Below are 55,921 nucleotides of genomic sequence, written 5' to 3' on the forward strand. Positions count from 1 at the left end.
CCCACCTGGGGATCGGCGAAGGGTTGCACCAGCCGGCGGACCGCGTCGGGCTCGAACACGGTGTCCCCGTCGACCATCACGATCAGGTCGTGCCGGGCCAGCGCCAGGCCGGTGTTCAGGGCGCTGGGCTTACCGCCGTTGGGCTTGCGGACGACCCGGACGTTGGGCAGGCCGAGCGCGTCGACGATGTCCGCGGTGCCGTCGGTGGAGCCGTCGTCGACGACCACCACCTCGATCCCGCCGGGGTGGTCGCCACCGGCCAGGGAGCGGACCGCCGCGGCGATCCCCTCCTTCTCGTTGTACGCCGGGACGATCACCGACACCGGCGCGGTGACCGGTGGCCCCCAGCTCCACCCCTTGGCCCGTCGGCGGCGGGCGTGCCGCCCGGCCAGCACGAACAGCACCAGGGTACGGCCCACCGTGAGCAGGCCGACGACCACGAAGAGCCCACCGAACACGGTCAGCACGGTGTCGGCCCCCTGCACGGCCCAGATCAGCATCCGACCGCGCCACCGGTCGGCGGCGGTGGCGGGTACGGCGGCGTCCACCCGGTGGTCCACCCCGGCGGCGGCGAAGGCGAGGTTCAACCCCTCGGTCGCGGTGACGAACCGGTACCCCCGCTCCTTCATCATCGGGATGAACCGGTCGAGGGCGGCGACGGTCTGCGACCGGTCACCGCCGGCGTCGTGCCAGAGGGTGACGGCACCGGCGTCGCCGTCCGGGGCGGCGTTCTCGATGATCCTGTCGGCCCCGGGCAGCGACCAGTCCTGACTGTCGGTGTCGTTGAGGAACGTCAGGTAGCCCAGGTCACCGGCGGTGGTGACCACCGGCCAGTCCCGGTTGTCGATCGCGCCCGGGTGGGAGGAGTACGGGAACCGGACCAGCGAGGTCCGCAGGCCGGTGGCGCCGGCCACGGCGAGCTGGGTCTGGGCGTACTCCAGGCGTTGCCGCCAGGTCGGCAGCTCGGCGAGATCGGGGTGGGTGAAGGTGTGCACACCGAGCTGGTGACCGCCGTCGGTCAGTTCCCGGGCCACCCCGGGGTGCCGGGCGACCTGCGATCCCAGCACGAAGAACGTGCCCTTGACCTGGTGGGTGCCCAGCACCCGCAGCACCTCCCGGGTCCAGACCGGGTCGGGGCCGTCGTCGAAGGTCAACGCGATGGTGCGCGGTGGCAGCCGGTAGGAGCGGACCGTCTCGCTGCTGGCGCTGATGATCGGCCCACCGGTCACCACCGAGGTGGGCACCTCACGCTGCCCGTCGGTGTTCTGTCGTCGGTCCGGGGCGAAGGACGCGTTGGCGTACGCCCCGACGAGCAGCACACCGGCCAGCAGGGCAAGCACCGTGCTCAGCAGGATCCAGCTCGGCGGCGGCACCGCCCGGCGACGCCGGGCCGACCCGACGACGCGACGACGTCCCGCCCGGAGGGTCGGCTCAGCCATCGACCGCGCCGGGCACCGGGTCGGGCAGGGCCGGCGGCTCGTCGGTCGGCTCCGGCGGGTGGGGCGTCGTGGTCTCCGGGACGGGGCGGGTCGGCCGGGGTGACGTCGACGCGGTGGCCGGGCTGCGGCTCGGCGAACGGGTGGCGCTCGGAGACGGCGAGGGGGTGGCGGTGGAGGGCGTCGCGGACGGGGTGCCCGGGACGACGACGGGTCCAGCCGCCCCCGGCGTACGGGAGGCGACGGTCGGCGGCACGGTGCCGGTGGCGACGGGAGCGCCGGTGGTCACCTCGGGCGACGGCGACGGCGACGAGGACGGCGACCGCTCGGGCTGCGCGACCTCGTCGACGAAGGGCAGCACCGCGTGCGGCGCGATGCCGCCCGCGAAGCTGACGCCCACCAACCCGGCGTAGATCAGACCCACCAACCCGAGGGTGTACGCCAGCCAGCGCAGCCGGGAGTGTCGTCGGCCGCTAGGGTCGACGAAGACGGGGGTCAGCTGGGGCACGGCGGCGATCGACGCGGTGGGCCCGTCGGCGCGGCTGATCACCACGGTCGGCCCATCGAGCCCCGTCACACTCTCGGTACGATGTGGACCAGCAGCCGACTGACCACCGATTGCGCCTGCAGGCTTCGATCTCCCGGATGGCGCATTCTTCCTGCTCAGACGGTCGGCAGTCATGGGATGCGAGTCTAGGCACGAGGATCACTCAGCTCCCAGCACGTCCCACGAATGAGACTCGGGTCGCACCGGTGGACGTCGGGCGGCCGCTGGCGGACACCGGCCGGCACCGTGGGGCGGCACCGGTTCAGGGCGAAGGTCCCGGGCGGGGGACGACATGATCTCCTAGGGTGGGGGCGTGGCCCGCAGCGTCTACCTGACCAGCGTGGGGTCCGGCGGGGGTAAGTCGACCATCGCCCTCGGCCTCGCGGAACTCCTCTCCCGGCAGGTCGAACGGATCGGCGTGTTCCGGCCGCTGGTCTCCGACGCCGGCACCGACCCGATCCTCGCCCTGCTGCACGACCGCTACCGGATCGATCTGCCCGAGGCCGACCTGACCGGCACGACGTACGCCGAGGCGGCGGCCCTGGTCGCCGACGGGCGGCGGGAGGAGCTGATCTCCCGGATCGTCGAGCGCTACCGGGCGGTGGAACGACGCTGCCCGGCGGTGATCGTGGTGGGCAGCGACTTCGCCGACGGCGGGGACGGGGCCGGCCCCCGTGAGCTGGCCTTCAACGCCCGGCTGGCCACCGAGTTCGGCAGCGTGGTGGTGCCGGTGGTGGACGGCTTCGGGCAGCAACCCGAGGCGATCACGGCGGCGGCGCGCGGGGCGTACCACGATCTGGCGGACCTGGGCGCGACGGTGCTGGCGGTGATCGCCAACCGGGTGACCGGGACGATGACCCTGCCGGAGCTGCCGGTGCCCGCGTACGCCATCCCGGAGGTGCCGAGCGTGTCGGCGCCGACGGTGGCCGAGGTGGCGGCGGCGCTCGACGCCACCCTGCTGGCCGGCGACGACGCCGCCCTCGGCCGGGACGTGCTCGACTACGTGGTCGGCGCGGCGCACGTGCCGATCCTGCTCGACCACCTGACCGAGGGGGCCCTGGTGATCACCCCCGGTGACCGGGCCGACCTGCTGGTCGCGGCGAGCACCGCGCACGTCGCCGGGCAGGTCTCGCTGGCCGGCGTGGTGCTCACCCTCGGCGAGCAGCCCGACCCCCGGGTCATGCGCCTGGTCGAACGGCTCAGCACCGGCTTCGCCGTGCTCTCGGTGACCAGCGACAGCTACGACACGGTCGAGGCGTCCAGCCGGATCGAGGGCCGGCCCGGCCCGGCCAACCCGCGCAAGGTGGAGGCCGCGCTCGGCGCGTTCGAGGGGCACGTCGACACCGTCGACCTGGCCCGCCGGCTGCGGGTCAGCCGCTCCGACCGGGTCACCCCGCTGATGTTCGAGTACGACCTGATCGACCGGGCCCGCGCCGACCGTCGCCGGCTGGTGCTGCCGGAGGGCACCGACGAGCGCATCCTGCGGGCGACCGAGATCCTGCTCCGCCGGGGGGTCGCCGAGCTGACCCTGCTCGGCCGCCCGGACGACGTGGCCCGGCGCACCCGCGAGCTGGGCATCGACCTCACCGGCGCGGAGGTGGTCGACCCGGCCGGCAGCGCCTGGCGGGACGAGTTCGCCACCCGGTACGCGCAACTGCGCGCCCACCGGGGCGTCACCGTCGAGTTGGCGCACGACATCGTGGCGCAGCCCAACTACTTCGGCACCATGATGGTGGCCACCGGGCACGCCGACGGGATGGTCTCCGGGGCCACCCACACCACGGCCGCCACCATCCGCCCCGCCTTCGAGATCATCCGGACCGTGCCGGGCGTCTCGGTGGCGTCGAGCGTCTTCTTCATGCTGCTCGCCGACCGGGTGCTGGTCTACGGCGACTGCGCGGTCAACCCCGACCCGGACGCCGCCCAACTCGCCGACATCGCCATCTCCTCGGCCGACACGGCGGCCCGGTTCGGCATCGAGCCGAGGGTGGCGATGCTGTCGTACTCGACCGGGGACTCCGGCGCGGGGGCCGACGTGGAGAAGGTCGCCGCCGCCACCAGGCTGGTCCGCGAGCGCCGGCCCGACCTGCTGGTCGAGGGGCCGATCCAGTACGACGCGGCGATCGACCCGCAGGTCGCGGCGACCAAACTGCCGCAGAGCACGGTCGCCGGGCGGGCCACCGTGTTCATCTTCCCGGACCTCAACACCGGCAACAACACCTACAAGGCGGTGCAGCGGTCGGCGGGGGCGGTGGCCGTCGGGCCGGTGATGCAGGGCCTGCGTCGACCGGTCAACGACCTGTCCCGGGGCGCGAAGGTCGCCGACATCGTCAACACGGTGGCGATCACCGCCATCCAGGCGGCCGGATCGCCGGAGGAGGGTTCGTGACCGACCGGGTGCTGGTGCTCAACTGCGGGTCGTCGTCGGTGAAGTACCGGCTCTACGACGGGGAGTCGGTGGTCGACTCCGGCACCGTCGAGCGGGTCGGCGAACCGGGCGGCGGACCGGCCGACCACGCCGCCGCCGTGCGGGACATCCTCGGCCGGCTCGACCTGACCGGGCTGAGCGCGGTGGGGCACCGGGTGGTGCACGGTGGGCGGCGGTTCAGCGCGCCGGTGCGGATCGACGACGCGGTCTTCGCCGCGATCGGGGAGCTGGTGCCGCTGGCCCCGCTGCACAACCCGGCCAACCTGGCCGGCATCGAGGTCACCCGGGAGCTGCTGCCGGACGTCGGGCAGGTGGCGGTCTTCGACACCGCGTTCCACCACACCCTGCCCGAGGCCGCCGCCACGTACGCCATCGACCTGGACACCGCCCGCCGCCACGACATCCGGCGGTACGGCTTCCACGGCACCTCCCACGCGTACGTGTCGCAGCGCACCGCCGAACTGCTCGACCGGCCGTACGACCGGTTGCGCACGATCAGCCTGCACCTGGGCAACGGGGCGAGCGCCTGCGCCGTGGACGGCGGACGCAGCGTGGCCACCTCGATGGGGATGTCGCCGTTGGAGGGGCTGGTGATGGGCACCCGCAGTGGCGACCTCGACCCGACGGTCATCTTCCACCTGCGCCGCGAGGGCGGGCTGACCGTCGACGAGATCGACGACCTGCTCAACCACCGCAGCGGCCTGCTCGGGCTGACCGGGGCCAACGACATGCGGGAGGTGCTGTCCCGTCGGGCCGACGGGGACGCCGCCGCCACCCTCGCCTTCGACGTCTACTGCCGGCGGATCACCGGGTACGTCGGGGCGTACCACGCGCTGCTGGGCGGGGCGGACGCGGTCACCTTCACCGCCGGGGTCGGCGAGCACTCCCCCGAGGTGCGGGCCGCCGCCCTGGCCGGGCTGGACCGGCTCGGCATCGCCGTCGACCCGGACCGCAACGTCGGTGCCGGGGACCGGGTGATCTCCCCGGCCGGTGCACAGGTCAGCGTCTGTGTGGTCGGCACCGACGAGGAGCGGGAGATCGCCCGGGAGACCCGCGCGGTGCTGGCCGACGGGGACTGACCGGTGGAGGCGGACCGACCGGGGTGGTGAGCAGCATCGGTCCGGACAGCCGGGTCGGACCGGGCAGCGGAACACCTACCGTGCAGGGATGGGGGCGAGACGGCTGTGCGCCGTGGTGCTGGCCGCGCTGCTCGCCGGTTGTGGCCCGGCCACCGCCGCCACCGAGGCGCCGCCGCCGGCCCGACACGCCCCGGCCCAGGTCCGACCGGTCGCGGTCCGCACCCTCATCGTCGACCCGTCCGGGCCACGCCCGCTGCCGGTGACGCTCTGGTACCCGACCGCGCACGGCCGGGTCGCCCCCGGCCGGTTCCCGGTGGTGGTGCACAGCCACGGCCTGCGCAGCCTGCCCGAGCTGCACGCCGCGCTGGCCACCCGGTGGGCCGCCGCCGGCTTCGTGGTGGCCGCGCCGACCTACCCGTACACCAGCCGGTGGGCGGCCCGGTTCAGCCGCGCCGACGTGCGCAACCAGCCCGCCGACGCGTGGCGGGTGATCCGCCACCTGGTCCGGCTGGACGCCCGCGCCGGTGACCCGCTGGCCGGGCACCTGGACGTCGGCCGGTTCGCCGCGACCGGCCACTCGGCGGGCGGTTTCACCACCGCCGGCATGTTCACCTCCGGCCACTCGGCCCGGCTGCGCTCCGGTGTGATCATCGCCGGGGGCGGACTGGCCGGCGCCTTCGCCGGGCCGACCGCCCCGCTGCTCTTCGTGCACGGCACCGCCGACCCGGTGGTGCCGTTGACCGTCGGCCAGGCCGGTTACCAGCGGGCGACCGGCCCGAAGGCGTTCCTCAGTGTGCTCGGGCAGGGCCACGGCGAATACCTCACCCCGGGCCGGCCCGGCTTCGACGAGGTCGTCGCCACCACCACCGACTTTCTTCGCTGGACCCTCTATGACGACCGGGACGCCGGCCGCCGGCTGCGCACCGACGCCACCCGCCCCGGCGTCACCAGCCTCGACGAGCGGTGGGCCGGCGGACCGCCATAGCCGGCCGGGCCGCACGACGGGCGAGGCACAATCGGGTTCATGTTCCGTCGCCGCACCCCGGTCCTGCTGACCGCCGCGCTGCTCGCCGCCGGCCTCACCGGCTGCTCGACGCAGGCGCCCGCCCGCACCGCCGCCCCTGCCGACCCCCCGAAGGCCAGCGCCCCGGCGCCGCGCGTCCCCGCCGGCACCGCGCCGGCCGAGGCGTTCGCGGTCGGCGTACGACAGCTGAAGCTCAACCGGGGCGGCGACCGCCCGCTGCCGGTGACCCTCTGGTACCCGGCCCGGGGCACCGCCGGCGAGGCGGCGCAGCGCAACGCGACGGCGGCGACCGGGCGGTTCCCGGTGGTGGCGTTCAGCCACGGCCTCGACGGGCGACCCGTCGACTACCAGGTGCTACTCACCCGCTGGGCGGCGGCCGGTTTCGTGGTGGCCGCGCCGACCTTCCCGCACACCGGCAAGGGCACCGACGGCAGCGTCCTCGACGTGCTCAACCAGCCCGCCGACGTGTCGTACGTGCTGGACAAGGTGCTGGCGCTGGACGCGAAGGCCGGTGACCAGCTGCGCGGCCGGCTGGCCACCGACCGGGTGGGCGCGGCCGGCCACTCGGCGGGCGGGGTGACCACCATCGGCCTGTTCACCACCGGTCGCGACGAGCGGCTGCGCGCCGGGGTGGTGCTCGCCGGGACGGGGCTGGGTGTGGGCACCGCCTTCGCCGGGGCCGCCGCCCCGCAGCTCTTCGTGCACGGCCAGGCCGACGAGGTGGTCGACTACGCCGCCGGCAAGGCCGTCTACGACGCGGTGCCCTGGCCCAAGGCGATGCTCAGCCTGCCCCGGGGCGACCACGGCCGGGCCCTGCTCGGTGACGGCCCGGCCCTGCGGGTGGTCGCCGACACCACCATCGAGTTCCTCCGCTGGTCCCTCTACGGCGACGAGGCCGCCAAGGGCCGGCTCCCCGCCTCGGCGGCCCGGGGCGACGTCGCCGTCCTCGACGACCGGCTCTGACCGGCCCCGCCGCCCGGCCGGCCGTCGGCCCGATCCGGTCGACGCCGCGCCGTCAGGCGGTGTGGTCGACGACGACCTTGCCGAAGACCTCGCCGGAGTGCAGCCGGGCGAAGGCGTCGGTCACCCGGCTGAACGGGACCACGCTGTCCACCACCGGGCGTACCTCGCGCTCGGCGCAGAAGGCGAGCAGCTCGGTCAGCTCGTCCGGGGTGCCCATCGAGGTGCCGAGGATCTCCAGCTGCATGGCGAAGACCCGGCGCAGGTTCACCGCCGGCAGGTGGCCGGAGGTCGCGCCGGCGACCACGATCCGGGCCATCGGGGCGGCCGACTTCAACGAGTGGTCGAAGGTCGCCGCGCCGACCGTCTCGACCACCACGTCGACCCGCTCCGGCAGCCGGGCACCGGGCTCCACCGCGGTCGCTCCCAGCGCGGCGATCCGCTCCCGCTTGGCGGCGTCGCGGCTGGTGGCGTACACCCGCTTGCCGAGGGCCAGGCCGAGCGCGACCGCCGCGGTGGCGACACCGCCGCCGGCCCCCTGCACCAGCACCGACTCGCCGTCGGCAGCCCGGCCCCGGGTGGTGAGCATCCGCCAGGCGGTGAGCCAGGCGGTCGGCAGGCAGGCCGCGTCGGTCATCGACAGGCCGGTCGGCAGCGGCAGCAGGTTCATCCGGGGTACGGCCACCCGCTCGGCGAGGGTGCCCTGGTAGTGCTCGGAGAGGATGGAGACGCCGCGCGGGTCGCCGGGGGTGGGCAGCACCGGGTAGATGACCACCTCGTTGCCGTCCGGGTCGGTGCCGGCCGCGTCGCAGCCGAGGATCATCGGGAGTTGACCGTCGGCGAGCCCCACCCCCTTGAGCGACCACAGGTCGTGGTGGTTGAGCGAGCTGGCCCGGACCTGCACGGTCACCCAGTCGTCGTCCGGGTGGGCGGGCTCGGGACGGTCGCCGACGGTGAGCGCGGCGAGCGGGTTGTCGGCGTCGAACCGGGAGGCATAGGCGGCACGCATGATCCGCACCGTAACAGCGGAACGATCGTTCAAGAAGGGTCCGGGCCGTCGGCCCGGACCCTTCCCACCCGCCCGCCGGCTCAGGCGCGGGCGACGCCGTCGTGGCGGGCCGCCTCGGCGACCGCCGCCGCCACGGCCGGGGCGACCCGGGGGTCGAGCGGGGACGGCACGATGGCGTCCGCGCTGAGCGACCCCTCGACCACCCCGGCGATCGCGTCGGCGGCGGCCACCTTCATCCCGTCGGTGATCCGGGTGGCCCGGGCGTCCAGCGCGCCCCGGAACACCCCGGGGAAGGCGAGCACGTTGTTGATCTGGTTGGGGTAGTCGCTGCGCCCGGTGGCGACCACCGCGGCGTACCGGGCGGCCACCTCGGGGTCCACCTCGGGGGTCGGGTTGGCCAGCGCGAAGACGATGCCGCCGGGGGCCATCCCGGCGACCGCCGCCTCGGGGATACGCCCGCCGGAGACGCCGATCAACACGTCCGCGCCGCGCAGCGCCTCGGCGACGTCCCCCCGACGACCCTCGGCGTTGGTGGTCTCGGCAAGGTGCGCCTTGGTCTCGGTCAGGTCGGTGCGGTGCCGGCCGATGACGCCCCGGGAGTCGCAGACCACCACCCGGTCGGGGTCCACTCCCCCGGCGACCAGCATGTGGGTGACCGCGACCCCGGCGGCACCGGCCCCGCTGACGGTCACCCGCAGGTCGCCGAGCTTGCGGTGCAACAGGGTCGCCGCGTTGCGCAACGCGGCCAGCACCACGATCGCGGTGCCGTGCTGGTCGTCGTGGAAGACCGGGATGGGCAGCATCTCGTCGAGCCGCCGTTCCACCTCGAAGCAGCGCGGGGCGCTGATGTCCTCCAAGTTGATTCCGCCGAACGAGGGGGCGATGGCGCGCACCGTCGCCACGATCTCGTCGACGTCCTGGGTGTCCAGGCAGATCGGCACCGCGTCGACATCGGCGAACTGCTTGAACAGCACCGCCTTGCCCTCCATCACCGGCAACGCGGCGCGCGCGCCGATGTTGCCGAGCCCGAGCACGGCGGAGCCGTCGGTGACCACCGCGACGGCGTGCGACACCCAGGTGTAGTCGTCGGCCAGGGCCGGGTCGGCGGCGATCGCCTCGCACACCCGGGCCACCCCCGGGGTGTACGCGAGAGAGAGGTCCTCGCGACTGGTCAGCGGGACCGTCGAGGCGACGGCGAGCTTGCCGCCACGATGCAGTCGGAAAACGGGATCAGCGGGATCCACGGTGGACGCAGACATGGTGACTCCAGGATCTGTCGAGCAGATGGAGCGGCCGGCGCGAGGGCGCGAGGTGAGGCGGAGCGGCGACACGCGGTACGCGGTTCGGGGGTCACCCGGGCACCTCCCGAGCATAGTCAGACCGCCGGTACCCGGTTGTGAGGAGGGTCATATCGGCGCGGGCGTCAACCGGCCGGGGCGCGGCCAGTAGCGGAACACCACCCGGCCCAGCACGTCGGCCACCCCGTACGCCCGGGAGTCGTCGGTGACCAGCGCGTTGTCGCCACGCAACCACCAGCCGTCGTCCTGCGGGCGGACGGCGCGCTTGACCACCAGCAGTTCCGGGCGGCTCCGGAACACGGCCACCACCACGTCGCCGGGGCGGACCGGCCGACCGCCCCGGCGGACCAGGACGGCGTCGCCGTGGCGCAGGGTCGGTGACATGGACGGCCCGGTCACCCCCACGGCGGTGAGCGGGGCGGGCAACCGTGGTGGGCAACCGGACCCGCCGACCGTCACGAGGTTTCCCCTCCGCCCCTGCCGGGGACGTGCTCAGGAGTAGTGTCGGCTCGGATCATCGCAAACATCCCATGGAGGACCCTGATGCGACTTGCCCGCATCCTTTCACCCCGTGTGACCGCCAGCGCGCACTGCGACCTGCCGTGCGGCGTGTACGACCCGGCGCAGGCCCGGATCGAGGCCGAATCGGTCAAAATGATCTGCGAGAAGTACCAGGCGAACACCGACCCCGAGTTCCGCACCCGGGCGATCCTGATCAAGGAGCAGCGCGCGGACCTGGTCAAGCACCACCTGTGGGTGCTCTGGACCGACTACTTCAAGCCGCCGCACTTCGAGAAGTACCCGCACCTGCACCAGCTCTTCAACGAGGCCACCAAGGCGGCCGGCGCGGCCGGCGCCAAGGGTGCGACCGACCCGGCCAAGGCCGACGAGCTGCTCCAGAAGATCGACGAGATCTCCAAGATCTTCTGGGAGACCAAGCAGGCGTGACCCTGCCCGCCACGGCACCGACGATCCGGCCGGCACGTCCCCAGGACGTGCCGGCCGTCGTCGCGATGGTGCACGAGTTGGCCGACTACGAACGGGCCGCCGACCAGTGCCGGCTCACCGGGGCGCAGCTGGACACCGCCCTGTTCGGCCCCGCCCCGGCCCTGTTCGGGCACGTCGCGGTGGACGACGACGACCTGCCCGTCGGCTTCGCGCTGTGGTTCCTCAACTTCTCCACCTGGGCCGGCGTACACGGCATCTACCTGGAGGACCTGTACGTCCGCCCGGCCCACCGGGGCACCGGGGCCGGCCGGGCGCTGCTCGCCACCCTCGCCGCCCTCTGTGTGCGGCGCGGTTACCGGCGGCTCGACTGGTGGATGATCGACTGGAATCCGGCCGCCCACTTCTACGCCTCGATCGGGGCCGAGCCGATGACCGAGTGGGTCCCGTACCGGCTCAGCGGGGCGGCCCTGGAGGCTCTCGCGGCCACCGGGGTGACGTCGACCACGCATCCGGACGCCCGGCCGGGTAGAGTCCCGGACCGGGGGGATGAGGCGTGACTCAACTGACCGGCCAGCCAGCGACCGACGACGACGTGGTGCACCTCACCGTGCCCGCCGACGGCGGCTATCTCGGCGTGCTGCGCACCGCCACGGCGGGGCTCGCGGCCCGCCTCCAGTTCGCCCTCGACGAGATCGAAGACCTGCGCATCGCGGTGGACGAGGCGTGCGCGATGCTGCTCGCCATCGCCACCCGCGACGCCGAGTTGGAGTGCCGCTTCGCGGTCACCGAGGACGCGCTGACCGTCGAGGTGACGGTGCCGACCGTGCGGGGTGCCACCCTTCCGGGCGAGTCCTCGTTCGCCTGGAAGGTGCTCACCGCGCTGACCACGGCGGCGGCGGCCGAGTCGGCCGACGGCCGGGCCACCATCTCGTTGTTGACCCGCCGCTCCGGCTACTGAACCCGCCGCCGGGCACGAGGGTGTCCCCCGGCCCCGCGCGGTGACCTCGCCCGGCGCGGTGGCGGTCGGCGCCCCCCGGTGGATCAGCCGAAGCCCAGGGCCTTCGTGGTGGGTGGGCTGACCAGCAACGCGCAGACGCCGAGACCGAGCACCATCAGCGGTACGCCGAGCCAGCCCAGCCCGCCGGAGATCATGAACCAGCCGACCGGCAGCAGCATCAGCTCCAGCACCATCGCCGGGGCGCGGGCACCGGCCCGACGACGGGACAGCGCGCCGCCCAACGCCCAGAGCGCCACCGCGCCGGAGATGGCGAACCCGGTCACGAAGAGTGCCGAGACCAGGTCGGTCCGGGTGGCGGTGAGGTCGGCCCAGACCAACCAGCCGGCGAGCACCGCGAGCGCGACGGCCTCGGCCCGCAGCAGGCGTACCGCCCAGTGCAGGGTGTCGGGAACCGGCGCGGAGTCGATCGTCACGCGGGCCACGATACCCCCGCCCGATCACGTAAAGTGCCGCCCATGCGGGCCGTCCTGGTGGTCAATCCGAAGGCCACCACCACCAGCGAGCGCAGCCGGGACGTGCTGGTCCGCGCGCTGCGCAGCCAAGTAGACCTGTCGGTGCGGTACACCCGCCGCCGGGGCCATGCCACCGACCTGGCCCGGGAGGCCGCCCAGGAGGGCGTCGACCTGGTGGTCACGCTCGGTGGTGACGGCACGGTCAACGAGGTGGTCAACGGCCTGATGACCGCCGATCCGCCGACGATCCGCACCGGCGGCTCCCCGGCGGAGCGGTTGCCGGCGCTGGCCACCGTGCCGGGTGGCTCGACCAACGTCTTCGCCCGCGCGCTCGGGTTGCCCCGGGAGTGGGCGGACGGCACCAGCATGATCCTGGAGGGGCTACGGCTGGGCCGGTCCCGCACGATCGGGCTGGGCCGGGCCGACGACCGCTACTTCACCTTCTGCGCCGGCTTCGGCCTGGACGCGGCGGTGATCAACCGGGTGGAGCAGGCCCGGCGACGGGGACGGGTGTCCTCACCGTCGCTCTACTTCCGTTCCACCCTGAGTCACTACTTCCTCGGTTCGCACCGCCGGCATCCGGCGATCAGCCTGGAGCGGCCCGGCGAGCCGGCCGAGGGCGAGCTGGGCACGGTGATCATCCAGAACACCGCGCCGTGGACGTACCTGGGCGACCGGGAGGTCAACCCGAACCCGGAGGCGTCGTTCGATCTCGGGCTGGACGTGATGGCGCTTCGTCAGCTCCGCGTCGCCAGCACCACACGGACGGTGACCCAGCTCCTGTCCCGACACCCCGATCCGCGCGGCAAGCAGGTGCTCCGGCTGCACGATCTGGATGAGTTCACCCTGGTCTCGGCCCGTCCACAGGCCTTCCAGCTGGACGGGGACTACCTCGGCGAGCGACACAAAGTCAGATTCACCTCCGTTTCCGGCGCACTGAGAGTAATCTGCTAGGTCTCGGGTAACGCCATAGGTCGAGCGGTCGGGACGCCGCACGACCGGAGGCCGCCACACCGAGGAGGAGTGCCGGAAATGTCAGCAATGTCACGCGGACTGTACTATATTGATCCTCGACTGTGGTACGCCGGGTAACAGGGAAGCCTGAAAACCCGACAAAAGGGTCGTGAGCTTGCTCACCGAGCGGAGTTTTTCCGAGCGTCACCCCTTGACATCGCGTTCGTTCGTGAAAGTATTCACAAGCGAACTTGAGTTACCGGGACATTGCCTGGAGATACTCGACTGGTAGAGCATTTCCAGCAGGCCCAGGCGCTGAACGAGTCTGCTCACGCAATGCCGAATAGTTGTACGCGAACCGTGACGACCGGCACTGCGGACGCAAATAAGAAAAGCACCAGCGTTATCTGCCATCCATCCAGAATGAGGAGTGTTGCCGCCATGGACTGGCGTCACAAATCCGTCTGCCGCGACGAGGACCCGGAGCTGTTCTTCCCCATCGGGACGTCCGGCCCGGCGGTTCTTCAGGTCGAGCAGGCCAAGGCCGTCTGCCGACGCTGCTCCGTGACCGACCAGTGCCTCCAGTGGGCACTGGAGTCCGGTCAGGACGCCGGCGTCTGGGGCGGGATGAGCGAGGAGGAACGCCGCGCGGTCAAGCGCCGTGGCGGTCTCCGGGTGCTGCGCGCTCACTCCGCCTGAATCCCATCACACGCTGTTCGCCCCGGCCGGATTCGATCCCGCCGGGGCGTTCTGCATCACATACTCTCCGTAACCGAAGCGACCGAAATCTCGGTGTCGGCGCCATGACGGAGAGTAACGTCGGCGCTGTGACGCCCGTCACCTGTGATCCGTCGCATCGACCCGGCGCAGCACCAGCTCGACCAGATCCGGCGAGTCGTTCAGCGGTCCGCTGACGGCCACCGCACCCGCCCGGTCGGCCGCCGCCACCACCGAGTCGTGAAACAGCCCCGGCGCCAGGAAGTACGCCACCACCGCCACCCGGCCGGCGCCAGCCGCCCGCAGCCGGGTCACCGCCACGTCGGCGGTCGGCGGGGCCGCCGAGGCGTACGACACGGTGCAGGGCACCCCGAAGCCGTCGGCCAGGGCGGCGGCGACCCGCCCCACCGAACCCCGGGCCCGCGCGTCCCGGGTGCCCGCCGCCGCCAGCACCAGCGCGTCCACCGGCCCCGGTTGCGTCTCGGCCAACCGCCCGGCCAGCCCGGCCAGCAGCCCCGCGTCCACCGTCCCGTCGGCCGGCCCGAGCACGTCGGTCACCCGTACCGTCAGCTCCGGCGCGTCCTGTCGGGCCGCCGTGACCGCGGCGGGAACATCCACCCGACGGTGGTAGGCGGCGGTGAGCAGCAGCGGCACCACCACCGCCGTGCGGTGACCGGCGGCGGCCAGCCCGCGCAGCACCTCCGTCGGCCCCGGTTCGGTGTGGTCCAGCCAACTGGGCAGCACCGGGGTGCCGGGCCGGGCGGCCTCCACGGCACCGGCCAGCGCCCGGGTCGCCGCCGCCGCCCGCAGGTCCCGGCTGCCGTGCGCCACCAGCACCACCGGCACACCGGAGCCGGGTCGCGCCGCCTCGACGGCACCTGACAGACCAATGGCCGGCGTGGTGACTCCCACGCCGGCCACCGGAACGCGCTCCGGCCCGGTCAGAGGTGCAGACCGCACTCGGTCTTCTCGAACATGGCCCACCGGCCGGACCGGGGGTCCTCCCCCGCCTTGGTCCGGCGGGTGCAGGGCCAGCAGCCGATCGAGCCGTAGCCCCGGCCGAGCAGCTCGTTGACCGGGATGTCGTAACGGGAGATGTAGGAGTCCACGTCGGCCTGGGACCAGGCGGCGATCGGGTTCACCTTGACCTTGCCGCGTCGGGGGTCGAACGTCACCACCGGCGTGTTCGCCCGGGTCGGCGACTCGTCCCGGCGCAGCCCGGCGGCCCAGGCGTCGTAGCCGGACAGGGCCCGCTCCAACGGCTCGACCTTGCGCAGCTGGCAGCAGTCGTCCGGCGAGCGGTTGAACAGCCGGGGCCCGTACTCGCCGTCCTGCTGGCCGACGGTCTGCCGGGGCCGGATCGACCGGACGTTCACCGGCAACCGGCGGGCCACCTCGTCGCGGACCCGCAGCGTCTCCGGGAAGTGCAACCCGGTGTCGAGGAAGACCACGTCCACCCCGGGGGCGACCCGGGACACCAGGTGGGCGAGCACGGCGTCGGCCATCGAGCTGGTCACGCAGAGCCGGTCCCCGAAGGTGTCGGCCGCCCAGCGGGCGATCTCCAGCGCCGGAGCGCCCTCCAGCTCACGGCCGGCCCGCTCGGCCAGCGCCCGCAGCTCGGCCGGGTCGCGGCGGGTGGGATCGCGACGGGCCGGGTCGGCCAGCTTCGGGCCGCCGGCACCGACCAGACCCAGGCCCGTGGCGGACAGCAGGCCGGTCACCGGGTCACCGCCCGGCTGAGCAGGCCGTTGAACTTCACGGTGAAGACCCGGGCGCAGGCGTGGCACTCCCAGGCGCCGTGTCCGGCCTCGTTCGGCCGCAGGTCCTCTTCGCCGCAGTACGGGCAGTGCAGCGGCGCGGATCGGGTTTCGCTCATCGGAGTTCCTCCTCGTCGACCCTGATCACCCAGTTGGCGAACGTCTCGCCCTCGGTCCGGCCGGCCAGGTAGCGGCGGGCCAGTCGTTCCACGTACTCGGGAAGCTCGTCGGCGGTGGTCTTCAGGCCGCGCAGCTTGCGGCCGAACCCGGCGGTCTGGCCCTGGGCCATCCCCAACCCGCCGCCGAGGTGCACCTGGAAGCCCTCCACCTGCTGGCCGTCGGGGCCGACCACCAGCTGACCCTTGAGGCCGATGTCGGCGACCTGGGTGCGCGCGCAGGCGTTCGGGCAGCCGTTGATGTGGATGGAGATGTCCGCGTCGAAGTCGCGCAGCCGCTCCTCCAGCCGGGCCACCAGCTCCTCGCCGCGCGCCTTGGTCTCGACGATGGCCAGCTTGCAGAACTCGATCCCGGTGCAGGCCATGGTGCCCCGCCGCCAGGCCGACGGCCGGGCCTCCAGGCCGATCCCGCGCAGCTCGTCGACCAGGGACTCGGTCCGCGCCGGCGGCACGTCGAGCACCAGCAGCTTCTGGTACGGGGTGAGCCGCACCCGGTCGCTGCCGTGCGCCTCGACCACGTCGGCGAGCTTGGTCAACTGCCCGCCGGAGACCCGCCCGACCACCGGGGCGGCCCCGACGTAGTGGCGCCCGTCGCGCTGCCGGTGCACGCCGATGTGGTCGACCGGCTTGTCGGGCAGCTGCGGAGCCGGACCGTCGAGCAGGGTACGTCCCAGGTAGTCCTTCTCCAGCACCTCGCGGAACTTCTCCACGCCCCAGTCGGCGACCAGGAACTTCAGCCGGGCCCGGTTGCGCAGCCGGCGGTAGCCGTAGTCGCGGAAGATGCCGACCACTCCCGCCCAGACGTCCGGCACCTCGGCCAGCGGCACCCAGACGCCGAGCCGCTTGGCCAGCATCGGGTTGGTGGAGAGGCCGCCACCGACCCAGACGTCGAAGCCGGGGCCGTGCTCCGGGTGATCGACCCCGAGAAAGGCGATGTCGTTCGCCTCGTACGGGGTGTCGACCAGCCAGGAGATCGTGGTCTTGAACTTCCGGGGCAGGTTCGAGTACGCCTTGTCGCCGACGTACCGGCGGACGATCTCGTCGAGCGCCGGGGTCGGGTCGAGCACCTCGTCCTCGGCCACCCCGGCGACCGGGCTGCCCAGCACGATGCGGGGGCAGTCACCGCACGCCTCGGTGGTCTGCAGGCCGACCGACTCCAGCCGACGCCAGATCTCGGGCATGTCCTCGACCCGAATCCAGTGGTACTGGATGTTCTGCCGGTCGGTGATGTCGGCGGTGTCCCGGGCGAACTCCCGGGAGATGTCGGCGATGACGCGCAACTGGGCCAGGGAGAGCTGACCGCCGTCGACCCGGACCCGGAGCATGAAGAACTCGTCCTCCAGCTCGTGCGGCTCCAGCACGGCGGTGCGTCCGCCGTCGATGCCGGCCTTGCGCTGGGTGTAGAGGCCCCACCAGCGGAACCGGCCGCGCAGGTCCTGCGGGTCGATGGAGGCGAAACCGCCGTGGGCGTAGATGTTCTCGATCCGGGCCCGGACGTTCAGCGGATCGTCGTCCTTCTTGATCCGCTCGTTGGGGTTGAGCGGCTCACGGTGACCGAGGGCCCACTGTCCCTCTCCACGGGGACGACGGGGAGCGCGGGTGGCGGGAACGGCGGTGGCCGTCGGGGTCCCGGGACGGGCCGGGGTGCTGCTGACCGCCATCGCGGCGTCCTCCGTTGTCTCTGCGGTGCCTCGGTGAGAGCGCGGACGCGGCGGCGGCCGGCCCTGGAAGGGCCGAGGACAACGGTGTCGGAACGGCCGGCGCGGAACACGCGCCCGAGACGGATGGGTCGGGCGTCGTCAGTGGGCCGGACAGATCGCGCTGCGCACGCGGCCGTAGTCGACGTGGCGACGGGCCACGAAGCGGCGGACGACAGCGGCGGTCATGCAGTCATGCTCGCACACCCTGCGGAGGTCGGCCAATGACCACGTGCGGCATCCCACATCACGGGCCGCATCCCCACCGTCACCGCCCTCCCCACGGCCCCCGTCGACCGCTCCCCCGCTACCCTGCCCGCCACGCCGCCGCCCCTCGGCCCGAAGTACATCCGGGTGCGCCCCTCCCCCGGCCCGTCGCCCTGCCGGGCCGCACTGCCCTGCGCCCTGCTGGTCGCTCTGTCGCTCGCCCTGCTGGCCGGCCTGTCGCTCGCCCCGCTGGTCGCACTGCCGGCGAAGATGCGGCACGCCAGGTGGAGAAAGGGCAGCTCATCCCGCCTGCGACACGCCCCTTGCCTACCTCCTCTGCATCCTTTGGAGCTGATGACGTAAACGAATCGGAACGGCCACGAACAGTTCCCGCGAAGACCACGCGCCCACTCAAGGCTGGACGCACCGACTGCTCCGGACCTGAGGTTCGGCCTGGGAATGATCCGGCGGGATCAACCTCGGGATCAACCTGGGGAATAGCGTGGCGGGATCAACCTGGGGATCAGCCTGAGGAAACCGCCTGGAGGGATCGCCCCCTGAAGGGGATCGACCCTGGGCGATCGGCGCAGCGCCTCATGCGCAGACCTCACCGGCACCACGGGCCGATCTCGACGCGGCAGGGCCAGTTGGTCGCGGCGGGGCCGACAACCAGCCGAGCTACCCACGTCGGCGGTGGTGAGTCGTTTACGTCATCAGCTCGAAAGGGAGCACACCGCTACTACTGCCCTCGGGCGGCCACCTGGTTGGAGCCGTCACCCCCTCCCAAGCCGAGGCAGAAAGCTCGGTCCAGGTCCAGGTCCAGGTCCAGGTCCAGGCCCGGATCCGGTTCCAGGTCTGGATCCAGGTCCAGACCCGGGTCCGGTTCCAGGTCTGGATCCAAGGTCCAGGTCCGGCTCCGGCTCCGGCTGCGTCGTGGGGCGGGGTGTGGGACCCTCGATCGGTGGGCATGATGTCCGGAAAGCGGCATTCGATGGAGCTGTCGAGGCCGCTGGTCTGGGCAGCTCCGACATTGGTCACCCTGGCCGCCGGATGCTACGGGATCAGCCAGGCCCAACCCTGGCGCGACGAGTTGGCCACCTGGAGCGCGGCAACCCGACCGGTCGGGGACCTGTTCCGGCTCACCCGCACCATCGACGCGTCGACCGGGCCCTACTACCTGCTGCTGCACGCCTGGACCGGGCTGTTCGGCGACTCGGTGGTGGCGCTGCGACTGCCCTCGGTGCTGGCCATGGCGGGGGCGGCCGGCCTCACCGCCGTACTCGGTCGGCGGTTGTTCGGGGCGCCTGCCGGCCTGCTCGCCGGCCTGCTCTTCGCGGTCCTCCCGGGCACCTCCCGGTACGCGCAGGAGGCTCGACCCTACGCGCTGGTGACCCTCTTCGCCGTGCTGGCCACGGTACTGCTGGTCCGCGCGCTGGACCGCCCCGGGCGACTGCGGGGGTCGTTCTACGCGGCGGCCGTCGCCGGGCTCGGCCTGGCCCATCTGCTCGCCCTGAGCCTGCTCGCCGCGCACGCCGTGGTAGTGCTGACCACCCGGGCCGCCGGCGGTCTGACGGCCGGCCCCACCCGCCCACCCCCCGACAGCGACACCCGACCGGGCGGCGGCAAGCCGGGTGACACCCGACCGGGTGCCAGCGGGCCGGGCGACAACGGGCCGGATGACAGCAGGCCGGGTAGCAGGCCAGGTGACAACGGGCCGGATAGCAGCAGGCCGGGCGACAGCGGGTCGGGCGACCGCCGACCGGGCAGTGGCGGGTCGGGGCACCGCAGGCCGGTCGGGGGGTGGCGGGAGCGGCGGTTGTGGTGGTGGGTGGTAGCCGTGCTGGTCGCCGGGGTGGTGCTGGCACCGCTGCTGGTCACCGCGCAGGGGCAGCGGTCCCACCAGCTCGACTGGGTCGCCCCGGCCCGGCTGGCCGACCTGGCGGCGCTGCCGGGCGGACTGGCGCAGAGCGGCGTGGTGGGCGGGCTGCTGGTCGGGCTCGCCGCACTCGGGGCGGCCCGATCGGGGTGGCGCGGTCTGCTCCCCGACGCCTGCGTGTTGCTGCCGGTCCTCCTGCTCTTCGTCGCCGCGCTGGCCGTACCCCTCTGGGTCCCGCGTTACCTGTTCTTCACGGTGCCCTTCGCCTGCCTGCTCGCCGGTGCCGCCCTGACCGGGCCACCGCCACCCACGGCCCGACCGGGAGCCGGGCCGCCACCCACGGCCCAGACGGAAGCCGAGCTGCCACCCACGGCCCGACCGGAAGCCGGGCCGCCGGAGGCAGCGCGGCCGACCCCGGCGGGGGCGCAGCCGGCGGGCACCGCAGGGGCAGGACCGGCGGGGACGGCAGGGGTGACGGCCCGGACGGGAGCGGGGCTGGCGGTGGTGGTGCTGGCCGGGCTGCTCGGGCTGCCGGACCAGGCGGCGGTACGGCACAGTCACGGCTGGCCGCGCAGCGCGACCGTCGACTACCGGGGGGCGGCGGCGGTGATCGCCGCCGGACAACGGCCCGGCGACGCGGTGGTCTACGCGCCCCGCGACGGTTGGCTCTTCCTCGACCTCGGGATCGACTACCACCTGTCCCGGACAGCCGAGGGCCGGACAGCCGAGGAGCGGGCAACCGAGGACCGGACGCCCGGGGACCGGGCAGCCGGCGGGATGCGACCCCGGGACGTGCTGGTCACCAGGGGCCGGCGGGACCGGGCCGACCTGTGGGTCGACGAGTGCCCCCGGCCCGCCGAGTGCCTGGCCGGCGTGGACCGGGTCTGGCTGGTGGTCGCCGGGCGGCACGACGATCCGCTCGCGGCGGTGCCCGGGGCCAAGGGCGACGCGCTGCGGACCGGGTTCGCCGTCGACCAGGTCCGGCCCCGGCCGGGGGTCACCGTGGCGTTGCTCGTACGCGGGGGATGAGCAGCGCCACCAGGACCGGTCAGGCCGGTTTGCGCTCCAGCAGGACCACCCGGACCCGGTCGAAGCGCTCGACGTGCCGGATCAGGAAGCGCTGCCGCAGCAGGGCCTCCCGGGCCGGCGGCAGCCCGGCCAGCGGGTCGTTGAGGTGCCCGGTCTCCACCAGCCAGATCCGCCGGGTGTCCCCGAGGCAGGGCAGCGGCTCCCGGCACTCGCGGGCGGTCAGCCAGCCGGTCTGCCGGGCCGGGACGGCCACGAAGACGTCCCGGGGGTGCAGCCGGTCGCGCAGGCCGTAGTCGGTGGCCTTGCGGGCCACGTCGCTGGAGCCACCGAACCCGTCGTTGTACGCGACCCCGTCGCCCGGCTTGACCTGCTTCCCCAGGTAGCGGACCGCGTCGAGGTAGCGGGGCTGCCCGTCGGCCTCGTTGGAGCGCACCCGCTCCTGGGCCGGCAGGGTCTGCCAGGCCAGCACCGGCAGCAGCACCAACGCGCCGGCCAGCCAGGCCGCCGGCAACCGGTCCCGGGTCAGCAGCCGGGCGGTGCGGCAGACCGCGAACGCGGCGAGCAGCGCCCACGCCGGGACGGTGAACAGGAAGTACCGGGCCAGGAAGAGGTGCACCACGCTGAACGTCAGGTAACCGGCGACCGGGGGCAGCACGGCCCAGATCAGCAGCATCAGCACCGTGGCCCGCCGGCGTGGGCCAGCCACCGCCAGCGCGAGGACGGCGAGCGCCGCGACCAGCGCCAACGCGGCCGTCGTGCCGGTCAGGTTGGCCAGGAAGCGGAGCACGGCGTCCTCGTCGTTCTCCACCCAGGAGATCTGCCCGGACTGCCGGCTGCCCAGGATCAGCACCGGGAGGATGAACAGCCCGGCGATGCCGGTGGACGCCGCCCACCGCCACCTCGGCTCCTCGCCGGGGACCGACCGCCACAGGTGGAACAGGTGCGCGACCACCACCAGCAACGCGACGAAGTGCAGCCAGCCGACCAGCACCAGCAGCACGCCGTACGCCCACCAGCGGCCCCGGGTCGGTCGGTCCACCGCGCGCAGGAAGAGCCAGGTGGCCGCCACCGCCACCAGGGTGACCAGGGCGTACGAGCGGGCCTCCTGGGCGTACCGGGAGACGGTGGGCAGCAGGGCGAAGACCAGACCGGCCAGCACCCCGACCGGGGTGTCGAAGAGTCGCCGCCCGATCAGGGTGACCAGCCCGGCGGTGAGCCCGATCGCGATCACCGAGGGCAGCCGCAGGGCGGTCGTCGAGTCCCCGGTCACCGTGGTCAGCACCGACATGATCACGTAGTAGCCGGCGTGCACCAGGTCGATGTTGCCGACCAGCATCCGGAACTGCTCGGCGGAGAGCGACGTGACGTGCCAGGTGACCAGCTCGTCGTTCCACAGGTCCCGGGCGTCCAGCCGCCACCAGCCGAGGCCGAGCGCGACGACGGTCGGCAGCAGCGCCCACCAGCCGCCCCGGCCCCCGGCCCGCACCGGTACGGCCGGGCCGGCGACCTCCGCCGGGTCGGCCTGCCCGGTCCACTGGATCGCCGGCGCGGTCACCTGACGGTCCTGATGTCGAAGCCGAAGGTGTCCTTCGCGGCGGACCGGCGGAACGCCCGCAGCGCGGCGTCGTCCCGGTCGATGTTCCACTTCCCGGAGCCGTTGATGTTGAAGTACGCCACCCCCAGGAAGTCCTTGCGCCGGGCCACGTTGGTGAGCAGGTCGGTGATCTGGGCCGGCCGTCGGCTGCTCGGTTCGGCTCCGGTCTCCACGATCAGCAACGGCCGTCTGGTGAAGGTCCGGATCTGGGTGATCGTGGGGACGAAGAGGTCCTGGAAGGTCTTCGGCCCCCGGTTGGTGTAGTAGCCGTCCATACCGACCCAGTCGACGTAGGCGTCACCGGGATAGAGCGCCCTGATGCTGACCTTGCGCAGGTAGTTGACGACGTTCGGGGTCCAGGTCCAGATCACGTTGGTGGCGCCCTGCTGGGTGAAGATGTCGTGCAGGTGCCGCCAGGCGGCGACGTACTCGGCAGTCTTGGTCTGCCGGGTGCCCCAGGAGTACCAGTGCCCGTTCATCTCGTGGGCGAAGGTGAGGGCGATCGGCAGGTTGAGGGTGCGCACGGCGGTGGCGAACTCCTTGACGTACGCGTCGTGCCTGCCGGCGGCGATGTCCCGCAGCGGCACGTCGTACGGCTCCCAGCGGATCACCGCCAGCGCACCGTACTGGTGCAGCTCACGGACCTTGCTGGCGGCGAACCTGTCGTCGAAGCTCTCGAAGATCGCCACCAGGTTCGGGGTCTTGCCGGTCTCCTCGGCGAACGTCCGGACCCGGCCCATCTCCGCGCCGCCGGTCACGGTGACGCCGAGGTACTTGCCCTTCGGCGACTTCAGCGCGGTGACGTCGTACGCCGGGATCTGTTCCTGGGCGGCGGCGACCCCGCCCGGTCCGCCGCCGGACCCGGCGACCTTGATGTCGACCCTGCGCAGCACGGCGACCTCGGTGAAGGCCAGCGCGAGCACCACCAGGAAGGTGATCAGGTATTTCGTCCTCACCGGACGACCTCGACGTCCTTCTCCGGGTCGACCAGCAGCGCCTGCCCGACGACGGCCAGATAGAACACGGCGCTGAGCAGGGCCGGCACGAAGATCCACGGCTCCGGCTCGACGAGCATGCGCCAGCCGGCGACGCCGGCCCAGACCAGGCCGGTGCCGGCGGTCCAGACCTTCATCCCGGTCCACAGCCGTCTGGTTTTGCTCTTCTTGGCGGTGCCGCCGGTGGGCTGCCAGCCCATCCGCCGGCCCCGGATGATGTCGATGATGGCGAAGGCGTGCGCCCAGCCGTAGATCATCTTGACCGTCCAGCTCTCCAGGCTGTAGCGGTTGCGGTGCCAGAACGGAAAGATGATCATGTTGTAGATCACGCTGGGCAGGATCAGCAGGTAGTTGGCGAGCGCGATCTGGTGCGCGAACGCGGTCAGCATCAGCACCGGGATGATCGGCGCGACAAAGGTGAACAGCCCGGTGTGCAGGTAGTAGCAGAAGCCGGAGATGTAGCTGAGCCGGGCCCGCAGCCGCAGCTTCGTCGACCAGAACTTCCTCGACCCGAGCAGGCTCATCGAGCCGGCGCACCAACGATATTGCTGGGTGAAGAACGAGTCCACGTCCGACGGGCAGAGCCCGGCGGCCAGCACGACCGGGATGTAGCGCAGGTTCCACCCCTGCATCCGCAGGTCGAAGCCGGTGTGCACGTCCTCCGAGTGCTCGATGAGGGTGGACCCGCCGATGGAGAAGAGCGCGTCGCGGCGGTAGATGGCGCAGCTGCCCACGCAGATCGCCGAGTCGTGGGCCTGCCGGGAGACCTGCACCGAGCGGTAGAACAGCTCCTGCACCGCCCCGGCGCCCCGCTCCACCCAGGTCTGCCCCAGGTGCACCCGGAAGTACTGCGGCGACTGCACGATGCCCGCCCTGGGCTCGGCGTCGAACCAGGGCAGCATCTGGTCGAGCATGTCCCGGCGCGGGACGAAGTCGGCGTCGAGGACCAGGATGAAGTCGCTCATGGTGCGCTCGAAGGCGTACCGCATGTTGCCGGCCTTCTTGAACCAGCCCCGGTTGGGTCGCCGCTGGTAGACGAAGCCGAAGGCGAGCGCCATCCGCTCCATCACCTCGTTGGGCGAGTCGTCGAGCACATAGACGGTGACCTCGCCCCGGTAGTGGCCGCCCATCGTCCGGACGTGCTCCCAGGTGTTGCGCAGCACGTGCGGGGGCTCACCGCAGACCGGCAGGAAGACGTCGACGCTCGGATAGCGGGCCGGCCGCCAGGTGCGGACCAGCTCCTGGTGGCGGGCCATGTCGAAGCCCGGAGTGAAGAGGTTCACCGCCAGCGAGATGAGGTAGTAGACGACCGTGAAGAACAGCAGCGGGGCGAGCAGCCAGAGCCACGGGGTGAGCCGGACGAAGAGCAGCTGACTGGTGATCAGGCAGCCGAAGCTGACCAGCGACGGCACCATCAGCGCGGCCAGCCGCCGCTTGCGGTAGGAGACCAGCTCGGCGTCCGTCGGCGGCAACGGCACCGGGGCGTACGCGGGCCGGTGCGCCACGTCGGGGGGCTTGCGGGGGGTCCACTTCGACACCTGACGCGGCACCCGGAACTCCGCGGTCGGCGACAGCACCGCAGCCGGATCGACCGCAGGCGGTGAGGTCATCGCTTCGTCTCCCCCGTTCGCCGGCCGCACGCACTCCCCGACAGGGCGAGCGGGATGTCGCCGGACGCGTCCAGGAAGCCGGGCACGGTGAACTGGCCGTGTCTGCTTGGTGGTGAAGCTAGAAAACTATTCAGTCGGCCGCAAGGTGTCAATGCCCCCGAATCAGCTGAAAGCCTCACCAGGCCGCAGATCGTACGTCGCTCTACTCACATTCATCCCGCCGTCACCGGTAGGCAACCGTTCCGCGTGGACCACCCTCAGACCTTGGCCAGCGGAAGCACCAGCACCGCCTCGGTGCCGCCGGTCGGACCGGGGCGCAGCTCGATGCTGCCGCGCAACTCCCCGGTGACCAGCGCCCGGACGATCTGCAACCCGAGCCGCCCGCCCCGGGCGGCGTCGAAGTCGGCCGGCAGCCCGCGCCCGTTGTCCGCCACCGAGACGTGCAACTGCTTGCGGTGCCGGTGCGCCGTGACGACCACCTCCGGCCGGTCCTCCGGCTCCGGTGCGTCGACCCCCTCCTCGGCCGGGGGAAAGCCGTGTTCGACGGCGTTGAGCAGCAACTCGTTGAGCACCATCACCAGCGAGGTGGCGATCTCGGCGGGCAGCACCCCGAAGCTGCCGGTGCGCCGCATCCCGACGCTCACCTCGGTCGCGGCCACCTCGGTCGCCGCGCTCGCCACCCGGTCGACGATGCCGTCGAACTCGACCGCCTCGTCGCTGGACATGGAGAGCGTCTCGTGCACCAGGGCGATGGAGGCGACCCGGCGTACCGACTCCTCCAGGGCGACCCGGGCCTCCGGCATCGACACCCGGCGGGCCTGCAGGCGCAGCAGCGCGGCGACGGTCTGGAGGTTGTTCTTCACCCGGTGGTGGATCTCCCGGATGGTGGCGTCCTTGGTGATCAGGGCCCGGTCGCGGCGGCGTACCTCGGTGATGTCGCGGACCAGGACCAGCGCGCCGATCGGCACCCCGGCGGGCATCAGCGGCAGGGCCCGGGTGAGCATCGTCGCCCCCCGGGCGTCGATCTCCCGGCGGGGCGGGCCCTCGCCGCGCAGCGCGGCGAGGATGCCGTTCGACGCCTCGGTGCCGTCCAGCGGGTCAGTGGCCAGCCGACGGTGCAGCTTGGCCAGATCCTCGCCCACCAGGTGGGAGGCGTAACCCAACCGGCGGTACGCCGACTGCGCGTTCGGGCTGGCGTAGGTGACCTTGCCGCCCGCGTCGAGACGGACCAGCCCGTCGCCCACCCGGGGCGCCGAGGTGGTCTCGCCCGGGTGCCGGGGCGGCGGGAAGGTGCCGTCGGCGATCATCTGGGCCAGGTCGTCGGCGGTGGTGAGGTAGTTCAGCTCCAACTGGCTGGGGGTGCGGGCGGTGGAGAGGTTGGTGTCCCGACCCACCACCGCGATCACCTCGCCGGCCTCGCCGTCGGCGGTGCGCAACCGGACCGGGATCGCCTCGTGCCGGGCGGGCACGTCGCCGTACCAGACCGGGTCGCCCTCCCGCCAGATCCGGCCCTGCCGGTAGGCCACCTCCAGGTGGGCCACCTCCGGCCCGCCCACGATCCGCCCCACCTGATCGTCCAGGTAGGCGGTCGGGGCGGTCGTCGGGCGGACCTGGGCGACGCAGAGGAACGTGCCGTCGTCGTCCACCGGCACCCACAGCAGCAGGTCGGCGAAGGACAGGTCGGACAGCAACTGCCAGTCCCCGGCGATCCGGTGCAGGTGGTCGATGTCGGCCGGGCGGAGCTGGGTGTGCTCCTCGGCGAGGTCGCGCAGCGTGGACACGAGACACAGCGTGCCACGCCCACCCCGGCCCCGTCCCGCTGGCCGGCCCGGCTCACATCGTCGCGGTGACCTTCTTCAGGCCGCGCGGGGCGTCCGGGTCCTCACCCCGGGCCAGCGCCAGGGCGAGCGCGAGGCGCTGCAACGGCAGGATGTCCAGCAGCGGGGCGTACCGCTCGTCGACCTCGGGCACCGGCATCCGGGTGGCCCCCTCGACCTCGGCCGAGCCGACCACCACCACGTCGGCGCGGCGCTCGCCGAGCCGGGGCAGCACCTCCCCCATGGACCGGCCGCCGGGGCCGGAGCCGACCACGGCCAGCACCGGCACGTCCGGGTCGGTCATCGCGAGCGGGCCGTGCAGCAGGTCCGCGCCGGAGAAGGCCAGCGCCGGCAGGTACGACGTCTCCATCAGCTTCAGCGCCGCCTCCCGGGCGGTCGGGTACGCGTACCCCCGGCCGGTGGTGACGAGTTGGCCGGCGAACCGGTAGCGCGGGGCGAGCTGGGCCGGGGTGGGGTCGGCGAGGGTGCGCTCGGCCAACTCGGGGAGGCGTTCCAGGGCGGCCCGCTGGTCGGCCGGCAGCCCGCCGTCGCCGGCCCGGACGCCCTCCACCAGCAGCAGCAGGGCGAGCAGTTCGGCGGTGTACGTCTTCGTCGCGGCGACCGCCCGCTCGTGCCCGGCGGCGATGTCGAGGCCCAGCTCGGCGGTCTGCGCCAGCGGCGAGTCGGGGTTGTTGGTGACCGCCAGGGTGAGCGCGCCGGAGGCACGGGCGGTGCGCAGCACCTCGGTCAGGTCGGGTGAGCCGCCGCTCTGGCTGACCCCGACGACCAGCGCGTCGGAGAGGTCGGGGCGGGCCCCGTAGACGGTGACCGCGCTCGGCGAGGCGAGCCCGGCGGGCAGCCCGAGCCGGATCTCGGTGAGGTACGCCCCGTAGAGGGCGGCGTGGTCGGAGGTGCCCCGGGCGGTGAAGACGACGTGCCGGGGGCGGCGTTGCGCGACGGCCGCCGCGACCCGGGCGATCGCCCCGGTGTGCTCGGCGGAGAGCAACCGGGCGTAACCGGCGGGCTGCTCGGCGATGTCGGCGGCCATTCCGGCCCCTGGCTGGGTCACGGAGACTCCCCTCCCTGCGCGTTTGGCGCGCGTTTCATGTTCAGTCTTGCACGATCGAGATACTTTCACCAACGCTGCGAGCACTAACGCGCAGGAGATCCACACTTGTTGCCGGCATCCCCTACGCTTGCCCAGCCCTGGCAACCCCCTGCGAGCGAGAGGCCGACGTGTCGGAGGAGCCACCCGCGCTGACCGCGGCGGAGGAACTCGCCCTCGCCCGGCTCGCACTCGCCGAGGGCGACCTGGCCCACGCCGCCGACCACCTCGCCGCCGCGCTGGTGCTGGCACCGACCCTGCCCGACACCCACGAGACGCTCACCCGGATCGCCACCGCAGCCGGCGGCGATCTCGACCTCTTCCCGCTCGGCCACCGCGCACACGTCGGGGCCGTCGTCGCCCGCGCCCACCTGCTCGCCGCCGCCGGCCGCCCGGCCGAAGGACTGGACCTGCTCGTCGCCGCCACCGGCCACGCCCCCGGCGTCGACTGGGCCGGGGTGCCCTGGGTGACCGACCCCGAGCTGGCCGAACGGCTCGACCCGGACCGCTGCGCCCGAATCCTGATGCAGGTCTGCGCCGCGGTGCCCGACCCGGTGCCCCGGATCGGCCGGGCGCCCCTGCGGCCGTACCTCACCCTGGCCCGGCACGCGGTCACCGCGCACCCCCGGCACGCCCTGCTGCTCGGCGCGGCGTCCGCGCTGGCCCGGCGGCTCGGCGAGGTCACCCTCGCGGTCACCTGGGCCAGCCGGGGGGTACGCGTGACGCCGTCCAAACTCGGCGAGGTCTGGCTCGGGTACGCCTACCGCAGCGCCGGCCGCACCCGGGAGGCCCTGGCCGCCCTGGAACGGGCCGTCGCGCACGACCCCGACGACCTCGCCGTCTATGCGGACATCGCCGGCACCCTGGCCGACCACGGTCAGCTCGACGAGGCCCTCGGCTGGACCGACCGGGCGCTGGCCCGCGACCCGACCTTCGACTGCGCGGTGCACACCGCGCACCGACTGCGGTTCCTGCGCGACGGCGACGTCGGGCACCTGGTCGCCCTCGCCGACTTCACCCGGGACCACCCCGACGACACCCACGAGCACACCGACCTCGCCGAGTCCTGCCGGGGACGCCCCTGGCTGGGGCAGGTCACCCCCGCCGTCGGCGCGATGGTCGACGCGCTGCGCCGCGCGCTCGCCGCCGACGGCCTCCCCGACGCGGCGGTACGCCTCGACACGGTCGAACCGCCGAGCGCGATGCGTACCGTCACCGCCGCCGTGCCCGGCCTCTACGTCGAGGTCACCGGGGTCGCCGACCCGGACCCACGCGAGCCGCGCCGGGCCACCGAGTACCAGCTCTGGCACTACGAGGGCAGCACGGCCGCGCCCACCCTGCCGGCCCCGTCCACCGTCGCCGCCGACCGGGTACGCCAGCTCGCCCACCCGGCCTGGCCCCACCCGCCGGCCGCCTACGACGCGGCGGTCGGGCTGGCCACCCTGGAACTGGCCGACCTACTCGGCCTGCTGGTGCACCCGCCCGAGGCACCGCCGACCGCACTGGGCCGGGTGCTCACCGGCCAGGACCCGTCACTGTGGGTGCGCTGCGTCCAGGTCTGGGCCTGCCTCGGCCTGCTGCACCACCGCACCGACGAACCGTGGGCCACCTCGACCCGCCGTCGGGTGCTGGTGGAACTCATCTGGGGCGTCGAGGACTGGATCACCGAGGCGGCGCTGTTCGCCCTGGTCACCGCCGCCTGGGTGGACCCGGAGGTACGCCCCGACGTGGCCGGGCTGGTGGCCGAGCGCCTCGCCGACGTGGCGACCGTCGCGCAGGGTCGACCGGTGCCGATCGCCATCTCCCTGGCGCACCTGGCGCTGGCCACCCCGAGCGTGGACCAGGACACCACCGCGCTGGCCCACCGGCTGCTCGCCACCCCGGTCCGGACCCACCGGACCGGTCGCCTGGCCCGCGCCTGGCGTCGCCTCACCGCCCGGCTCCGCCGCCGCCCCTGACGGCAAGATCCACTCCCTTGTGGCGAAGTAGCGGTATCCGTGCGGACGGATACCGCTACTTCGGCCCAGGGGAGTCGATCATGCGCGCGGAGAGGCGGAACGGCGCGCGGCCGACCCGTACCCCCGGATGGGGACGGACCGGCCGCGACGCGCGGGTGGGGTCAGGAGATCGGGGCCTTGCCGAGGGCGACCTCGGCCTGCTCCTCGGGCGTGGCGTCCGGCGGCGGGACGTCGTTCGCCGTGCGGAGCGGGATCTCCCTGATGAACCAGGCGAGCACCGGCACCGCGATCGTGATGATCATCGCCCAGAAGAAGACGTGCGAGATGGCGTCGGAGAGGCCGCCGAGCACCACCTCACGGGCCTGCGTCGGCAACTCCTTGAGCTTCGTCAGGTCCATCCCCTGGCCCTCGCCGGTGCCACCCTCGAAGGCGCTGCCGGCCGCCGAGCCGGCGAGCCGGTTGGCGAAGATCGCACCGAAGAGCGAGATGCCGAACGAGCCGCCGATGGAGCGGAAGAAGGTGGCCGCGCCGCTGGCCGCGCCGAGGTCCTTCTGCTCCACGCTGTTCTGCGCGATCAGCATCGAGGTCTGCATCAGGAAGCCCATGCCGGCACCGAGGACCAGCATGTAGAGCGACGACGCGAGCTTGCCGGTGTCGACCTCCAGCCGGGACAGCAACGCCATGCCGACGGCCATCACCACGCCGCCGACGATCGGGAACATCCGGTAGCGCCCGGTCTTGGTGATGGTCCGGCCGACCACCAGCGACACCACCAGCATGCCGAACATCAGCGGGAGCAGGAGCAGCCCACTGTTGGTGGCCGAGGCGCCCTGCACGGTCTGCTGGTAGAGCGGCAGGAAGTTCATCGCGCCGAACATCGCGAAGCCGAGCAGGAAGCCGATCATCGAGATCAGCGCGAAGTTGCGGTTGGCGAAGAGGCCGAGCGGCAGGATCGGCTCGGCGACCCGACGCTCGACGAGGCCGAAGGCCACCAGGCTCACCAGCGCCAGCACGGCGAGGCCGAAGATCTGCGGGGATGCCCAGTCGTACTCGTTGCCGCCCCAGGTGGTGACCAGGACGATCGCGGTGATGCCGACGGAGAGCAGCGCCGCGCCCAGCCAGTCGATCCGGTGCTCGGTGCGGTACTTCGGCAGGTGCATGCGGGTGGCCAGGATCAGCAGCGCCAGCCCACCGAGCGGCAGGTTGACATAGAACGCCCAGCGCCAGGAGAGGTTGTCGGTGATGAAGCCGCCGACCAGCGGGCCGGCGACCATGGCGATCGCCATGATGCCGGCGATCATGCCCTGGTAGCGGCCCCGCTCCCGGGGCGGCACCAGGTCACCGATGATCGCCATCACGCCGACCATCAGACCGCCGGCACCGAGACCCTGCACGGCCCGGAACGCGATCAGCTCGACCATCCCGTTGCCGCTGCCCCCCAGCACCTCCGAACCGGACATCCCGCAGAGCGCCGACCCGATCAGGAAGATGACCACCGAGGTCAGGAAGATCGCCTTGCGGCCGTACAGGTCACCGAGCTTGCCCCAGATCGGGGTGGAGACGGTGGTGCCCAGCACGTACGCGGTCACCACCCAGGTGAAGTGGTTGACGCCGCCGAACTCGCTGACGATCCTCGGCAGCGCCGTGCTGACGATCATGTTGTCGAGCATCGCGAGCATCATCGCGATCATCAGACCGAACAGCACCACCCGGATGTTGGGTTTCACCGTCGCCTGGGTTTCCTGAGTCATGGGTAAGCTCCCCCGGAGATCTGTCGCACTTACTTGCCGCCCGGCTAGTCACCTTACTAGCCGCACGGTAAGTTGGACAGCGGGACCCGTCAAGCGAATTGGGTGGTAAGGGTGAGTCAGAGCACAGGCGGCACGCGGGAGCGCATCCAGGCCGTCGCGCTGGAGCTCTTCACCGAGCAGGGCTACGAGAAGACCTCGCTCCGCGAGATCGCCGAGCGGCTCGGGGTGACCAAGGCCGCCCTCTACTACCACTTCAAGAGCAAGGACGAGATCGTCAACAGCTACGTCGAGGACCGGTTGCACCGGATGGACGAGCTGATCGACTGGGCCCGCGACCAACCCGCCACCCGGGCCACCCGGCAGGCCCTGGTCAGCCAGTACGCCGACACGATGTTCGCCACCGGGCAGCCCTCGGTGATGCGCTTCTTCGAACAGAACCAGACCGTGCTCAAGAGCCTCACCGCCGGCCAGCAGATGCGGGAACGGATGTTCCGCCTGGCCGACGCGATCTGCCAGGGCGACGACTCACCCCGGGCCCAACTGCGGGCCACGCTGGTCCTGTTCGCCGTGCACAGCAGTTGGTTCGCCGTCCGGTCCCAGGACATCACCGACGACGAACGCAAGAAGATCGCCCTTGAGGTGGCCGACGAGTTGCTGACCGGCATCGACGAGAGCTGACCGGTCGGACGAGACCCGGGGCGCACGGACGGCCGGCGACGCCGGGGCGGGCCCGGGGAGGAGAAGGGTCAGTCGGTGGGCGGGCGGGCCCAGGTGAGGAAGCGGTCGGTCACGTCGACCGGGCGACCGCTGTCGAGAGACGCGAGGTGGTCTTCCGCTTCCGCTTTCCAGCCCGCGAGCAGCGTCAGCAGCCGGGGCCGGTTGTCGGCGTACTTCGCGAGCAGTGCGAGTTTCGCCTCCCCGCAGGGCCACGGGTGCGCGTCCACCCGGCACAGCCAGGTCGGGGGTAGGGGCGTGTGCCGGCCCGGGATCACACCGGTCACGAGGTCGACACCTTTCGCGAGACCGGCCTGCGGGCCACCGGCCTGCGGACCGGGGCCTTCAGGCGCCCGGCGCCGGAGGGCTGGAGGAACAGGGTCCGCCGGGAGACCGCGTCGCCTGCGGCGTCGAGCACGTACGCGTCGATCCACACCCACCCGTCGTACGTGTGCCAGTCGGTCAGCACCCGGATGACCCGGACCGTGATCGGCCGGACGAACTGCACGCTGGCGGCGCGGGACAGGCGCAGCACGTCGCCGGAGCGAACCAGCGGCGGGGTCACCGCGCGGGCCTCCGCTCCCGCCAACGGTGCTCGGGAGTGACGTTCGCCAAGCGTCCGGGACCCCGCCACGGCGGGATGACCGGGCCGATCGGACCCGGCAGGTACGGGCGCGCGGGCGGCGGGTCGGCGGCCGGCTTCGGGTCCGGCGCTGGTGGCGGATCGGTGGGCTTCGGCTTGTCGGGCACAGTGCTCCCCTGACGTCGTGGCGTGGGAAGGGGGCCGCCTCCCACCCCTCGAAGGAGACGGCCCCCGCAGCAGACGCGACCGGCGGATGCCTTCTCCCACCGGCGGCGTCGCTCTGGGAGCAACCTTGCCGACTGTTGTGGATCGAACACACTGCGTTGCAATATGGAGATAGACGTTCGGAACGTTCGGCCGGAACGTATGGAGGCGCGGTATGAACCTGGCAGTGAAAGAGGCAATGGCAACAACGGGGGAGACCGCCGAAAGCCTGGCAGCTCAGATCGGGGTCGACCCGAAGACAGCCGCGAAGTGGGCGAGTCACGGCCGTATCCCGCAGACACGGCATCGCGCCAAGGTGGCGGCGGTGCTTGGCCGAGACGTTCTCGACCTCTGGCCGGACGCGCTGAAGCGCCACGAGCCGGTCTGGTTTCGACGGTGGGCGGACATCGAACGTGAGGCTGTCGTCTTGCGCGGGTTTCAACTCGCATGGGTGCCCGGCCTCCTTCAGACCGAGGCGTATGCACGGGCGACGCTGGCTGGCGAGGCGCTGACGCCGGACGAGGTCGACGAGCTGGCGGCGGCGCGCGTCGCGCGGTCCGGGCTGCTGCGGAAACCGAAGGGCCCGCTCTTCGTCGCCATCGTGGACGAGATCGCGTTACGCCGGATCGCCCCCGCGATCATGCCGGCCCAGCTCGCGCATATTGTCGAATGCGCGCAGCTCGACAGCGTGCAGCTTCACGTGGTGCCCGCATCGGCCGGGGTGTATGCGGGCCTCGGTGGGCCGTTCACGGTGGCCGAGCTGGACGACGGGAAGCGCGTCGGCCACATCGACAGCCAGGCTCGCGCGCAGATCGTCGACCAGCCGGCGGACATTGCTACCCTTGAACGGCGTTGGGTACGCATCGTGGGCAAAGCACTACCCACGGCGCAGTCCCTAGACCTCATTCGCAGATTGGCAGAGGCATGAACATGACCGGCGCACAGTGGCGAAAGAGCACGAAGAGCGGCAACAACGGCGGCGACTGCGTCGAGGTGGCCGACAACCTGCCCGGCGTCGTCCTCGTGCGGGACACCAAGGACCGCGACGGCGGGACGCTGACGTTCGCTCCCGGCGCGTGGCGGGGGTTCGTGAGCTTCGCGAAGGCGTCCCGCTAAACAGGACGATGGGCCCCCGGCCAGACGGCACTCGGGTGGGCTCGCATTGTCGGCGAGGCCCTACCCCGGGCACAGTCTCTCGACCTCGTGAGGAAAGTGGCAGCGACATGGACATGACCGGTGCGCAGTGGCGCAAGAGCACGAGGAGCGGGGACAACGGCGGGGCGTGCGTCGAGGTTGCCGACAACCTGCCCGGCGTCGTCCTCGTGCGGGACACCAAGGACCGCGACGGCGCAACGCTGACGTTCGCTCCCGGCGCGTGGCGTGGGTTCGTGAGCTTCGCGAAGGCGTCCCGCTAAACAGGACGGTGGGGCCCCTGGCCGGACGGCGGCCGGGGGCCGCCTGCTGTCCGGGGCCGCAGTGACGCGGCGACCCCGGCGGCCCTGCCCGGTGTCACGAGGGGTGCGACGCCGTCTGCGGGCCGGGCGGCGGGCAGTTCAGGCCGCAGCGGCGGGCAGGTCGGTGCGAACCGGTCAGGCCGGGTCGGCGGGCAGGGCCATCCGCAGGGCGAGCAGGTCGACGCCCGGCAGCGGCGACCAGTCCCGCTCCGGGGTACGCACGAAGCCGAGCCCCGCGTACAACCGGTGGGCGGCGTCGGCGAGCCCGCTGCGGACGCAGATGACCATCGCCGCGCAGCCCTGGGCCACGGCCCGGGACAGGCAGGCCCGGACCAGCGTCACGCCCACCCCCCGCCCCTGGGCGGCCGGGTCCACCGCCAACATCCGGAACTCCGCCTCACCCGGCCCGGACAGCTCCGCGTACGGGCTGCCGGGCAGCACGAAGGTGACCGAGCCCAGCACCGCACCGGTCGACTCGTCGACGGCGACCAGGATCTCACCGTGCTCCGCCCGACCGGCCACGTCGGCCAGCACCCCGCCGTAGCCGTTCTCGCCCTTGAGCTGACCGTCGGCCTCGTACGCGGCGACGGTCAGCCGGGCCACCGCCGGAAACTCGGCCGGCACGGCCCGCCGGACCAGCAGCCCGGTCGACCGGTCGCCGGGAATCAACCGATCACCGCGATCAGGTCACCGTCCTGCACCACGTCGCCCTCGTTGACCACGAGCTGCTCGACCACGCCGTCGGACTCGGCGACGACCGGGATCTCCATCTTCATCGACTCCAGGATCACCAGCGTGTCCCCCTCGGACACGGTGTCCCCCGTCGACGCCACGACCTTCCACACGTTGGCCACCATCTCGGCGCGGATCTCCTCGGCCATCACGGCCCTCCCTCTCCACCGGGTGTGTCTGCGTCGGTATCCAATCACGGACCGACCCCGCGCGGGCGGCGAGCGCCGACACCGACCAGGCCACACCCCGCCGACGTACCGCTGCCGCCCCGGCGCACGACGGCGGGTGCCGGCCGCACTAGCATCATCAGGTCGGACCCCGACGCCGGGAGGACCGGTGGCGTGCACCGGCGTCAACGGTCGCCGCAGCAGGGGTCGGACCCATCACGAGGAGGTCAGCATGGCGAAGAAGGCCCGCAAGAAGAAGGCCCGCAAGAAGAGCAGCGCGAACCACGGCAAGCGTCCCAACTCCTGAGTCGTCCCGGCGGGCATCCGCCGCGACGCCAGGTCCGGCCCGGAGCCGGACAGACCGGTGGCCCGGGTCGAGTCGACCCGGGCCACCGTTCTGCGTGCGTCATCCGGCCGTAACGGGCCGGGTGTCCGGCCGAGGTGGGTGCCGACGCCGGCCCGCCGGGCGGGTCCGGGGCGTCAGCCTGCCGCCGGTGGTGTCACTCGGCGAGTTCGCGGGACTCGCTGGCCTCGAAGACCACCAGCTCGGTGAGGCGTACCCGCAGCCGCTTCCGCAGCTCGTCGGGGGCGGTCTCGTTGCCGCAGCAGCGGGCCACCAGCGCCCGCACCTCCTGCTCGATGCCGTACTCCCGCAGGCAGGGCCCACACTCGTCCAGGTGGTAACGGATCAGCGAGCGGCGCTCCTCGGCGCACTCCAGGTCCAGGTAGAGGTAGACCTCCGCGAGCACTTCCCGGCAGTCCGTCTCGTGCGGCTTCCCACAGCTCACGTCACACCTCCCGACTGGCAGCGGCGGTGGTCGAGCCCTTCGCGGGCTGCGCGGTGCTGAAGCCACGCTCCGCGGCGTACCGCTCCAGCAGCTTGCGCAGATTGCGACGCCCGCGGTGCAGCCGGGACATCACGGTGCCGATCGGCGTGCCCATGATGTCGGCGACCTCCTTGTACGAGAAGCCTTCGACATCGGTCAGGTAGACCGCCAGCCGGAACTCCTCCGGCAACTGCTGAAGGGCCTCCTTGACGTCGCTGTCCGGCAGCCGGTCCAACGCCTCGGTCTCGGCCGACCGCAACCCGCTGGAGGTGTGCGACTCGGCCTCGGCGAGCTGCCAGTCGGTGATCTCCTCGGTGGGCGCCTGGATGGGCTGGCGCTGCCGCTTGCGGTAGGAGTTGATGTAGGTGTTGGTCAGGATCCGGTAGAGCCAGGCCTTCAGGTTCGTGCCCTGCTCGAACTGGTGGAAGGCGGCGTACGCCTTCAGGTACGTCTCCTGGACCAGATCCTCGGCGTCGGCCGGGTTGCGCGTCATCCGCAGCCCGGCGGCGTAGAGCTGATCGACGAAGGGCATCGCGTCCCGCTCGAAGCGGGCCCTGCGCTCGTCCGTCTTCTCGGTGGTCAACCGCACATCCCCTCGCGTCGGATGCTGTCCCGCCGAGGATACGCGGACGAACCCGTCCGCAGCTCGGGTTCCGCCGGGTGTGCTGGTGCTCACCGCCCCGGGGCCAGCCCCCACCGCCGGCCAGTCCGGGCCGTCCAGCAGCTGCCTGAGCTGCCGTGCGTCCCGCTCGTTCCGCTCCCGGTTCCGTGTCTCGGTCGGCACCGGTCACCCCCCTCGCCAGATTCCTCGTCCGGGAGTCGTAACGCCCGGTCGCGGGCCGGGCATTCCACCGGCCTCCCGCTCCTGGTCCCGGCCCACCGGTCGGATACCGGCGGACTGGGACCAGGAAGGGCCTGGGAGGGACGGTCCCGACCACCCGAACCGGAGGTCGACACCATCGGTTGCAACGACGGCTCCGCCGGGGCGGAAACGGGTGGTCAGCGCGTTGGTCCGGAGCCGGCCCGCCGGCCGGCGGGCGACCGGTGGACCGCCGCCGGGCGGGTCAGCGGGCCCACCCGTGGGCACGCAGCCAGGTGAGCACCGCCTCGGCCGTGCCGGCCGGGTCCTGGCGCAGGTCGTGACGTTCGCCACGGCGCACCACCACCTCGACCGGGCCACCGGCGGCGGGCGTCCCGAACGGGTCCCGGTCACCGTTGACGACCAGCGTCGGCAGCCCGGTGGCCAGTTCGGCGGCCCGGGAGCGCTCCGGCCGGCCGGGCGGGTGCAGCGGAAACGCCAACGCGACCACCCCGGCCGCACCCACCGCGCGGGCCGTCCGGCAGGCCACCCGGGCGCCACTGGACCGCCCGCCGACCAGCAGCGGCACCTCGGGATGCCGACGGCGCAGCACGGCCAGCACCGTCGTCCACGCCTCGTCCAGGTGACCGGCCGGAGCCGGAGCCCGGCGACCCGCCACCCGGTAGGGCTGGGTCACCCGGGCGACCACCATCCCCGCACCGCGGGCGGCGTCGCGCAGGGCGAGCAGGTCCGGCGCGTCCACCGCACCACCGGCGCCGTGTCCGAGGACGAGCAGCGACGTCGGCGGACCGGCCGGCAGGTCGGTGTCGACCCGGGCCGGACCCCGGGGGGTGTCGAGTGGTGTGAGGTGCGGCACCCGGTCATTCTGCGCCGCCCGGCGGGTCAGCTCAGCGGCACCAGGGTGAGCAGCCGGTCCCGCACCGGTGGGCCGGCGTCGTCGGCCGCATCGGGATCGGACTCGACCTCGCCGCGCCAGGCGACCAGCATGGCCCGGCGCTCGCGCGGCGTGGTGCCACCCCACACCCCGTGGGTGTCGCCCACCTCCAGGGCCCAGGCAAGGCAGGAGCCCTGGACGTCACAGCTGCGGCAGAGCGCCACCGCCGCGTCGGCCGGTTCGTTGGGTGCCGGAAAGAACGTCTCCGGGTCCACGCTCTGACAGGTTCCTCTGGTCCGCCAGGCATCGTCGGAACGGCGGTCCCGCAACGCCCGTAGCAGTCGCGGATCGCGTCGTGCGGCGGCCACCTCGTGCGGTCGGGGCATACGCGCCCGGGTCATCACACCCACCTCCCCCGTGGGACCGGCAAGATCGACGGGCGTCGTTCACACTGCGCGAAGACGCTCCCAGTGCCAGCGCTGTGTTCTATCGCACTGTTGGCTACGGGGACAAGGGGTGTGCCGGAAAGATGGCTAAAGGTCCGAGCGACGTTTCGCCCGGAACTCTGGCAATTCGTACGCGACAATGTCGCCTATCGCGTTCAGAACAGGGCGCTCTCCCCGTGGGAGCGTTCCCGGTCCACCGGCACCCGCGCGACCAGATCCGGGCCGTTGTTGCGGACATTGCCCACCGCCGGCCCGACCGGACGGATCTCCAGCCCGGCGAGCCACTGCGGCGTCGGCGTGACCAGCAACGCCGCCGGATCGTCGGCCGGGGCCAGCCAGTCCGCCCACCGGTCGGCGGGCAGCAGCAGCGGCATCCGGTCGTGCACCTCGGCCAGCTCACCCACCGCCGCCGTGGTCAGCACGCTGAACGTGAGCAATGTCTCCCAGCGGGACCAGATGCCGGCCAACGCCAGCACCGAGCCGTCGCGCGGGGTCATGAAGTAGGGCTGCTTGCCGCCACCGGCCCGACGCACCCACTCGTACCAGCCGTCGGCCGGGACCAGGCAGCGCCGACGGGCGAACGGCACGGCGTACGCCCGGCTGGTGGCGACCGTCTCGGCCCGCGCGTTGATCATGCGGGCCGCCCCGGTGGCCGACTTCGCCCAGTGCGGCACCAGCCCCCAGCGGCCGACCGAGAGCACCCGGCCCTGCTCGGGGTCGACCCGGACCACCGGCACCGGATCGGTCGGCGCGACGTTGTGGTCCGGCCCGAGCCGGCCGTCGGTGTCGTCGTACGACTCGAAGACGGCGCTCAGGTCCCCGGCGCTCCGGGTCGTCGCGTACCTGCCGCACATGGCACACACGCTAACGCCCCGCACCGTTGACGGCTGTCCCGCCAACCGGGAGTCGGCCCGACGGTCGACTCGAAGTCGCCGCCGGGTTGGCAGAATGTGACCGTGGGAAACCTGACCGCCACCCGTCCGCAACAGCCCTGGGCCGCGCCGACCGCCAGCGACCCGGTCACGGCGACGCTGCGTCTGCCCGGCTCCAAGTCGATGACCGCCCGTGCCCTGGTGCTCAGCGCGCTGGCCGGCGGCCCGTCCACGCTGCACGGGCCGCTGCGCGCCCGGGACACCGAACTGATGGCGGGCGGGCTGCGCGCGATGGGCGCGCACGTCTCGGTCTCCGACGACGAACGCTGGCTGGTCCGGCCGCACCCGCTGGTCGGCCCGGCCCACGTCGACGTGGGCCTCGCCGGCACGGTGATGCGGTTCGTCCCGCCGGTCGCCGGCCTCACCGACGGGCGGGTCACCTTCGACGGCGACCCGCACGCCCGGGTCCGGCCGCTCGGCCCGTTGATCGGCGCGCTGCGCTCGCTCGGCGTCCGGATCGACGCGCCGGAGACCGGCTCCCTGCCCCTGGTGGTGCAGGGCACCGGTGCGGTCGCCGGCGGCGAGGTGGTGATCGACGCCTCCGCCTCCAGTCAGCTCGTCTCCGGCCTGCTGCTCGCCGGAGCGCGCTTCGACCGGGGCGTGGTGGTCCGGCACGAGGGCCCGCCGGTGCCGTCCGCGCCACACCTGCGGATGACGGTGCAGATGCTGCGGGCCGCCGGGGCGGCCGTCGACGACAGCGTCCCCGACATCTGGGTGGTCGAGCCCGGGCCGCTCGCCGGCCGGAGCTGGGAGATCGAACCCGACCTCTCCGGTGCCGTCCCCTTCTTCGCCGCCGCCCTGGTCACCGGCGGTGAGGTGACGTTGCAGGGCTGGCCGCACAACAGCCTCCAGCCGGTCGAGCAGCTCCGCTCGCTGCTACAGCGGATGGGCGCTGCGGTGACCCTGACCACCGCCGGGCTGACCGTCCGGGGCACCGGCACGGTGCGCGGCCTGTCCGCCGACCTGTCCGACGTCAGCGAGCTGACCCCGGCGCTGACCGCGCTGGCCATGCTGGCCGACTCGCCGTCGACCTTCACCGGGGTCGGACACATCCGGGGGCACGAGACCGACCGGATCGCCGCCCTGGCCCGGGAGTTCACCGGGCTCGGCGCCGACCTGACCGAGACCGCCGACGGGCTGGAGATCCGACCCCGGCCACTACACGGGGGCACCTTCCGCACGTACGCCGACCACCGGATGGCGCACGCCGCCGCCGTGGTCGGGCTGGCCGTCCCCGGCATCGAACTGGACGACGTGGCGTGCACCTCCAAGACCATGCCGGAGTTCCCGGCACTATGGTCGGCGATGGTGACCGGCAAGAGCTGACGGCAGAGGGGGCAGGTCCTGACGACCAAGCGACGGGAGTACGACGAGGACGACGTACGGGTCCGGCCCGGCCGGTCCTCGCGTCCGCGTACCCGGACCCGCCCCCGACACGACGACGCGGTGGACGGCTTCGTGATCGCCGTCGACCGGGGCCGGTACACCTGCGTGCTCCCCGACGCCCCGGACGGTGCGGCGATCACCGCCATGCGGGCCCGTGAGCTGGGCCGCAAGTCGGTGGTGGTCGGTGACCGGGTGAACCTGGTCGGCGACGTCTCCGGCGCGGACGGGGTGCTGGCCCGGATCGTCCGGATCGCCGAACGGCGCTCGGTGCTGCGGCGCACCGCCGACGACGACGAGAACACCGCCGAGGGGCGACTGGAACGGGTGGTGGTCGCCAACGCCGACCAACTGGTGATCGTCAGCGCGCTGGCCGATCCGCCACCCCGCACCGGGTTCATCGACCGTTGCCTGGTCGCCGCGTACGACGCCGGCATCGAGCCGCTGCTCTGCCTGACCAAGGCCGACCTGGCCGGTCCGGAACAGGTGGTCGGCTACTACACCGAGCTGGAACTGCCGTACGTGCTGGTCCGGCCCGACTCCGACCTGAACGCGCTGCGCGCCCTGCTCGCCGGCCGGGTGTCGGTCCTGGTGGGGCACTCCGGGGTGGGCAAGTCGACGCTGGTCAACCGGTTGGTGCCGGAGGCGTTGCGGGCGGTCGGCGTGGTCAGCGCGATCGGCCGGGGCCGGCACACCTCGACCAGCGCGGTGGCGTTGCGGCTGCCGCGCACCCCGGACGCCGACGGCGACCCGGGCTGGATCGTGGACACCCCGGGAATCCGCAGCTTCGGGCTGGCCCACGTCTCGGCGGAGAGCCTGCTGCACGGCTTCCCCGACCTGGTGGAGGGGACGGTGGACTGCCCGCCGAACTGCCCACACACCCCGGACGAGGCGGAGTGCGCACTGGACGCCTGGGTCACCGCCGGCAAGGCCGACCCGCGCCGACTGGCCTCGTACCGCCGTCTGCTGGCCTCCCGGGCCGGCGACGTCGACCCCCGCGACCCCGAACGCAACCCCGGCGACCCCCTCGCCGGCTCCTCCTAACCCCCACCCCTCCCACCCCTTCCCTCACCCTCCCTCCCTGCCTGCCTGCCTGCCTGGCTGGCTGGCTGGCTGGCTGGCCCCGGTGATCAAGAAGTTTGCGTCACTGTGAACGCCCACCATGACCCAAACCTCTTGATCACCGGGGCGGGCGGGGACGGGCGGGGCGGGGACGGGCGGGCGGGGCGGGTTGGGTTGGGTTGGGGGCGGGCGGGGCGGTTGGGGGTGGGGTCTGGGGGTGGTGGGGGTGGGTGGGGTTAGGGTTTTGGGGTGACGGGGTTTGTGGGGGATCTGGAGTTTGCTCATCGGCTCGCGGATGCCGCCGATGCCATTTCGATGAGCCGGTTCCGGGCGATGGATCTGCGGGTCACGGCCAAGCCGGACCTGACTCCCGTCTCCGACGCGGACACCTCGGTGGAGCGGGAGATCCGGGCGTTGCTGACCGCCCACCGGCCGGGCGACGGACTGCTCGGCGAGGAGTACGGCGAGCAGCCGCCGACCGGCCCGCACGACCGACGGTGGGTGATCGACCCCATCGACGGCACCAAGAACTTCGTCCGCGGCGTCCCGGTCTGGGCCACCCTGATCGCACTGCTGGAGGGCGACCGCCCGGTGGCCGGCCTGGTCTCCGCCCCGGCGCTGGGCCGCCGCTGGTGGGGCGCGCCCGGCCTGGGCGCGTACGCCGGCCCGGACGCCGCCTCCGGCGAGCCGATCCAGGTCTCCGGGGTACGCGACCTCGCCGACGCCAGCTTCTGCTACTCGTCGCTGTCCGGCTGGGAGGCGGCCGGCCGCCTGGACCCGGTGCTCCAGTTGATGCGGGACACCTGGCGCAGTCGCGCGTACGGCGACTTCTACGGCTACATGTTGCTGGCCGAGGGGGCACTGGACGTGATGGTGGAGCCAGAATTGTCGCTCTGGGACATTGCCGCGCTGGTGCCGATCGTGACCGCCGCCGGGGGCACCATCACCACCCTGGAGGGCACTCCCGCCCCTGGTGGGACGGTGTCCGGGGAGATCAGCGCGATCGCCACCAACGGGCCGCTGCACGCCGACGTCCTCTCCCGGCTGGGTCGGCCGACCGCGCGCTGAGGCCATCGGCACTCTATTCTCGCCTGGTGGTCTCCTCCGGCTGGTGCTTCCTCGCGGCGATGATCGTCGCGTACGGCTTCGCCAACATGCTCCAGTCGGTCGCCGCCGCCCGGACGACCGTGCACCACACCTTCGACCCGGGTCTGCTGCTCCGGCTGGCCGGGCACCGGACGTACCTGATCGGGCTGCTCTGTCAGGTGACCGGCTTCGTGCTGGCCTTCCTGGCCCGCCGGGACCTGCCGTTGTTCCTGGTCCAGGCCAGCGTGGCGGCGGGGCTGGGGGTGACCGCCCTGCTGGGGGTGGTGGTGCTCAAGTGGCGACTGCCCGTCGCCGAGGTGGCGCTGCTGGTGCTGCTCTTCGCCGGGATCACCGCGCTGGTGCTCTCCGCCCAGCCGGCCCCCTCGAAGGGGCTCGGCACCGCCGGTCTGGTCGGCCTGGCGGTGGCGCTCGGCGGGATCGGGCTGCTCGGTTTCTTCGCGGTACGCCTGCACGGAGCACCCGGTTCGGTGGTGCTCGGCTCCCTGGCCGGGATGGCCTTCTCCGCCGCCGCGGTGGCCGCCCGACCGCTGGCCTCCGCCCCGTCGGCCGAGGCGTTCGTCCGCGACCCGCTGCTCTATCTGCTGATCGCCCACTCGCTGGTGGGTCAACTGCTGCTCGGGCTGGCGATGCAGCGGGGCTCCACGACGGCCGCCGTCGCCGCGATGGACGCCGCCGGTGCGGTGCCCGCCGCGATCGTCGGGCTGCTGCTGCTCAACGACAAGATCTGGCCGGGCCGGGAGTGGCTGGCCGCCGTCGGTTTCCTGATCACCCTCGCCTCGGTGATCGGGCTCACCAGGTACGCCGCACCCCAGCACCACCACGCGGTGACCCGGCCCCGGGAACGCGCCATGGTAGGCGCGGTCCCGCGCGCCTGAGCGCGCCGGGCGTCGACCCGGGCGGTCAGACTCCGACCGGCCCGGCGGTCGTGCCCCTGACCGGGGCGTCGGTGTCGGCCTCGGCCACCGTGGCGGCGTCGTCCTCGACCAACTGGTCGACGTCGACCGGCACCACGTCGGGCACCTCGACCGGCGTACGCCGGCCCACCACCCGCTCGTAGAGCCGCTCCAGCGCGCCGGCCGTCCGCTCCCAGGTGTAACTGCACCGGACCCGGTCCACCGCGGCGTGCCCGTACGCGAACCGGCCCGCGTTGTCGGCGAGCAGCCGGCGCAGCGTCATGCCCAGCGTGCGGACGTCGCCGGGGGGCACCAGCCGGCCGGTGACCTCGTCGACCACCGCGTCGGCGATCCCGCCCATGGCGTAGCCGACCACCGGCACGCCGCACGCCATCGCCTCCAGCGACACCCGCCCCGCACAGGAGTAGTGCGGGGTACAGGCCACCACGTCGGCGGAGCGGTACCAGGTCGCCAGTTGGTCGTGCGGCACCGCGCCGACCAGCGTGACCTGGTCGGCGACCCCGGTGCGCTCGGCCAACTCCCGCAGCCGCCGGGCCTCCGCGTGGGTGGCCAACTGGTCGGCCGGCGGCCCACCGGCGATCACCAGCTCCGCGTCGCCGACCAGCCGCATCGCCCGGATCAGGTCGTCCTGCCCGTGCCCCGGGGAGAGCCCGCCGACGGAGAGGATGCGGGCCCGTCGGTCCCGGGGGGCGGCCTCACCGTCGGGGTGGAACCGCTCGACGTCCACGCCGGTCGGCACCATCGCCACCGAGGTCCGTCGCAGCCCCATCCGGGTCAGCTCGTCGACCTCGTCGTTGCACTGGGCCACGGCGACGTCCACCGCCCGGAGAAGCGCCCGCTCCAGCGGAATCCGCTCGCCCGGTCCGGCGTACTGGCGGCCGAGGTGGCGGCGTTGTTCGACGCCGAGCGAGTGGAAGGTCTGCACCACCGGAATGTTCGTTTCGCGGACCGCGTGCGCGGCGGCCAGGCCCCCGATCCAGTAGTGCCCGTGCACCACCTCGGGCGTCCACTCCCCGGCCCAGCGTTCGGCCAACCAGCGGCCCAGCTCCGGGACGTACGGGACCAGGTCGGCGGTGGCGGTGGGCTGGGCCGGGCCGACGGGCACCCGTTCCACCCGGTAGCCGCCGATCTCGACGCTGGCCGCCAGGGCCGGGTCGTCGCGGCGCTCGTAGACCCGGACGTCGTGGCCTCGCCCGGCCAGCTCACCGGCGACCCGGGCGACGTGTTCGTGGGTACCGACGGGTGGTCCTTCCGCGGACCGGGACGGCCCGGCGTGCGCGCAGACGAGGCCGACGCGCATGGTGCACCTCCATGCGATCTGCGAGGGATGGTCTCCGGTCAGAGCGTCCCATTAACCGGGGTGTCGCGAGCCGAAACCTCGCAGATCGGAAGCGGTCAGCGGCTGGTCGGAGCGGTCGTGGGCGGCAACCGCCACCAGCCGGGTCCGCACGATCAGTCGCCGCGGCTCGGCATGACCCGGCCGGCTCGGGGGTACCGACCAGAGATGCCGATGACCCGCATCCTTGCCGAGGCCACCACGGTGGTCACCGACGCCTCCGGCGGGATCGACGCCGGCCTGGCGTACCCCGTCTCCCGATCCGGACGGGCGGCACAACGATGAGCCGCGCCGAACTGCCCCCGACGCGTCCCGGGGCGGGTTCCCCCGGGACGGTCCGCCCCTCGCAGGCGGGTTGCCGGGTGGCGGCCGACGAATCCTCGGCGCTGGTGTGGCTCAGTGGGGTGCTGGAGCCGGCCGAGCACGACCGGGTCCGGGACGCCCTGCTCGCCCGGCTCGGTGAACGGCCCGGCCCGATCGTGGTCGACCTGGGCGGGCTGCGGTCCGACAGGCCCACCGTCGGCCGGCTGCTGGCCGAGGTGCGGCGGACGGTGTGCGACTGGCCGGCGGCAGACCTGCTGGTGGTCGACCCGGCCGGGGCGGTCACCGGGGTCGCCGGGGAGTTGGCGGTCCATCCCCACCCGGACGACGCGACGGCCGCGCTGGCCCGTACGCCGATGGCGGCGGTGCTGACCGAGGAGCTGACGCCGGTGGTCGGGGCGGCCCGGCGGGCCCGGGAGCTGGTGACCGACGGTTGCGACCGGTGGGGCATGCCGGAGCTGACGGAACCGGCCTGCATCGCGGTCACCGAGCTGGTCAACAACGTGGTGGCGCACGCGGCGACCCCGATGACGCTGCGGTTGGCCCCGGGGGGCGACACCCTGCACCTGGCCGTCCGGGACCACTCCCGGCAGCAGCCGAGGTACGCGGGGCTGGCCCCGCTCACCTCGGCCGGCGGTCGGGGTCTGTTGCTGATCGACACGGTGGCCCGCCGCTGGGGCAGCACCCTGCTGCCGGACGGCAAGGTGATCTGGTGCGTGTTGCACACCGAGGACGAGTCGCACTGGCACCACGACTGATTCCTGCCCTTTCATCCCGATCCGGGGAGCGGGACCCGGTTACCCGACCCCTGCCAGTGGGTAGTGCTCAGCCATGCGCGACGACGAGTTCCCGACCCCCGTGTCCGACCCCGAGGCGCTCGGCCTGCCCGACACCGCCGACGACGACTCGACCGCCAACGACGACGTGCTGACCGGCCGGGAGGCCGACGGCCCGGACCCGGCCCAGCTGCCCGGCGACCGGACCCCGGTGGCGGTCGACCGCTTCGGCACCACCGCCGACGAGCAACTCGACGGCGAGTCGCTGGACTACAAACTCGCCCGCGAGCAGTACGAGCGGCGGGCCGACGACCCGCTGGCCGGCCCGGTCGACCCGGACATCGCCGCCGAGGCGGAGAACGAGGAGGCCGCCGCGCAGGCCCAGCTCGACGCCGACGTGCTGGACCCGGGCCCGACCTCGGACCCGAACTCGCCGGTCTCGCTCTATGACCACGGTCAGCTCGGCACGGTCGCCGACGCCCAGGTGGGCCGCCTGGTCGAACCGGACGAGGGCGCCCGCACCGACCAGGAGACCGACAACGTCGCGTACGACGCGGGCGCGGCCGGCGGCGGCGCGAGCGCCGAAGAGCTGGCCATCCACGAGACCCGGCCGCCCGAGGCGCACTGACCCCGGTCGCCCGGGCCCGTCAGTCGTCCAGGCCCCGCTCGATCGCGTAGCGGGTCAGCTCCACCCGGTTGTGCAGTTGGAGCTTGCCCAGCGTGTTCTGCACATGGTTCTGCACGGTGCGGTGCGACAGCCCGAGCCGCCCGGCGATCTGCTTGTAGGACAGCCCCTTCGCCACCAGCCGCAGCACCTCGGTCTCCCGTTCGGTGAGCCGGGGTGCCGCGTCGTGTCCGCCGTCGGCCGTCCCGCCGGCCGGGGGGTCCGCGGCGAGCCGCCGGTACTCGCCCAGCACCAGACCGGCCAGGCCGGGGGTGAAGACCGGCTCACCGGCCGCGGTCCGGCGCACCGCGTCCAGGAACTCCGCCGGGCCCGCCGACTTCAACAGGTAGCCGGTGGCGCCGGCCTTCACCGCGTCCAGGACGCCCTGTTGCTCGCCGCTGGCCGACAGCATCAGCACCCGGACCCGGGGCAGCGCGGCGCGCAGCCCGTGGATCACCTCCACCCCGGAGATGTCCGGCAACTGGAGGTCGAGCACCACCAGGTCGGGTCGGGCGGCCGCGGCCACCCGGACCGCCTGGCGGCCCTCGCCGCTGGTCGCCACCACCAGGTGGCCGGCCTCGGTGAGATCCCGGGCCACCCCCTCCCGCCACATCGGGTGGTCGTCGACCACCATCACCCGCATCCCGGTCATCGCTTCCCCCTCGGCACCATCAGTTCGAGTTCGGTGCCCTCCCCCGGTGTCGAGACGATCCGCGTCTCGCCGCCGAGGTCGGCTATCCGACCGCGGATGGCCTGGGCCACCCCCAGCCGCCCCTGCCGGGCCGCCTCGACCAGCCGGCCCTCCGCAATACCCGGACCCGCGTCACGGACCGACACGGTCACCGTCTCCCCCTCGTCCTCGACCAGCACCCAGGCCCGCCCGTCGGCGTGCCGCCGCACGTTGTCCAGCGCCGCCGCCGTCGCGGCGGCCACCTCCCGGGCCACCAGGGTGGGCAGCGGCACCGGCGTGGCCGGGGCGGAGACCTGCACCGCCGCCGAGGCGTACCCGGCCAGCAGGGAACGCAGGTCCACCTCCCCCACCGGGTCGGCGGGGGACGCCGGCGGGGCCCCGGAGATCAACGCGCGGAGCGCCACCTCCTGCTGGCCGGCGAGTCGGGCCAGCTCACCGGCCTCCCCGTCCAGGTGTGCCCCGCGCCGCTGGACCAGCGCCAGCACCTGGAGCACCGAGTCGTGGATGTCCCGGGCCAGCCGCTCCCGTTCCCGGGTCGCCGCCTCCAACTCCACCGCCCGCTGCAACCGCTCCTCGGCGGTCACCGCCAACCGGGCCACGTGCCCCACCACCACCCCGGCGAGCAGCAGCAGGATCACCCCGGTCAGCGAGGACGGGCCGATCCGGCCCCGGGTGGCCAGATCCGTGCCGCCGACCAGCAACGCGGCCACCGTGCCGCGCCGCCGCCCGCCGGAGACCGCCCAGGCCAGCACCGGCCCGGCCAGCCAGGCCACGGCCAGGGCCGGCACCCCGGCTGCCAGCGCCGGGCGGCCCACCACCCACGGCGTGACGGCCAGGATCAGCAGGACCACGCCGAGGTCGGCCAGGAGCAGCGGCCAGCCCCGGTTGGCCGGCCGGGCGTAGCCGGCCGCGGTCACCCCGGACCAGGCCAGCATCACCAGCAGTACGCCCCCGGCGGCGAGCGGGTGGGCGTACCGGTCGGCGTCGCGCAGGACCAGCAGCCCGACGTACGCCAGCGAGGCGAAGCGGAAGACCGCGACGGAGCGCCAGAGCGGGACCTCGAAACCACCCGGCGGGGACGACGGCATGGGCGTCACCATGCCACAGCCGCCCCGGTCACCCGCCGGGCCGGCCGGTGCGGCACGGACAACCCTGACGTACGGTAGAAACAGCGCGAAAGACTCCGAGATCGCTGCCGGGACAGGGCCCATGACGAACGCAGAACTTCCCACACCGCGTACGGTGGTGCCCATCGAACCTTCCCTTCTCATCGCCGAGGCGTTCGACCAGGCACAGGTGACCGAGCTGAGACACTCGGTCAGCTCCTGCGCGCACTCGGCCGGGCTGACCGGTCAGCGGCTCGACGACTTCGTGCTGGCCGTCAACGAGCTGATCACCAACGCCGTCCGGCACGGCGGCGGTCAGGGCTGGCTGCGGCTCTGGCGACGCCCCGGCCGGCTGGTCTGCGAGGTCTCCGACCACGGCAACGGCATGAGCGAGCAGCAGCTCGACGACCGCAGCCGGCCGGCCCCGGACACGGCCGGCGGCTGGGGGCTCTGGTTGGCCCGGGAGCTCAGCGACGCGATGCAGGTCGAGAGCGGCCCGGCCGGCACCACCGTCCGGATCAGCGCCGCCGCCGACTGACCACCGGCGGCCGAGTCAGCCGAACAGGGCGCTGACCGACTCGCCGTTGTGGATCCGGCGCATCGCCTCGGCCAGCGCCGGGGCCACCGACAGCACCGTCAGCTCCGGCACCCGCTTCTCCTGCGGGATCGGCACCGTGTTGGTGCAGACGATCTCACGTACCCCCTCGGTGGCGCTGAGCCGCGCCAACGCGCCGCTGGAGAACAGGCCGTGGGTGCAGGCCAGCCGGATCGACCGGACGTTGCGCTCCCGCAGGTGGGCCATCAGCTCGATCACCGTGCTGCCCTTGGCGATCTCGTCGTCCAGCACGATCACGTCCCGGTCGGCCACCTCGCCGATCACCGTGCTGATGGTGACCCGGTCGTCGCTGAACCGCTGCTTGGCCCCCGCCGCGACGGGGGTGCCGAGCATCCGGGCGAACGCCGCCGCCTCCTTGGCGTTGCCCAGGTCCGGCGAGACCACCACCGTGTTGCCCAGGTCGTACCCCCGGAAGTGGGCGGCCAACTCCCGCAGGGCGTGCAGGTGGTCGACCGGGACGCTGAAGAAGCCGTGCACCTGCGGCGAGTGCAGGGTCATCGCCAGCACCCGCTGGGCGCCGGCCGAGGTGAGCAGGTCAGCCACCAGCCGGGCGCCGATGGAGATGCGCGGGGCGTCCTTCTTGTCCGACCGGGCGTACGCGTAGTGCGGCAGGACCACGGTGATCCGCCCGGCCGACGCGCCCCGGGCGGCGTCGATCATGAGCAGCAGCTCGACCAGGTTCTCCTGGACGGGCGGCACCAGGGGCTGGATCAGGAAGACGTCCCGCTCCCGGCAGTTCGCCTGCAACTGCACCTCCAGGCAGTCGTTGGCGAACCGGGACACCCGCACCGGGTGCAGCGGCACCCCCAGGTGGGCACAGATCTCGGCGGCGAGGTCGGGATGGGCGGTTCCACTGAACACGGCGATGTCGCGCACGTCTGGAGATCGTACGGAGCCACCGCGGTTCTCCGGAGCGCACCCGGCCGGTACGGTGCCGAAATGACCGGAGAGTACGTCGCCGCCATCGACCAGGGCACCACCTCGTCGCGCTGCATCGTCTTCGACCGGGCCGGTGAGATCGTCGCCGTCGCCCAACGCGAGCACCGGCAGATCTTCCCCCGGCCCGGCTGGGTGGAGCACGACGCCGAGGAGATCTGGGCCAACGTCGAACGGGTGGTCCGCGACGCGCTGGCCGCCGCCGGCACCGGCCCGGACGGGTTGGCCGCCGTCGGCATCACCAACCAGCGGGAGACCACCGTGGTCTGGGACCGGGCGACCGGCCGGCCGGTCGCCCCCGCGATCGTCTGGCAGGACACCCGGACCGGTCCGCTGCTGCGCGAGCTGGCCGGGTCGTACGGCGAGGAGAAGCTGCGGGCCCGGACCGGCCTCACCCTGGCCACCTACTTCGCCGGCCCGAAGCTGCGCTGGCTGCTGGACCACGTCGACGGGCTGCGCGGGCGCGCCGAGCGGGGCGAGGTCCTCTTCGGCACCATGGACAGCTGGCTGATCTGGAAGCTGACCGGTCGGCACGTCACCGACGTGACCAACGCCAGCCGGACCATGCTGATGGACCTGGAGACCCTCGACTGGGACCCGGAGCTGCTCGACGCGCTGGGCGTCCCGGCCGGGATGCTGCCGCAGATCCGCAGCTCGGCGGAGGTCTACGGGACCGCCCACGGGGTGCTCGCCGGGGTGCCGGTGGCCAGCGCGCTCGGCGACCAGCAGGCCGCCCTGTTCGGGCAGACCTGCTTCCAACCCGGCGAGGCGAAGTGCACCTACGGCACCGGCAGCTTCCTGCTGCTCAACACCGGGGCCAGTCCGGTGCCGTCCACCCACGGGCTGCTGACCACGGTGGCCTACCGGATCGACGGCCAGCCGGCCGCGTACGCCCTGGAGGGGGCGATCGCGGTGACCGGTTCGCTGGTGCAGTGGTTGCGGGACAACCTCGGGTTGATCTCCTCGGCCGCCGAGATCGAGGAGTTGGCCGCCAGCGTGGACGACAACGGGGGCTGCTATGTTGTGCCCGCCTTCTCCGGGCTGTTCGCGCCGCACTGGCGTCCGGACGCCCGGGGGGTGATCGCCGGGCTGACCGGTTACATCACCAAGGGGCACCTGGCGCGGGCGGCGCTGGAGGCGTCCGCCTGGCAGACCCGGGAGGTGGTCGACGCGATGAACGCCGACTCCGACGTGGCGCTGCGCCGGTTGCGGGTGGACGGTGGGATGACCGCCAACGGGCTGCTGATGCAGTTCCTCGCCGACGTGCTGGAGGTGCCGGTGGTCCGCTCCCGGATCACCGAGACCACCTGCCTCGGCGCGGCGTACGCGGCCGGGCTGGCGGTCGGTTTCTGGCCGGACCTGGCGACCCTGCGGGCCCAGTGGCGCTCCGACGCGCAGTGGGAGTCCCGGATGGACCCGGCGGACCGGCAGCGGGAACTGGGCCGGTGGCGCAAGGCGGTCACCCGCACGCTCGACTGGGTCGACTGACTCCGGCGGCGACCCGCCGGTCGATCGGTTCCCGACGCCCCGACCGATACGATCGGCCGGGGGGATGCCACATGCAGACAGTCGGTCCGTACGCGCTGCACCGCAAGATCAGTACGTGCGAGCTGGGAGAGGTGTGGGCCGCGCGGGACAGCGCGGAGCGGCCGTTCACCGTGGCCGTGCTCGCGCCCGCCGCCGCCGAGGGTGGCTGGCGGGAGGCGTTCGCCGCAGCGGCCAACACACTGGCCCGCTCGGACGGCCTGCCCATCACCGGGGCCAACCACACCGGCCCGGTCCCCTGGGTGGCCTGCGCCGCCGAGCAGGGCGCAGGTGCCGCGCACGTCTTCCTCGCCCTCGGCCAGCGGCTCACCCCGGTCGGGGAGCCCTCGGCCGGGACCGGACCGCAGGGGGTCGGCCCGCCCGCCGGTCCCGCCCCGGCGACCCGGGCGGCCGGCGTGGGGCCGGCGACCGACCACCCGACCGGGCGGCCCGGCGGTGGCGCGTCAGCTGCCCCGGCGGACGGATCGCGCGCGCCCATGGCTACCGCCCTCTCCGCCGGGCCGGCCACCGACGGCAGCGCCCCACCGGCCGGTGCGCCCCGCCCGTCGGGGCCGACCTCCCCCGCCCCGCAACCGCCGGCCCCGCCCCGGACGGCGTCGACGCCGCAGCAGGCGCTGCCGGCCCTGCCGCGGCCAGCCCCGCACCAGGTGGTGCCGTACCCGCATCCACCGGTCATGCCCCGACCCGCGCCGGCCGGGTACCCGGCGTATCCGCCGGTCACGGCGCGCGGCCGGAGTCATACCGGATGGTGGTTGGCGCTGGTCGCGGTGGTCGCCCTGGTCGCGGCGGCGGTCGGCGCGGTCGGCGGGTTCGGCCTCGCGGGTCGGTCCGACGGCGGCCGGACCGGTGTCGTCGCCGGCACGGCCACGCCGACCCCGAGCGCCGACCTGGGGCTGCCGGGCACCCCGCCGCGCCAGCCGGGGGTGGAACCACCGATCGGCGGCGGCTGGCCGGCCGCCGCGCCCACCTTCGCCGGCACCGATCCGACCCGGGAGATCACCGGCCTGGCCGGGGTCGACTTCAGCTTCCGGGTGCCCATCGGCTGGAGCTGCACCGAGGCCGGCCGCACCAGCGGTTCGGCGCACTACCGGTGCGGCATCCCGGCCGCCGACGGGTCGATCATCGGTGGCGACCTGGTCGTCCGGCAGTGCCCCCGGCTCTGCACCGACGAGCGCCGCACCGCGCTGCGTCGGCAGGAGGAGGCATGGGGGTTGCAGTGGGTACGCAGCGGCGAGTTCACCACCTGGGCCGAGACCGCCCGGGTGGACGGTGCGCCCCGCTACGGGCTGGTCTACCTCTCCTACTGGCGCAGCGTGCCGGAGGACGCGATCGACCGGCAGTTGGTGCTCCGGATGACCGCGCCCCTGGACCGGGCGGACGAGGTGCGCAAGGTGGCCGCCTCGGTGCGCGCGGCCACCTTCACCATCTGACGCGGGGGCGAGTCGACCCCCCGTCGACCGGTACCCTTCGACCGGACGTCGACGACGAACCGGTCCGTCCTTCCACGACCGAGCGGGACCATGGTGCGCATGCTGACTGTCTCCCCTGACCGAGCCGGTGCCTGTCCGACCATCACGGACGCACTGGAGATCGCGCCGGACGACGCGGTCATCTCGATCGAGCCCGGCGTCTATGCCGAGGCGCTCCGGCTGGACGGTCGGCGGGTCCGGTTGGTGGCCGCCGGCGAGGCCGGTTCGGTCACCGTGGACGGTCGGGCCACCGGCCGGCCGACGGTGGCCTGCGCCGGCGGCGAGGTGCTGTTGCAGGGGTTGGTCCTCCAGTCCGCCGACCACCCGGCGGTGGACGCGGCCGGCGGCCGGCTCCGGATGGAGAGGTGCCAGGTCAGCGCCGGCTACGCGGCGGCCGTGTCGGTACGCGACGGTGCCCGGGTCGAGGCCGTCGAGGTGACCGTCACCGGTGGACAGCACGGGCTGGTCGTCTCCGACGCGGGCGGGACGATCGAGCAGTGTGAAATCCGTGACGTCACCGACGACGGGATCATCGTGCGGCTCGGTGCCGACCCGACCATCCGCAACTGCACCGTCAGCAACGCCGGCTTCCGGGGCGTGTACGTCTACCAGGCGGCCCGGCCCACCATCGAACGCTGTGACGTCTCCGGCACCGGCGACGCCGGGATCGTGGTGGCGTTGCAGAGCAGCCCCACCATCGTGGACTGCTGGGTGCACGACACCCGGGGCGTCGGCATCGACGTCGGCCGCGGCTGCGGCGGGACGATCGAGGGCAGCCACACCGAGCAGACCGCCGCTCCGGGCGTCCGGCTCGCCGAGGGGTCGACCACCGTGTTCCGGGCGGCCGAGGCGGGCGGGCGGCCGTTGGCCGGGGTGAGCGGGGGCGGCGGCACGGTCGGGCAGGACGCGCAGAAGGTCGAGGAACTCCTCGCCGAGCTGGACTCGATGATCGGCCTGGCCGGGGTGAAGGCCGAGGTGCGCTCGTTGATCGACGAGATCCAGGTCAACGAGTGGCGACGCCACGCCGGCCTGCCGGTGGGCGCGGTGAGCCACCACCTGATCTTCACGGGCGCGCCGGGCACCGGCAAGACGACAGTGGCCCGGGTCTACGGGCAGCTACTCAAGGCCCTCGGGGTGCTGCCCAACGGCCAGTTCCGCGAGGTGTCCCGGCGGGACCTGGTCGGCCAGTACATCGGACACACCGCCGAGAAGACCTCGTCGGTGTTCACCGAGGCGCTGGGCGGGGTGCTCTTCATCGACGAGGCGTACACCCTGTCCCGGGCCGGGGGCGCCGGCGGCGACTTCGGTCAGGAGGCGATCGACACCCTGGTCAAGCTGATGGAGGACCACCGCGACCAGGTCGCGGTGATCGTCGCCGGCTACACCACCGAGATGGCCGCCTTCCTGGACGCCAACTCCGGGCTGGCCTCCCGGTTCGCCAAGACGTTGGAGTTCGAGAACTACAGCCCGGTCCAGTTGGTCGACATCGTCGGGCGGATCGCCCGCAACGACGAGTACCTGCTCGCCGACGGCCTGGCCGACGGTCTGCTCGAGTGGTTCGGCCAGATCGAACGGGACCAGAACTTCGGCAACGCCCGGGAGGCCCGCAAGCTGCTGGAGGGGATGCGCAAGGCGCAGTCCGGGCGGCTGCGCGCGCTGGGCCGGATGCCGAGCCGGGACGACCTGCGTACCCTCGTCCTGGACGACCTGCTCGTCGCCACCCGGTGACCGGGATGTCGCCCACCGGGGGCACCGGCGCCAGGAGCGACGCGCCGACCGCCCTGATCGTCCGCGTCCCGGACGTGCCGCCTGACCCGACCGCCCCCTGGCGGCCCACCGAGGCCGACCAGCCGGCGCCACCGGAGCCGCTGGACGCGCCCTGGCTGCGCCAGCTGGCCCGGCTGCTGCCGATGGCCGTCGTCGCCGTCCTCGGCGCGATCGGGCTGAACCGCCCCGGCCTGTGGGAGGACGAGCTGGCCACCTGGGGCATGGTCACCGTCGGGTTCGACGACTTCGTCGCGGTGCTGCGCAACGTCGACGCCTCCATCGGCCCGTACTACCTGCTGCTGCGCGGTTGGGTGGCGCTGGCCGGCAGCTCCGACGTCGCGCTGCGGGTGCCGTCGCTGTTGGCCATGACGGCGGCGGCCGGCCTGGTCGCCGCGATCGGCCTGCGGATCGGCGGGCTGCGGGTCGGGCTGGTCGCCGGGGTGCTGTTCGCGGTGCTGCCGACCACCTCCCGGTACGCCCAGGAGGCCCGGCCGTACGCGTTCGCGGTGTGCGCCGCCGCGCTGGCCACCCTGCTGCTGATCCGGCTGCTGGAACGCCCCCGGTTCGTCCGCTACCTGGGCTACGCCGCCGTGGTGGCGTTGCTCGGGCTGCTGCACCTGGTCGGGTTGCTGCTGCTCGCCGCGCACGCGGTGGTGGCCTGGCGGATGGCGGCCCGACGGCGCACCTTCCTCGGCTGGCTCGGCGCGGCGGTGGCCGGCGTGCTGCCCGTCCTGCCGGTGCTCTGGTTCGGTCGTCAACAGACCGGTACGCAGATCAACTGGATTCCGCCGGTCACCCTGGACCGGCTGGTCGATGCCCCGGAGGCGCTCTTCGGTGGGCCGCTGCTCGCCGGCGCGGTGCTCGCGCTGGCCTTCCTCGGCATGTCGATGCGGGAGCGGTCCGCGGTGGCCACCACCTGGCTGGTGCTGCCCGCCCTCGGCCTGCTGGCCGCCGCCCAGCTCACCCCGCTCTGGCTGCCGCGCTACCTGCTGTTCACGGTGCCGGCCTGGGCGCTGGTCGCCGCGCTGGCGCT

General features: G+C 73.3%; 56 protein-coding genes (2 of these 56 only partly in view). 27 read left to right on the forward strand and 29 right to left on the reverse strand.

The annotated features are described in order from the left end of the window. On the reverse strand, positions 1-1,439 hold the 5' portion of the coding sequence (locus GA0070216_RS07290; RefSeq protein ID WP_091241173.1) for a bifunctional polysaccharide deacetylase/glycosyltransferase family 2 protein. Its footprint begins 751 nt before the window's first position; the window shows 1,439 of its 2,190 coding nt (coding positions 1-1,439); it begins with the start codon at positions 1,437-1,439; its stop codon lies off the left edge, out of view. After that, positions 1,432-2,013, reverse strand: a complete 582-nt coding sequence (locus tag GA0070216_RS07295) for a superantigen-like protein SSL4 (protein WP_091241178.1) — start codon at positions 2,011-2,013, stop codon at positions 1,432-1,434. Before GA0070216_RS07295 ends, GA0070216_RS07290 begins: the two co-directional genes overlap by 8 nt. Before the next feature lie 283 nt (positions 2,014-2,296). Here GA0070216_RS07295 and pta point away from each other — a divergent pair, with 283 nt between their 5' ends. The 4 genes from pta (at position 2,297) to GA0070216_RS07315 (ending at position 7,477) form a co-directional block, all read left to right on the forward strand. Further along, positions 2,297-4,372, forward strand: a complete 2,076-nt coding sequence (gene pta, locus GA0070216_RS07300) for a phosphate acetyltransferase (RefSeq protein ID WP_091241180.1) — start codon at positions 2,297-2,299, stop codon at positions 4,370-4,372. After that, a complete protein-coding gene (locus GA0070216_RS07305; protein ID WP_091241183.1) occupies positions 4,369-5,490 on the forward strand; it encodes an acetate/propionate family kinase in 1,122 nt (373 codons plus the stop codon). Before pta ends, GA0070216_RS07305 begins: the two co-directional genes overlap by 4 nt. Positions 5,491-5,578: 88 nt before the next feature. Next, positions 5,579-6,475 (forward strand): alpha/beta hydrolase family protein, encoded by an 897-nt coding sequence (locus GA0070216_RS07310; RefSeq protein WP_091241186.1) that lies wholly within the window; start codon positions 5,579-5,581, stop codon positions 6,473-6,475. A gap of 39 nt (positions 6,476-6,514) precedes the next feature. Further along, entirely contained in the window at positions 6,515-7,477 is a 963-nt protein-coding gene (locus tag GA0070216_RS07315) for an alpha/beta hydrolase family protein (protein WP_091241190.1), read from the forward strand. A gap of 52 nt (positions 7,478-7,529) precedes the next feature. On the opposite strand, the gene GA0070216_RS07320 is transcribed toward GA0070216_RS07315, so the two are convergent. From GA0070216_RS07320 to GA0070216_RS07330, 3 genes are all read right to left on the reverse strand, one after another. Further along, on the reverse strand, positions 7,530-8,492 hold the full coding sequence (locus GA0070216_RS07320; RefSeq protein ID WP_176738873.1) for a zinc-binding dehydrogenase: 963 nt from the start codon (positions 8,490-8,492) through the stop codon (positions 7,530-7,532). Positions 8,493-8,563: 71 nt separating this feature from the next. Beyond that, complete coding sequence (locus tag GA0070216_RS07325) at positions 8,564-9,742, reverse strand: NAD(P)-dependent malic enzyme (protein ID WP_091241193.1); 1,179 nt, start codon at positions 9,740-9,742, stop codon at positions 8,564-8,566. A 147-nt stretch (positions 9,743-9,889) separates the two neighbouring features. Next, entirely contained in the window at positions 9,890-10,240 is a 351-nt protein-coding gene (locus tag GA0070216_RS07330) for a S24/S26 family peptidase (protein ID WP_281190403.1), read from the reverse strand. An 84-nt stretch (positions 10,241-10,324) separates the two neighbouring features. Between GA0070216_RS07330 and sodN the strand changes: the two genes are divergently transcribed. From sodN to GA0070216_RS07345, 3 genes are read left to right on the forward strand one after another with little or no spacing between them, the layout of a single operon-like run. Next, on the forward strand, positions 10,325-10,729 hold the full coding sequence (sodN, locus tag GA0070216_RS07335) for a superoxide dismutase, Ni (RefSeq protein ID WP_091241196.1): 405 nt from the start codon (positions 10,325-10,327) through the stop codon (positions 10,727-10,729). Further along, a complete protein-coding gene (locus GA0070216_RS07340; RefSeq protein WP_245722358.1) occupies positions 10,726-11,286 on the forward strand; it encodes a GNAT family N-acetyltransferase in 561 nt (186 codons plus the stop codon). Before sodN ends, GA0070216_RS07340 begins: the two co-directional genes overlap by 4 nt. Then, complete coding sequence (locus GA0070216_RS07345; RefSeq protein ID WP_091241201.1) at positions 11,283-11,687, forward strand: ATP-binding protein; 405 nt, start codon at positions 11,283-11,285, stop codon at positions 11,685-11,687. Before GA0070216_RS07340 ends, GA0070216_RS07345 begins: the two co-directional genes overlap by 4 nt. Positions 11,688-11,770: 83 nt before the next feature. Here the strand turns inward: GA0070216_RS07345 and GA0070216_RS07350 are convergent, their stop codons facing one another. Further along, positions 11,771-12,160, reverse strand: coding sequence for a hypothetical protein (locus GA0070216_RS07350; protein WP_091241204.1), 390 nt, complete (start codon positions 12,158-12,160; stop codon positions 11,771-11,773). 42 nt (positions 12,161-12,202) lie between these two features. On the opposite strand from GA0070216_RS07350, the gene GA0070216_RS07355 reads away from it, so the two are divergent. Together GA0070216_RS07355 and GA0070216_RS07360 are read left to right on the forward strand one after the other, a co-directional pair. After that, positions 12,203-13,153 carry a diacylglycerol/lipid kinase family protein gene (locus tag GA0070216_RS07355; protein ID WP_091241208.1) on the forward strand — a complete coding sequence of 317 codons (951 nt, stop codon included), beginning with the start codon at positions 12,203-12,205 and terminating at the stop codon, positions 13,151-13,153. A gap of 441 nt (positions 13,154-13,594) precedes the next feature. After that, a complete protein-coding gene (locus tag GA0070216_RS07360) occupies positions 13,595-13,852 on the forward strand; it encodes a WhiB family transcriptional regulator (RefSeq protein WP_091241214.1) in 258 nt (85 codons plus the stop codon). A gap of 138 nt (positions 13,853-13,990) precedes the next feature. Here GA0070216_RS07360 and GA0070216_RS07365 read toward each other — a convergent pair whose 3' ends face one another. The 4 genes from GA0070216_RS07365 to GA0070216_RS07375 are packed head-to-tail and all read right to left on the reverse strand — an operon-like array spanning position 13,991 to position 17,464. Next, positions 13,991-14,755: a sirohydrochlorin chelatase gene (locus GA0070216_RS07365; RefSeq protein WP_245722387.1), complete on the reverse strand. Its 765-nt coding sequence runs from the start codon at positions 14,753-14,755 to the stop codon at positions 13,991-13,993. A gap of 56 nt (positions 14,756-14,811) precedes the next feature. Continuing rightward, positions 14,812-15,591, reverse strand: a complete 780-nt coding sequence (locus GA0070216_RS07370) for a phosphoadenylyl-sulfate reductase (protein ID WP_091241217.1) — start codon at positions 15,589-15,591, stop codon at positions 14,812-14,814. Continuing rightward, entirely contained in the window at positions 15,588-15,746 is a 159-nt protein-coding gene (locus GA0070216_RS33635; RefSeq protein WP_141723017.1) for an IS1 family transposase, read from the reverse strand. Before GA0070216_RS33635 ends, GA0070216_RS07370 begins: the two co-directional genes overlap by 4 nt. After that, the gene (locus GA0070216_RS07375; RefSeq protein WP_091241220.1) at positions 15,743-17,464 is read right to left on the reverse strand and encodes a nitrite/sulfite reductase; all 1,722 of its coding nucleotides are present in this window, start codon (positions 17,462-17,464) and stop codon (positions 15,743-15,745) included. The genes GA0070216_RS33635 and GA0070216_RS07375 overlap by 4 nt, the downstream gene beginning before the upstream one ends. 1,210 nt (positions 17,465-18,674) lie before the next feature. On the opposite strand from GA0070216_RS07375, the gene GA0070216_RS07385 reads away from it, so the two are divergent. Further along, entirely contained in the window at positions 18,675-20,612 is a 1,938-nt protein-coding gene (locus GA0070216_RS07385) for a glycosyltransferase family 39 protein (protein WP_245722388.1), read from the forward strand. 19 nt (positions 20,613-20,631) lie between these two features. Here GA0070216_RS07385 and GA0070216_RS07390 read toward each other — a convergent pair whose 3' ends face one another. The 5 genes from GA0070216_RS07390 to GA0070216_RS07410 all read right to left on the reverse strand — a co-directional run bounded on the left by GA0070216_RS07390 (position 20,632) and on the right by GA0070216_RS07410 (position 27,676). Then, positions 20,632-22,167, reverse strand: a complete 1,536-nt coding sequence (locus tag GA0070216_RS07390) for a glycosyltransferase family 39 protein (protein ID WP_091241229.1) — start codon at positions 22,165-22,167, stop codon at positions 20,632-20,634. Beyond that, entirely contained in the window at positions 22,164-23,162 is a 999-nt protein-coding gene (locus GA0070216_RS07395) for a glycoside hydrolase family 26 protein (protein ID WP_091241230.1), read from the reverse strand. Before GA0070216_RS07395 ends, GA0070216_RS07390 begins: the two co-directional genes overlap by 4 nt. Further along, positions 23,159-24,811, reverse strand: a complete 1,653-nt coding sequence (locus GA0070216_RS07400) for a glycosyltransferase family 2 protein (RefSeq protein WP_218108151.1) — start codon at positions 24,809-24,811, stop codon at positions 23,159-23,161. The genes GA0070216_RS07395 and GA0070216_RS07400 overlap by 4 nt, the downstream gene beginning before the upstream one ends. A gap of 257 nt (positions 24,812-25,068) precedes the next feature. Next, on the reverse strand, positions 25,069-26,592 hold the full coding sequence (locus tag GA0070216_RS07405) for a sensor histidine kinase (RefSeq protein WP_091241232.1): 1,524 nt from the start codon (positions 26,590-26,592) through the stop codon (positions 25,069-25,071). 52 nt (positions 26,593-26,644) lie between these two features. Beyond that, entirely contained in the window at positions 26,645-27,676 is a 1,032-nt protein-coding gene (locus tag GA0070216_RS07410) for an SIS domain-containing protein (RefSeq protein ID WP_091241236.1), read from the reverse strand. Between the two features lie 188 nt (positions 27,677-27,864). Here GA0070216_RS07410 and GA0070216_RS07415 point away from each other — a divergent pair, with 188 nt between their 5' ends. Further along, positions 27,865-29,691: a tetratricopeptide repeat protein gene (locus GA0070216_RS07415; RefSeq protein ID WP_091241239.1), complete on the forward strand. Its 1,827-nt coding sequence runs from the start codon at positions 27,865-27,867 to the stop codon at positions 29,689-29,691. A gap of 161 nt (positions 29,692-29,852) precedes the next feature. Here the strand turns inward: GA0070216_RS07415 and GA0070216_RS07420 are convergent, their stop codons facing one another. Next, complete coding sequence (locus tag GA0070216_RS07420; RefSeq protein WP_091241245.1) at positions 29,853-31,442, reverse strand: MDR family MFS transporter; 1,590 nt, start codon at positions 31,440-31,442, stop codon at positions 29,853-29,855. 111 nt (positions 31,443-31,553) lie between these two features. Here GA0070216_RS07420 and GA0070216_RS07425 point away from each other — a divergent pair, with 111 nt between their 5' ends. Further along, positions 31,554-32,120 (forward strand): TetR/AcrR family transcriptional regulator, encoded by a 567-nt coding sequence (locus GA0070216_RS07425; RefSeq protein ID WP_091241247.1) that lies wholly within the window; start codon positions 31,554-31,556, stop codon positions 32,118-32,120. A 68-nt stretch (positions 32,121-32,188) separates the two neighbouring features. Here the strand turns inward: GA0070216_RS07425 and GA0070216_RS07430 are convergent, their stop codons facing one another. After that, the gene (locus GA0070216_RS07430; protein WP_245722359.1) at positions 32,189-32,443 is read right to left on the reverse strand and encodes a flavin reductase; all 255 of its coding nucleotides are present in this window, start codon (positions 32,441-32,443) and stop codon (positions 32,189-32,191) included. Next, entirely contained in the window at positions 32,440-32,721 is a 282-nt protein-coding gene (locus GA0070216_RS07435) for a hypothetical protein (RefSeq protein ID WP_245722360.1), read from the reverse strand. The genes GA0070216_RS07430 and GA0070216_RS07435 overlap by 4 nt, the downstream gene beginning before the upstream one ends. Positions 32,722-33,118: 397 nt before the next feature. Between GA0070216_RS07435 and GA0070216_RS07440 the strand changes: the two genes are divergently transcribed. The 3 genes from GA0070216_RS07440 to GA0070216_RS07450 all read left to right on the forward strand — a co-directional run bounded on the left by GA0070216_RS07440 (position 33,119) and on the right by GA0070216_RS07450 (position 34,358). Next, a complete protein-coding gene (locus GA0070216_RS07440) occupies positions 33,119-33,871 on the forward strand; it encodes a DUF5753 domain-containing protein (RefSeq protein WP_091241249.1) in 753 nt (250 codons plus the stop codon). Positions 33,872-33,873: 2 nt separating this feature from the next. Continuing rightward, positions 33,874-34,059, forward strand: a complete 186-nt coding sequence (locus GA0070216_RS07445; RefSeq protein WP_091241251.1) for a DUF397 domain-containing protein — start codon at positions 33,874-33,876, stop codon at positions 34,057-34,059. Positions 34,060-34,172: 113 nt separating this feature from the next. Then, positions 34,173-34,358 carry a DUF397 domain-containing protein gene (locus GA0070216_RS07450; RefSeq protein ID WP_091242598.1) on the forward strand — a complete coding sequence of 62 codons (186 nt, stop codon included), beginning with the start codon at positions 34,173-34,175 and terminating at the stop codon, positions 34,356-34,358. Positions 34,359-34,532: 174 nt separating this feature from the next. Here the strand turns inward: GA0070216_RS07450 and GA0070216_RS07455 are convergent, their stop codons facing one another. Together GA0070216_RS07455 and GA0070216_RS07460 are read right to left on the reverse strand one after the other, a co-directional pair. Continuing rightward, positions 34,533-35,063: a GNAT family N-acetyltransferase gene (locus tag GA0070216_RS07455; protein WP_091242601.1), complete on the reverse strand. Its 531-nt coding sequence runs from the start codon at positions 35,061-35,063 to the stop codon at positions 34,533-34,535. Continuing rightward, a complete protein-coding gene (locus tag GA0070216_RS07460; RefSeq protein WP_091241253.1) occupies positions 35,063-35,278 on the reverse strand; it encodes a biotin/lipoyl-binding carrier protein in 216 nt (71 codons plus the stop codon). The genes GA0070216_RS07455 and GA0070216_RS07460 overlap by 1 nt, the downstream gene beginning before the upstream one ends. 250 nt (positions 35,279-35,528) lie before the next feature. Here GA0070216_RS07460 and GA0070216_RS36560 point away from each other — a divergent pair, with 250 nt between their 5' ends. Further along, on the forward strand, positions 35,529-35,603 hold the full coding sequence (locus tag GA0070216_RS36560; protein WP_369752275.1) for a 50S ribosomal protein bL37: 75 nt from the start codon (positions 35,529-35,531) through the stop codon (positions 35,601-35,603). A gap of 193 nt (positions 35,604-35,796) precedes the next feature. On the opposite strand, the gene rsrA is transcribed toward GA0070216_RS36560, so the two are convergent. The 5 genes from rsrA to GA0070216_RS07485 all read right to left on the reverse strand — a co-directional run bounded on the left by rsrA (position 35,797) and on the right by GA0070216_RS07485 (position 39,117). Continuing rightward, positions 35,797-36,084, reverse strand: coding sequence for a mycothiol system anti-sigma-R factor (gene rsrA / locus GA0070216_RS07465; RefSeq protein WP_091241255.1), 288 nt, complete (start codon positions 36,082-36,084; stop codon positions 35,797-35,799). Position 36,085: 1 nt separating this feature from the next. Then, positions 36,086-36,907 (reverse strand): sigma-70 family RNA polymerase sigma factor, encoded by an 822-nt coding sequence (locus GA0070216_RS07470; RefSeq protein ID WP_091241258.1) that lies wholly within the window; start codon positions 36,905-36,907, stop codon positions 36,086-36,088. A 280-nt stretch (positions 36,908-37,187) separates the two neighbouring features. Then, complete coding sequence (locus GA0070216_RS07475; RefSeq protein WP_091241261.1) at positions 37,188-37,799, reverse strand: alpha/beta hydrolase family protein; 612 nt, start codon at positions 37,797-37,799, stop codon at positions 37,188-37,190. A 26-nt stretch (positions 37,800-37,825) separates the two neighbouring features. Beyond that, positions 37,826-38,218 carry a WhiB family transcriptional regulator gene (locus tag GA0070216_RS07480; protein ID WP_091242605.1) on the reverse strand — a complete coding sequence of 131 codons (393 nt, stop codon included), beginning with the start codon at positions 38,216-38,218 and terminating at the stop codon, positions 37,826-37,828. A 200-nt stretch (positions 38,219-38,418) separates the two neighbouring features. After that, positions 38,419-39,117, reverse strand: a complete 699-nt coding sequence (locus GA0070216_RS07485) for an SOS response-associated peptidase (RefSeq protein WP_091241264.1) — start codon at positions 39,115-39,117, stop codon at positions 38,419-38,421. Between the two features lie 102 nt (positions 39,118-39,219). Between GA0070216_RS07485 and aroA the strand changes: the two genes are divergently transcribed. From aroA to GA0070216_RS07505, 4 genes are all read left to right on the forward strand, one after another. Then, positions 39,220-40,521, forward strand: a complete 1,302-nt coding sequence (gene aroA, locus GA0070216_RS07490) for a 3-phosphoshikimate 1-carboxyvinyltransferase (protein WP_091242612.1) — start codon at positions 39,220-39,222, stop codon at positions 40,519-40,521. Between the two features lie 165 nt (positions 40,522-40,686). Next, complete coding sequence (gene rsgA / locus GA0070216_RS07495) at positions 40,687-41,622, forward strand: ribosome small subunit-dependent GTPase A (RefSeq protein ID WP_091242609.1); 936 nt, start codon at positions 40,687-40,689, stop codon at positions 41,620-41,622. A gap of 267 nt (positions 41,623-41,889) precedes the next feature. Further along, positions 41,890-42,708 carry a histidinol-phosphatase gene (gene hisN, locus GA0070216_RS07500; protein ID WP_091241269.1) on the forward strand — a complete coding sequence of 273 codons (819 nt, stop codon included), beginning with the start codon at positions 41,890-41,892 and terminating at the stop codon, positions 42,706-42,708. A 59-nt stretch (positions 42,709-42,767) separates the two neighbouring features. Beyond that, positions 42,768-43,622 carry a hypothetical protein gene (locus GA0070216_RS07505; protein ID WP_245722389.1) on the forward strand — a complete coding sequence of 285 codons (855 nt, stop codon included), beginning with the start codon at positions 42,768-42,770 and terminating at the stop codon, positions 43,620-43,622. A gap of 25 nt (positions 43,623-43,647) precedes the next feature. Here the strand turns inward: GA0070216_RS07505 and GA0070216_RS07510 are convergent, their stop codons facing one another. Continuing rightward, complete coding sequence (locus GA0070216_RS07510) at positions 43,648-44,961, reverse strand: glycosyltransferase (protein WP_091241276.1); 1,314 nt, start codon at positions 44,959-44,961, stop codon at positions 43,648-43,650. Between the two features lie 398 nt (positions 44,962-45,359). On the opposite strand from GA0070216_RS07510, the gene GA0070216_RS07520 reads away from it, so the two are divergent. Next, entirely contained in the window at positions 45,360-46,076 is a 717-nt protein-coding gene (locus tag GA0070216_RS07520) for an ATP-binding protein (protein WP_245722362.1), read from the forward strand. A 73-nt stretch (positions 46,077-46,149) separates the two neighbouring features. Continuing rightward, complete coding sequence (locus GA0070216_RS07525; RefSeq protein ID WP_091241285.1) at positions 46,150-46,722, forward strand: DUF5709 domain-containing protein; 573 nt, start codon at positions 46,150-46,152, stop codon at positions 46,720-46,722. Positions 46,723-46,741: 19 nt separating this feature from the next. Here GA0070216_RS07525 and GA0070216_RS07530 read toward each other — a convergent pair whose 3' ends face one another. Together GA0070216_RS07530 and macS are read right to left on the reverse strand one after the other, a co-directional pair. Next, entirely contained in the window at positions 46,742-47,410 is a 669-nt protein-coding gene (locus GA0070216_RS07530; protein ID WP_091241288.1) for a response regulator, read from the reverse strand. Continuing rightward, positions 47,407-48,537 carry a MacS family sensor histidine kinase gene (gene macS, locus GA0070216_RS36040; RefSeq protein WP_091241291.1) on the reverse strand — a complete coding sequence of 377 codons (1,131 nt, stop codon included), beginning with the start codon at positions 48,535-48,537 and terminating at the stop codon, positions 47,407-47,409. Before macS ends, GA0070216_RS07530 begins: the two co-directional genes overlap by 4 nt. Positions 48,538-48,658: 121 nt before the next feature. Here macS and GA0070216_RS07540 point away from each other — a divergent pair, with 121 nt between their 5' ends. Then, positions 48,659-49,093 carry an ATP-binding protein gene (locus GA0070216_RS07540; RefSeq protein WP_091241294.1) on the forward strand — a complete coding sequence of 145 codons (435 nt, stop codon included), beginning with the start codon at positions 48,659-48,661 and terminating at the stop codon, positions 49,091-49,093. A 15-nt stretch (positions 49,094-49,108) separates the two neighbouring features. Here the strand turns inward: GA0070216_RS07540 and GA0070216_RS07545 are convergent, their stop codons facing one another. Continuing rightward, a complete protein-coding gene (locus tag GA0070216_RS07545) occupies positions 49,109-50,047 on the reverse strand; it encodes a ribose-phosphate diphosphokinase (RefSeq protein ID WP_091241297.1) in 939 nt (312 codons plus the stop codon). Between the two features lie 63 nt (positions 50,048-50,110). On the opposite strand from GA0070216_RS07545, the gene glpK reads away from it, so the two are divergent. The 4 genes from glpK to GA0070216_RS07565 all read left to right on the forward strand — a co-directional run. Next, the gene (glpK, locus tag GA0070216_RS07550) at positions 50,111-51,595 is read left to right on the forward strand and encodes a glycerol kinase GlpK (protein ID WP_091241299.1); all 1,485 of its coding nucleotides are present in this window, start codon (positions 50,111-50,113) and stop codon (positions 51,593-51,595) included. Between the two features lie 71 nt (positions 51,596-51,666). Then, positions 51,667-53,082: a hypothetical protein gene (locus tag GA0070216_RS07555; protein ID WP_091241302.1), complete on the forward strand. Its 1,416-nt coding sequence runs from the start codon at positions 51,667-51,669 to the stop codon at positions 53,080-53,082. A gap of 90 nt (positions 53,083-53,172) precedes the next feature. Beyond that, entirely contained in the window at positions 53,173-54,849 is a 1,677-nt protein-coding gene (locus GA0070216_RS07560; RefSeq protein WP_091241305.1) for a right-handed parallel beta-helix repeat-containing protein, read from the forward strand. Between the two features lie 5 nt (positions 54,850-54,854). Then, positions 54,855-55,921, forward strand: the 5' portion of a protein-coding gene (locus tag GA0070216_RS07565; protein ID WP_141723018.1) for a glycosyltransferase family 39 protein. It continues 499 nt past the right edge of the window; the window shows 1,067 of its 1,566 coding nt (coding positions 1-1,067); its start codon is at positions 54,855-54,857; the stop codon falls past the right edge of the window.

This window comes from Micromonospora matsumotoense (assembly GCF_900091525.1).
In the GTDB taxonomy this organism is placed as follows: Bacteria; Actinomycetota; Actinomycetes; order Mycobacteriales; family Micromonosporaceae; genus Micromonospora; species Micromonospora matsumotoensis.

Bases quoted from the DNA above. Each gene is read 5' to 3' on its own strand.
- GA0070216_RS07460 (WP_091241253.1), bottom strand. From the start codon at position 35,278: ATGGCCGAGGAGATCCGCGCCGAGATGGTGGCCAACGTGTGGAAGGTC.
- sodN (WP_091241196.1), top strand. From the start codon at position 10,325: ATGCGACTTGCCCGCATCCTTTCACCCCGTGTGACCGCCAGCGCGCAC.
- GA0070216_RS07400 (WP_218108151.1), bottom strand. From the start codon at position 24,811: ATGACCTCACCGCCTGCGGTCGATCCGGCTGCGGTGCTGTCGCCGACC.
- GA0070216_RS33635 (WP_141723017.1), bottom strand. From the start codon at position 15,746: ATGAGCGAAACCCGATCCGCGCCGCTGCACTGCCCGTACTGCGGCGAA.
- GA0070216_RS07510 (WP_091241276.1), bottom strand. From the start codon at position 44,961: ATGCGCGTCGGCCTCGTCTGCGCGCACGCCGGGCCGTCCCGGTCCGCG.
- GA0070216_RS07385 (WP_245722388.1), top strand. From the start codon at position 18,675: ATGATGTCCGGAAAGCGGCATTCGATGGAGCTGTCGAGGCCGCTGGTC.
- GA0070216_RS07485 (WP_091241264.1), bottom strand. From the start codon at position 39,117: ATGTGCGGCAGGTACGCGACGACCCGGAGCGCCGGGGACCTGAGCGCC.
- GA0070216_RS07310 (WP_091241186.1), top strand. From the start codon at position 5,579: ATGGGGGCGAGACGGCTGTGCGCCGTGGTGCTGGCCGCGCTGCTCGCC.
- macS (WP_091241291.1), bottom strand. From the start codon at position 48,537: ATGCCGTCGTCCCCGCCGGGTGGTTTCGAGGTCCCGCTCTGGCGCTCC.
- GA0070216_RS07530 (WP_091241288.1), bottom strand. From the start codon at position 47,410: ATGACCGGGATGCGGGTGATGGTGGTCGACGACCACCCGATGTGGCGG.
- GA0070216_RS07480 (WP_091242605.1), bottom strand. From the start codon at position 38,218: ATGACCCGGGCGCGTATGCCCCGACCGCACGAGGTGGCCGCCGCACGA.
- GA0070216_RS07325 (WP_091241193.1), bottom strand. From the start codon at position 9,742: ATGTCTGCGTCCACCGTGGATCCCGCTGATCCCGTTTTCCGACTGCAT.
- glpK (WP_091241299.1), top strand. From the start codon at position 50,111: ATGACCGGAGAGTACGTCGCCGCCATCGACCAGGGCACCACCTCGTCG.
- GA0070216_RS07420 (WP_091241245.1), bottom strand. From the start codon at position 31,442: ATGACTCAGGAAACCCAGGCGACGGTGAAACCCAACATCCGGGTGGTG.
- GA0070216_RS07505 (WP_245722389.1), top strand. From the start codon at position 42,768: ATGATCGTCGCGTACGGCTTCGCCAACATGCTCCAGTCGGTCGCCGCC.
- GA0070216_RS07315 (WP_091241190.1), top strand. From the start codon at position 6,515: ATGTTCCGTCGCCGCACCCCGGTCCTGCTGACCGCCGCGCTGCTCGCC.
- GA0070216_RS07355 (WP_091241208.1), top strand. From the start codon at position 12,203: ATGCGGGCCGTCCTGGTGGTCAATCCGAAGGCCACCACCACCAGCGAG.
- GA0070216_RS07360 (WP_091241214.1), top strand. From the start codon at position 13,595: ATGGACTGGCGTCACAAATCCGTCTGCCGCGACGAGGACCCGGAGCTG.
- GA0070216_RS07445 (WP_091241251.1), top strand. From the start codon at position 33,874: ATGACCGGCGCACAGTGGCGAAAGAGCACGAAGAGCGGCAACAACGGC.
- GA0070216_RS07375 (WP_091241220.1), bottom strand. From the start codon at position 17,464: ATGGCGGTCAGCAGCACCCCGGCCCGTCCCGGGACCCCGACGGCCACC.
- GA0070216_RS07410 (WP_091241236.1), bottom strand. From the start codon at position 27,676: ATGGCCGCCGACATCGCCGAGCAGCCCGCCGGTTACGCCCGGTTGCTC.
- GA0070216_RS07450 (WP_091242598.1), top strand. From the start codon at position 34,173: ATGACCGGTGCGCAGTGGCGCAAGAGCACGAGGAGCGGGGACAACGGC.
- GA0070216_RS07555 (WP_091241302.1), top strand. From the start codon at position 51,667: ATGCAGACAGTCGGTCCGTACGCGCTGCACCGCAAGATCAGTACGTGC.
- GA0070216_RS07440 (WP_091241249.1), top strand. From the start codon at position 33,119: ATGAACCTGGCAGTGAAAGAGGCAATGGCAACAACGGGGGAGACCGCC.
- GA0070216_RS07525 (WP_091241285.1), top strand. From the start codon at position 46,150: ATGCGCGACGACGAGTTCCCGACCCCCGTGTCCGACCCCGAGGCGCTC.
- GA0070216_RS07540 (WP_091241294.1), top strand. From the start codon at position 48,659: ATGACGAACGCAGAACTTCCCACACCGCGTACGGTGGTGCCCATCGAA.
- GA0070216_RS07560 (WP_091241305.1), top strand. From the start codon at position 53,173: ATGGTGCGCATGCTGACTGTCTCCCCTGACCGAGCCGGTGCCTGTCCG.